General features: G+C 67.2%; 56 protein-coding genes and 1 pseudogene (1 of these 57 cut by a window edge). 11 read left to right on the top strand and 46 right to left on the bottom strand.

From position 1 onward, the window contains the following. On the bottom strand, nt 1–639 hold the beginning of the coding sequence (locus tag ACSHSS_RS17075; RefSeq protein WP_445545250.1) for a DUF1254 domain-containing protein. It extends 789 nt beyond the left edge of the window; only the first 639 of its 1,428 coding nucleotides appear in the window; it begins with the start codon at nt 637–639; its stop codon lies beyond the left edge, outside the window. Nucleotides 640–1,030: 391 nt separating this feature from the next. On the opposite strand from ACSHSS_RS17075, the gene ACSHSS_RS17070 reads away from it, so the two are divergent. After that, nucleotides 1,031–4,075: a heavy metal translocating P-type ATPase gene (locus ACSHSS_RS17070; protein ID WP_445545249.1), complete on the top strand. Its 3,045-nt coding sequence runs from the start codon at nt 1,031–1,033 to the stop codon at nt 4,073–4,075. Nucleotides 4,076–4,168: 93 nt separating this feature from the next. Here the strand turns inward: ACSHSS_RS17070 and ACSHSS_RS17065 are convergent, their stop codons facing one another. From ACSHSS_RS17065 to ACSHSS_RS17050, 4 genes are all read right to left on the bottom strand, one after another. Then, the gene (locus ACSHSS_RS17065) at nt 4,169–4,648 is read right to left on the bottom strand and encodes a GNAT family N-acetyltransferase (RefSeq protein WP_445545248.1); all 480 of its coding nucleotides are present in this window, start codon (nt 4,646–4,648) and stop codon (nt 4,169–4,171) included. A 117-nt stretch (nt 4,649–4,765) separates the two neighbouring features. Beyond that, the gene (locus ACSHSS_RS17060; protein ID WP_006397347.1) at nt 4,766–4,918 is read right to left on the bottom strand and encodes a hypothetical protein; all 153 of its coding nucleotides are present in this window, start codon (nt 4,916–4,918) and stop codon (nt 4,766–4,768) included. Nucleotides 4,919–5,093: 175 nt separating this feature from the next. Further along, nucleotides 5,094–6,548: a hypothetical protein gene (locus ACSHSS_RS17055; protein ID WP_445545247.1), complete on the bottom strand. Its 1,455-nt coding sequence runs from the start codon at nt 6,546–6,548 to the stop codon at nt 5,094–5,096. Between the two features lie 83 nt (nt 6,549–6,631). Beyond that, complete coding sequence (locus ACSHSS_RS17050; RefSeq protein WP_006397388.1) at nt 6,632–7,327, bottom strand: MgtC/SapB family protein; 696 nt, start codon at nt 7,325–7,327, stop codon at nt 6,632–6,634. Between the two features lie 112 nt (nt 7,328–7,439). Between ACSHSS_RS17050 and ACSHSS_RS17045 the strand changes: the two genes are divergently transcribed. Beyond that, nucleotides 7,440–8,549: an AGE family epimerase/isomerase gene (locus tag ACSHSS_RS17045; protein ID WP_012468067.1), complete on the top strand. Its 1,110-nt coding sequence runs from the start codon at nt 7,440–7,442 to the stop codon at nt 8,547–8,549. Here ACSHSS_RS17045 and ACSHSS_RS17040 read toward each other — a convergent pair. Then, complete coding sequence (locus ACSHSS_RS17040; protein ID WP_006397390.1) at nt 8,522–10,141, bottom strand: methyl-accepting chemotaxis protein; 1,620 nt, start codon at nt 10,139–10,141, stop codon at nt 8,522–8,524. The genes ACSHSS_RS17045 and ACSHSS_RS17040 overlap by 28 nt on opposite strands. 247 nt (nt 10,142–10,388) lie before the next feature. On the opposite strand from ACSHSS_RS17040, the gene ACSHSS_RS17035 reads away from it, so the two are divergent. Next, on the top strand, nt 10,389–10,832 hold the full coding sequence (locus ACSHSS_RS17035) for a PaaI family thioesterase (protein WP_006397391.1): 444 nt from the start codon (nt 10,389–10,391) through the stop codon (nt 10,830–10,832). Nucleotides 10,833–10,945: 113 nt separating this feature from the next. Here the strand turns inward: ACSHSS_RS17035 and ACSHSS_RS17030 are convergent, their stop codons facing one another. The 24 genes from ACSHSS_RS17030 to ACSHSS_RS16915 form a co-directional block, all read right to left on the bottom strand. Further along, nucleotides 10,946–11,995 (bottom strand): CaiB/BaiF CoA transferase family protein, encoded by a 1,050-nt coding sequence (locus ACSHSS_RS17030; RefSeq protein ID WP_445545246.1) that lies wholly within the window; start codon nt 11,993–11,995, stop codon nt 10,946–10,948. A 399-nt stretch (nt 11,996–12,394) separates the two neighbouring features. After that, a complete protein-coding gene (locus ACSHSS_RS17025; protein ID WP_006412606.1) occupies nt 12,395–12,637 on the bottom strand; it encodes a DUF2274 domain-containing protein in 243 nt (80 codons plus the stop codon). Continuing rightward, nucleotides 12,634–13,917 carry a TrbI/VirB10 family protein gene (locus ACSHSS_RS17020; protein WP_006412605.1) on the bottom strand — a complete coding sequence of 428 codons (1,284 nt, stop codon included), beginning with the start codon at nt 13,915–13,917 and terminating at the stop codon, nt 12,634–12,636. The genes ACSHSS_RS17025 and ACSHSS_RS17020 overlap by 4 nt, the downstream gene beginning before the upstream one ends. 2 nt (nt 13,918–13,919) lie before the next feature. Beyond that, nucleotides 13,920–14,921 carry a P-type conjugative transfer protein TrbG gene (trbG, locus tag ACSHSS_RS17015; protein WP_006412599.1) on the bottom strand — a complete coding sequence of 334 codons (1,002 nt, stop codon included), beginning with the start codon at nt 14,919–14,921 and terminating at the stop codon, nt 13,920–13,922. Beyond that, nucleotides 14,918–15,622 (bottom strand): conjugal transfer protein TrbF, encoded by a 705-nt coding sequence (gene trbF / locus ACSHSS_RS17010; protein ID WP_006412604.1) that lies wholly within the window; start codon nt 15,620–15,622, stop codon nt 14,918–14,920. Before trbF ends, trbG begins: the two co-directional genes overlap by 4 nt. 24 nt (nt 15,623–15,646) lie before the next feature. After that, nucleotides 15,647–17,029, bottom strand: coding sequence for a P-type conjugative transfer protein TrbL (gene trbL, locus ACSHSS_RS17005; protein ID WP_217037618.1), 1,383 nt, complete (start codon nt 17,027–17,029; stop codon nt 15,647–15,649). Then, a complete protein-coding gene (locus ACSHSS_RS17000) occupies nt 17,026–17,328 on the bottom strand; it encodes an EexN family lipoprotein (RefSeq protein WP_006414882.1) in 303 nt (100 codons plus the stop codon). The genes trbL and ACSHSS_RS17000 overlap by 4 nt, the downstream gene beginning before the upstream one ends. A gap of 11 nt (nt 17,329–17,339) precedes the next feature. Continuing rightward, on the bottom strand, nt 17,340–18,068 hold the full coding sequence (trbJ, locus tag ACSHSS_RS16995; protein ID WP_006414869.1) for a P-type conjugative transfer protein TrbJ: 729 nt from the start codon (nt 18,066–18,068) through the stop codon (nt 17,340–17,342). Further along, nucleotides 18,065–20,515, bottom strand: coding sequence for a conjugal transfer protein TrbE (gene trbE, locus ACSHSS_RS16990; protein WP_006414878.1), 2,451 nt, complete (start codon nt 20,513–20,515; stop codon nt 18,065–18,067). Before trbE ends, trbJ begins: the two co-directional genes overlap by 4 nt. An 11-nt stretch (nt 20,516–20,526) precedes the next feature. Beyond that, a complete protein-coding gene (locus ACSHSS_RS16985; RefSeq protein ID WP_006414873.1) occupies nt 20,527–20,811 on the bottom strand; it encodes a VirB3 family type IV secretion system protein in 285 nt (94 codons plus the stop codon). Further along, entirely contained in the window at nt 20,808–21,185 is a 378-nt protein-coding gene (locus ACSHSS_RS16980) for a TrbC/VirB2 family protein (protein ID WP_006414885.1), read from the bottom strand. The genes ACSHSS_RS16985 and ACSHSS_RS16980 overlap by 4 nt, the downstream gene beginning before the upstream one ends. Next, entirely contained in the window at nt 21,172–22,227 is a 1,056-nt protein-coding gene (gene trbB, locus ACSHSS_RS16975) for a P-type conjugative transfer ATPase TrbB (protein ID WP_006414867.1), read from the bottom strand. Before trbB ends, ACSHSS_RS16980 begins: the two co-directional genes overlap by 14 nt. After that, nucleotides 22,224–22,700, bottom strand: a complete 477-nt coding sequence (locus ACSHSS_RS16970; RefSeq protein WP_006414893.1) for a hypothetical protein — start codon at nt 22,698–22,700, stop codon at nt 22,224–22,226. The genes trbB and ACSHSS_RS16970 overlap by 4 nt, the downstream gene beginning before the upstream one ends. After that, nucleotides 22,697–24,706: a conjugal transfer protein TraG gene (locus ACSHSS_RS16965; protein WP_006414886.1), complete on the bottom strand. Its 2,010-nt coding sequence runs from the start codon at nt 24,704–24,706 to the stop codon at nt 22,697–22,699. The genes ACSHSS_RS16970 and ACSHSS_RS16965 overlap by 4 nt, the downstream gene beginning before the upstream one ends. 235 nt (nt 24,707–24,941) lie before the next feature. Next, a complete protein-coding gene (locus ACSHSS_RS16960) occupies nt 24,942–25,205 on the bottom strand; it encodes an EexN family lipoprotein (protein WP_012467522.1) in 264 nt (87 codons plus the stop codon). Continuing rightward, nucleotides 25,205–26,146, bottom strand: a complete 942-nt coding sequence (locus ACSHSS_RS16955; protein ID WP_006414899.1) for a LysR family transcriptional regulator — start codon at nt 26,144–26,146, stop codon at nt 25,205–25,207. The genes ACSHSS_RS16960 and ACSHSS_RS16955 overlap by 1 nt, the downstream gene beginning before the upstream one ends. A 266-nt stretch (nt 26,147–26,412) precedes the next feature. After that, nucleotides 26,413–28,908, bottom strand: coding sequence for a copper-transporting P-type ATPase (locus ACSHSS_RS16950; RefSeq protein ID WP_006414896.1), 2,496 nt, complete (start codon nt 28,906–28,908; stop codon nt 26,413–26,415). Nucleotides 28,909–29,001: 93 nt separating this feature from the next. Continuing rightward, nucleotides 29,002–29,262, bottom strand: coding sequence for a heavy-metal-associated domain-containing protein (locus ACSHSS_RS16945; RefSeq protein ID WP_012467523.1), 261 nt, complete (start codon nt 29,260–29,262; stop codon nt 29,002–29,004). A gap of 41 nt (nt 29,263–29,303) precedes the next feature. Then, the gene (locus ACSHSS_RS16940; RefSeq protein WP_006414887.1) at nt 29,304–29,951 is read right to left on the bottom strand and encodes a methyltransferase family protein; all 648 of its coding nucleotides are present in this window, start codon (nt 29,949–29,951) and stop codon (nt 29,304–29,306) included. Then, the gene (locus ACSHSS_RS16935) at nt 29,948–30,262 is read right to left on the bottom strand and encodes a DUF2933 domain-containing protein (protein WP_006414861.1); all 315 of its coding nucleotides are present in this window, start codon (nt 30,260–30,262) and stop codon (nt 29,948–29,950) included. Before ACSHSS_RS16935 ends, ACSHSS_RS16940 begins: the two co-directional genes overlap by 4 nt. A 55-nt stretch (nt 30,263–30,317) precedes the next feature. Then, entirely contained in the window at nt 30,318–31,271 is a 954-nt protein-coding gene (gene copD / locus ACSHSS_RS16930; RefSeq protein WP_006414884.1) for a copper homeostasis membrane protein CopD, read from the bottom strand. Between the two features lie 3 nt (nt 31,272–31,274). Further along, nucleotides 31,275–31,667, bottom strand: a complete 393-nt coding sequence (copC, locus tag ACSHSS_RS16925) for a copper homeostasis periplasmic binding protein CopC (protein WP_006414870.1) — start codon at nt 31,665–31,667, stop codon at nt 31,275–31,277. Between the two features lie 85 nt (nt 31,668–31,752). Further along, a complete protein-coding gene (locus tag ACSHSS_RS16920; RefSeq protein ID WP_006414901.1) occupies nt 31,753–32,784 on the bottom strand; it encodes a copper resistance protein B in 1,032 nt (343 codons plus the stop codon). Nucleotides 32,785–32,811: 27 nt separating this feature from the next. Next, nucleotides 32,812–34,716, bottom strand: coding sequence for a copper resistance system multicopper oxidase (locus tag ACSHSS_RS16915; protein ID WP_043281286.1), 1,905 nt, complete (start codon nt 34,714–34,716; stop codon nt 32,812–32,814). A gap of 249 nt (nt 34,717–34,965) precedes the next feature. Here ACSHSS_RS16915 and ACSHSS_RS16910 point away from each other — a divergent pair, with 249 nt between their 5' ends. Together ACSHSS_RS16910 and ACSHSS_RS16905 are read left to right on the top strand one after the other, a co-directional pair. Beyond that, the gene (locus ACSHSS_RS16910) at nt 34,966–35,649 is read left to right on the top strand and encodes a heavy metal response regulator transcription factor (protein ID WP_006414872.1); all 684 of its coding nucleotides are present in this window, start codon (nt 34,966–34,968) and stop codon (nt 35,647–35,649) included. Beyond that, complete coding sequence (locus tag ACSHSS_RS16905; RefSeq protein ID WP_006414894.1) at nt 35,639–37,060, top strand: Cu(+)/Ag(+) sensor histidine kinase; 1,422 nt, start codon at nt 35,639–35,641, stop codon at nt 37,058–37,060. The genes ACSHSS_RS16910 and ACSHSS_RS16905 overlap by 11 nt, the downstream gene beginning before the upstream one ends. A gap of 269 nt (nt 37,061–37,329) precedes the next feature. Here the strand turns inward: ACSHSS_RS16905 and ACSHSS_RS16900 are convergent, their stop codons facing one another. The 9 genes from ACSHSS_RS16900 to ACSHSS_RS16860 all read right to left on the bottom strand — a co-directional run bounded on the left by ACSHSS_RS16900 (nt 37,330) and on the right by ACSHSS_RS16860 (nt 44,785). Further along, complete coding sequence (locus ACSHSS_RS16900; RefSeq protein ID WP_006414864.1) at nt 37,330–39,327, bottom strand: relaxase/mobilization nuclease domain-containing protein; 1,998 nt, start codon at nt 39,325–39,327, stop codon at nt 37,330–37,332. A gap of 448 nt (nt 39,328–39,775) precedes the next feature. Continuing rightward, nucleotides 39,776–40,375, bottom strand: a complete 600-nt coding sequence (locus ACSHSS_RS16895) for a S26 family signal peptidase (protein WP_012213891.1) — start codon at nt 40,373–40,375, stop codon at nt 39,776–39,778. Next, nucleotides 40,372–40,929 (bottom strand): DUF2840 domain-containing protein, encoded by a 558-nt coding sequence (locus ACSHSS_RS16890; protein ID WP_445545245.1) that lies wholly within the window; start codon nt 40,927–40,929, stop codon nt 40,372–40,374. The genes ACSHSS_RS16895 and ACSHSS_RS16890 overlap by 4 nt, the downstream gene beginning before the upstream one ends. After that, nucleotides 40,926–41,189 carry a hypothetical protein gene (locus ACSHSS_RS16885; RefSeq protein ID WP_012213889.1) on the bottom strand — a complete coding sequence of 88 codons (264 nt, stop codon included), beginning with the start codon at nt 41,187–41,189 and terminating at the stop codon, nt 40,926–40,928. The genes ACSHSS_RS16890 and ACSHSS_RS16885 overlap by 4 nt, the downstream gene beginning before the upstream one ends. Continuing rightward, nucleotides 41,186–41,824, bottom strand: coding sequence for a ParA family partition ATPase (parA, locus tag ACSHSS_RS16880; protein ID WP_006414876.1), 639 nt, complete (start codon nt 41,822–41,824; stop codon nt 41,186–41,188). The genes ACSHSS_RS16885 and parA overlap by 4 nt, the downstream gene beginning before the upstream one ends. A gap of 241 nt (nt 41,825–42,065) precedes the next feature. Then, nucleotides 42,066–42,923, bottom strand: a complete 858-nt coding sequence (locus tag ACSHSS_RS16875; RefSeq protein WP_445545244.1) for a replication initiator protein A — start codon at nt 42,921–42,923, stop codon at nt 42,066–42,068. Nucleotides 42,924–42,949: 26 nt separating this feature from the next. Then, nucleotides 42,950–43,225 carry a helix-turn-helix transcriptional regulator gene (locus ACSHSS_RS16870; RefSeq protein ID WP_006414892.1) on the bottom strand — a complete coding sequence of 92 codons (276 nt, stop codon included), beginning with the start codon at nt 43,223–43,225 and terminating at the stop codon, nt 42,950–42,952. Between the two features lie 75 nt (nt 43,226–43,300). Beyond that, entirely contained in the window at nt 43,301–44,098 is a 798-nt protein-coding gene (locus tag ACSHSS_RS16865; RefSeq protein WP_006414895.1) for a DUF2285 domain-containing protein, read from the bottom strand. A 336-nt stretch (nt 44,099–44,434) separates the two neighbouring features. Next, complete coding sequence (locus ACSHSS_RS16860; RefSeq protein ID WP_006414863.1) at nt 44,435–44,785, bottom strand: DUF2958 domain-containing protein; 351 nt, start codon at nt 44,783–44,785, stop codon at nt 44,435–44,437. Nucleotides 44,786–45,104: 319 nt separating this feature from the next. Here ACSHSS_RS16860 and ACSHSS_RS16855 point away from each other — a divergent pair, with 319 nt between their 5' ends. After that, on the top strand, nt 45,105–45,398 hold the full coding sequence (locus tag ACSHSS_RS16855; protein WP_012467524.1) for a helix-turn-helix domain-containing protein: 294 nt from the start codon (nt 45,105–45,107) through the stop codon (nt 45,396–45,398). Nucleotides 45,399–45,468: 70 nt separating this feature from the next. Here the strand turns inward: ACSHSS_RS16855 and ACSHSS_RS16850 are convergent, their stop codons facing one another. The 6 genes from ACSHSS_RS16850 to radC form a co-directional block, all read right to left on the bottom strand. Then, nucleotides 45,469–45,783 carry a DUF736 domain-containing protein gene (locus ACSHSS_RS16850; protein WP_006414881.1) on the bottom strand — a complete coding sequence of 105 codons (315 nt, stop codon included), beginning with the start codon at nt 45,781–45,783 and terminating at the stop codon, nt 45,469–45,471. A 759-nt stretch (nt 45,784–46,542) separates the two neighbouring features. After that, nucleotides 46,543–46,752: a hypothetical protein gene (locus tag ACSHSS_RS16845; RefSeq protein WP_006414888.1), complete on the bottom strand. Its 210-nt coding sequence runs from the start codon at nt 46,750–46,752 to the stop codon at nt 46,543–46,545. Between the two features lie 62 nt (nt 46,753–46,814). After that, entirely contained in the window at nt 46,815–48,863 is a 2,049-nt protein-coding gene (locus tag ACSHSS_RS16840) for a ParB/RepB/Spo0J family partition protein (RefSeq protein WP_006414857.1), read from the bottom strand. 79 nt (nt 48,864–48,942) lie between these two features. After that, nucleotides 48,943–49,770 carry a DUF932 domain-containing protein gene (locus tag ACSHSS_RS16835; RefSeq protein ID WP_006414890.1) on the bottom strand — a complete coding sequence of 276 codons (828 nt, stop codon included), beginning with the start codon at nt 49,768–49,770 and terminating at the stop codon, nt 48,943–48,945. 759 nt (nt 49,771–50,529) lie between these two features. Further along, complete coding sequence (locus ACSHSS_RS16830; RefSeq protein ID WP_006414879.1) at nt 50,530–50,913, bottom strand: hypothetical protein; 384 nt, start codon at nt 50,911–50,913, stop codon at nt 50,530–50,532. Between the two features lie 280 nt (nt 50,914–51,193). After that, on the bottom strand, nt 51,194–51,703 hold the full coding sequence (radC, locus tag ACSHSS_RS16825) for a RadC family protein (protein WP_006414860.1): 510 nt from the start codon (nt 51,701–51,703) through the stop codon (nt 51,194–51,196). Between the two features lie 388 nt (nt 51,704–52,091). On the opposite strand from radC, the gene ACSHSS_RS16820 reads away from it, so the two are divergent. Genes ACSHSS_RS16820 through arsH form a run of 5 tightly spaced genes read left to right on the top strand, consistent with a single transcriptional unit; the run spans nt 52,092 to nt 55,170 of the window. Further along, nucleotides 52,092–52,436 (top strand): ArsR/SmtB family transcription factor, encoded by a 345-nt coding sequence (locus ACSHSS_RS16820; RefSeq protein ID WP_006414889.1) that lies wholly within the window; start codon nt 52,092–52,094, stop codon nt 52,434–52,436. A 4-nt stretch (nt 52,437–52,440) separates the two neighbouring features. Beyond that, nucleotides 52,441–52,929 (top strand): arsenate reductase ArsC, encoded by a 489-nt coding sequence (locus tag ACSHSS_RS16815; RefSeq protein ID WP_043281276.1) that lies wholly within the window; start codon nt 52,441–52,443, stop codon nt 52,927–52,929. A 10-nt stretch (nt 52,930–52,939) separates the two neighbouring features. Further along, nucleotides 52,940–54,016, top strand: a complete 1,077-nt coding sequence (gene arsB / locus ACSHSS_RS16810) for an ACR3 family arsenite efflux transporter (RefSeq protein WP_006414875.1) — start codon at nt 52,940–52,942, stop codon at nt 54,014–54,016. Nucleotides 54,017–54,032: 16 nt separating this feature from the next. Beyond that, entirely contained in the window at nt 54,033–54,455 is a 423-nt protein-coding gene (gene arsC, locus ACSHSS_RS16805; protein WP_006414858.1) for an arsenate reductase (glutaredoxin), read from the top strand. Further along, nucleotides 54,448–55,170: an arsenical resistance protein ArsH gene (gene arsH / locus ACSHSS_RS16800; protein ID WP_006414862.1), complete on the top strand. Its 723-nt coding sequence runs from the start codon at nt 54,448–54,450 to the stop codon at nt 55,168–55,170. Before arsC ends, arsH begins: the two co-directional genes overlap by 8 nt. Before the next feature lie 8 nt (nt 55,171–55,178). Here arsH and ACSHSS_RS16795 read toward each other — a convergent pair. Continuing rightward, nucleotides 55,179–55,417: pseudogene (locus ACSHSS_RS16795) on the bottom strand (hypothetical protein); the annotation flags it as partial.

The raw sequence follows: 55,417 nt of genomic DNA, 5'->3' as shown, positions 1-55,417 counted from the left end.
GACCGACAGCGGCACGATGCGCATCGCGCGCTGCAGTTTCTTCACGGCCGTGAGATCGCGTCCGCCGCTCGTCTGCAGTCGTACCTCGAGCCACGCATAGCGCGTCGGCACGTCGACCCGCACCGCGCCCTTCGGCAGCGTGCCCTGCCAGTCCTTCGCGACGAAGGCAATCGTTTGCGACCGGCGGCTGCCGCGTGCCGCCGCGCTCGATGCCGACCACAGCACGTTGGTCCACATGTCGAGCGCGCGCGCGTCCCAGTATCGGCCGTGCGTGTCGGGCAGCGTGACGATCACGGGCTCGGCCGCGACGTCGAGCCAGCCGGTCGAGTCGAGCGTATCGACGCCCGGCAGCGGCGGATTCACCGCGCCGACCGGCGGCAGCGCCTGCGCGTGACGCAGCGTGTTCAGCGGCGCCTGGCCGGGTTGCGCGCCGTCGCCGCCTGTCGCCGCGTCTTTAGCGACGTCCATCAGCACGAGCGGATACGCATAGACATAGGAATCGGCGACTTCCGTCCGCATCCAGCCCGTCTTGCGCTGGATCGCGTCCGGCTGCGACGCGCATCCCGCGAGCAGCGCCGCCATGGCGAGCGACGCGCACGCGCGCCGCAGAGAAAGGGATTCTCGAAGGTGTTCAATCATCGATTACTGGCCGAATATCGTTCTTTTCCGTCAACGCCATGTTCGGTTCGCGAACGGCGCGTGAGCGACGCCGGCGCGCGCGGACGGCCGCTGGTCGGCACGGCGCGCGGGTGTCAGGCCGGTATCATAGCGCCTAAGGGCATCCCCCAATATGCCCGAAGACACATTGGACAGTAGCCGCGGTGTCGGCGCGGCGTGGAATCGGCTTGTGCGCCGCGCGGCGTGCGTCTGGCGACGTCGATTCCGGTCGCGTCGGGTGCGCTGGGCCGGCGTGTGCCCCCGCGGTTGCCCCGTGAGGTAACGCGTCGGCGCCGATGCTTGACCTTCCCATCATGGGAATGTTGATACTGGGAACCAATCGCGCGACGAACCGCGCCTTGGGGGAATCCGAATGACTGAATCACTCGCATCCGCGTCGCTGCATACGATCGAACTGGGTGTCGACGGCATGCACTGCGGCGGCTGCACCGGACGGGTGCAGCGGGCGCTGGCCGGCGTGCCAGGCGTCGTCGACGCGACGGTCGACCTGGAGCGGCAGGCGGCAACGATTACCGCTCGCGAGCCGGTGGAGCCGGCGCGGCTCGTCGATGCCGTCGGCGCCGCGGGTTATCGCGCGACCGTGCGCGAGGCCGTGACGGGAAGCGATGCGACGGCGGCGCAGGCGGAGCACGAGGCGTCGCCTAGGGCGGCGGCGACGGTCTTGCTCGACATTGACGGGATGACGTGTGCGTCGTGTGTATCGCGTGTCGAAAAGGCGTTGGCGAAGGTGCCGGGCGTCACGCGGGCGTCGGTCAATCTCGCAACCGAGCGCGCCACCGTTGAAGCGTCGGCCGACGTTTCGGCTGCGCGGCTCGTCGAAGCAGTCGAACAGGCGGGCTATGGGGCGACGCCTATCGAATCGGCTCCGGCGGTCGCGACGTCCGCACCGGTCGACCATAAAGCTGCGCACAGCGTCGAACTCGACATTGACGGGATGACCTGCGCGTCTTGCGTATCGCGTGTCGAAAAAGCGTTGGCGAAGGTGCCAGGCGTCACGCACGCTTCGGTCAATCTCGCAACCGAGCGCGCCACCGTTGAAGCGTCCGCCGACGTTTCCGCCGCGCAGCTCGTCGAGGCGGTCGAACAGGCGGGCTATCAGGCGACGCCCGTCGAATCGGCTCCATCGCCCGCACGCTCGACCTCCGCGGAGCGCGAAGCCACGCACAGCATCGACCTCGACATCGGCGGCATGACCTGCGCGTCCTGCGTATCGCGCGTCGAAAAGGCGCTGGAGAAAGTGCCGGGTGTCACGCATGCGTCGGTCAATCTCGCGACCGAACGTGCGTCGGTCCGCGCCGCCGGCCCGCTCGACGTCGACGCACTGATCGCGGCCGTCACGACCGCCGGCTACCGCGCGACACCCGCGCCAGCGCCCTCACCCGCAGCCGACGCGAACGCCGCCGCTTCGTCCGCCCCCGCCGCACCCGACCGCGACGCGCGCAAGCGTCAGGAAGCGCTGCGCGAGCGCAATCTCGTGATCGCGTCGGCCGTGCTGAGCGCGCCGCTCGTCGCGCCGATGCTCGCCGCGCCGCTCGGCATCGACGCGATGCTGCCCGGCTGGCTGCAGCTCGTCCTCGCATCGATCGTCCAGTTCGGCTTCGGCGCGCGCTTCTACCGCGCCGCATGGCATGCGGTGAAGGCGCGCGCCGGCAACATGGACCTGCTGGTCGCGCTCGGCACGTCGGCTGCATACGGGCTGAGCCTGTGGATGCTGCTGCGCGATCCCGCGCATCCGGGCCATCTGTATTTCGAGGCGTCCGCCGTCATCGTCACGCTCGTGCGCTTCGGCAAGTGGCTCGAAGCGCGCGCGAAGCGTCAGACGACCGATGCGATCCGCGCGCTCAACGCGCTGCGGCCCGACCGCGCGCGCATCGTCGACAACGGTGTCGAGCGCGACGTGCCGCTCGCGCAGGTGCGCGTCGGCACGATCGTCAGCGTGCGGCCGGGCGAGCGCCTGCCGGTCGACGGGCGCGTCGTGTCGGGCCGCTCGCATGTCGACGAGTCGCTGATCACAGGCGAAAGCCTGCCCGTCCCGAAGGACGACGGCGACGCCGTCACGGCCGGCTCGATCAACGGCGAAGGCGCGCTCGTCGTCGAGACGACCGCGATCGGCGCCGAAACGACGCTCGCGCGCATCATCCGTCTCGTCGAATCCGCGCAGGCGGAAAAGGCGCCGATCCAGCGCCTCGTCGATCGTGTCAGTGCCGTGTTCGTGCCGGCGATCCTCGGCATCGCGGTGCTGACGCTCGTCGGCTGGCTGCTCGCCGGCGCCGGCGCGGAAACCGCGATCCTCAACGCCGTTGCCGTGCTCGTCATCGCGTGCCCGTGCGCGCTCGGCCTCGCGACGCCCGCCGCGATCATGGCCGGCACCGGTGTCGCCGCGCGGCACGGCGTGCTGATCAAGGACGCGCAGGCGCTCGAACTCGCGCAGCGCGCGACCGTGATCGCATTCGACAAGACCGGCACGCTGACCGAAGGCAAGCCGTCCGTCACGGCTTTCGACGCGGTCGACCTGCCGCGCGACGACGCGCTCGCGCTCGCGGCGGCCGTGCAGCGGCACAGCGACCATCCGCTCGCGCGCGCAGTCGTCGCCGCGTATGACGCGCAGCGCAACGCGCAGGCCGCGCCCGTCGCGACGGACGCACGCGCGGTGGCCGGACGCGGCGTCGAAGCGCGTGTCGACGGCCGACTGCTCGCGCTCGGCAGCACGCGCTGGCGCGACGAGCTCGGCATCGTCGTGCCGCCCGCGCTCGACGCGCGCGCGGCCGAGCTCGAGCGCGCGGGCAATACGATTTCGTGGTTGATGCACGCCGACGCGCCGCGCGCGGCGATCGCGCTGATCGCGTTCGGCGATACCGTGAAGCCCGGCGCGCGCGACGCGATCGCCGCGCTCGCCGACCGGCACGTCGCGAGCGTGCTCGTCACCGGCGACAACCGCGGCAGCGCGGCGGCCGTTGCCGCGGCGCTCGGCATCGATGAAGTGCATGCGCAGGTGCTGCCGGACGACAAGGCGCGCGTCGTCGCGTCGCTTAAGCGCGAGCACGGCGGCGTGGTCGCGATGGTCGGCGACGGAATCAACGATGCGCCCGCGCTGGCCGCAGCGGACGTCGGGATCGCGATGGCGACCGGCACCGACGTCGCGATGCATACGGCCGGCATCACGCTGATGCGCGGCGACCCGGCGCTCGTCGCCGACGCGATCGACATCTCGAAACGGACGTACCGGAAGATTCAGCAGAACCTGTTCTGGGCCTTCGTGTACAACCTGATCGGCGTGCCGCTCGCGGCGCTCGGCTGGCTGAATCCCGTGATTGCGGGCGCGGCGATGGCGTTCTCGAGCGTCAGCGTCGTGACCAACGCGTTGCTGCTGCGGAGATGGAAAGGACGCGCGCGGTGATGCGGCGAGGGATGGCCGCGCGCAAGCGGGCGCCGGCACGCGCAATCGAGCGCAGCGTATCGGACCGCGAAGCGCGTGCCCGAATCGCCGCGGCTAGCTCGACACGACGGGCTTGATCAGCGTCGTCGTGATCGGCACGAAGCCGCGCGCGCGATAGAGCGCGCGCGCCGCGACGTTGTGATTGAACACCGAGAGCCCGATTTCGGTCACGCCGTAGCGGCGCGCCTCGGCCTCGAGCGCGTCGAGCACGCGCGTCGCCCAGCGCTGGCGGCGCCGCGACGGCACGATGTCGAGATCGTAGATGAACAGCGTGCGATGCGGCCCTTCGGTCACGATCGCATACCAGAGGTCGCCGACCGTCTCGCCGCTCGTCGAATCGACGAGCGAGACGAGCGTCTGGCCGGGCGTCGACAGGCCGTCCGGCAGCAACGTATCGAAGCAGCGCTGCGCACGCGGCGCGGCGTCGTCGGTCGTGTTCTGGCCGGAGGCAACGAGATCGCGCGCGTAGCCTTCGATCGCACGCGCGCGGTAGGCGCGGAATTCGCCGGCCGTCATCGGCCGCATCTGCAGCATCGCGCGTTCGTCCGTGTGAGGAATCGAACTCCCAGTGTAGCGGGCGCATCGCGCCGGCGCAGCGCACGGCAGCGGCATGCAGACGCGGCGAGCGCCGCGAATCAATGCATCAGTCGATCAGCGACGGTACAGGCACAGCGGCGCGTGCGAGCGGCGCACGCGATCGGCTTCCGCACGACGGGCCACGTACGAATATTCCGCGTCGAGCGGGAGGTGCGGCGAAACGAACAGATCGTCGATCTTTTGCAGCAGCGCGAAGATGAAGCTCATGTGAGACTCCTGACAGATAGGCTAGGGTTTTCCCTTAGATGTTTCGTATTCTAAGGGTTTTCCCTAGACTCCGCCAGCGCGCGCAGCAGTTTGCCGCACCTTTGTATCGCGGCGTGCACGGGTCGCTGCGGCCGATTCGTTGCGTGGCGCGGCTCTCTAGATAGGGTCGGAAGAGTCAGCGCGCGCGGCGAACGCGTTTCGCGGCCGTGTCACGCGACACCGCGCGCTGCAGCCGATCGACCTGCGACAGCAGCGCTTCGTGATGCTCCTGCAGCGTCATCACGCTCGCCTGTTGCGTCGACAGGTCGGCCGCCAGCCGGTCGATCCGCAGTTGCTGCGCGGCCGCGTCCTGTTTCAGGTGGGCGATCTGGCGCGTTTGCATGATCAGCGCGACGAGCGTCGCCAGCACGACGATCGCCAGCGCGAGCAACAGGCGATTCACGCGGCGCTTTTCGCGATCGGCCGAATGCGTGAGCCGCGTCACGTCGGCCTGCAGCGCGGCGAGCCGGTCGGACGAGACGAGTCCGCGCGCATCGGGCGCCGCGGGCGACGTGTCGATCGACGGTTTCGTCACGAAGGTCGCTGCGGACGCCGGTGTCGCGGAACCGTCCGCGGGTCGCTCGACGCTTGAGCGCTTGTCCGATGCCGACTGCGAGTCGGCCGGTGCCGTCGCGGCGACCGTCGCCGTCGGCTCCTCGGGTACATCGTCCTTCGCGCGCCGCGCCGATGCCGAAGCCGCGCGGCCGGCCTTCGGTGCGGATGGCTCCGAGCGGCGGCGAGGGGCGGGCGTGGCGCGCGTCGCGGCGGCCGCGATTTCGGCGCGCTGCGTGGATGGAGTGGCGTCGGCTACGACCGACGCTGCCGCGACGCCCGCTTCCGCGATTGCTTCGGCTACAGGCACATCGTCTACCACTGATGCCGGATTGCGATGCGCCGATTCGTGCACATCGCCGAGGGGCGCGGCGTTATCGGAATCAGACGCGCTTTCGTCGTTGCGCGCGGCGGCGTCGGGCACGCGTGTCGCGGCGACGTCTGATGCCGCAACGTCGTCCAGCGCGCGCGTACCGGCATGTGCCGCCGGCGCGTCGACATCGCGATTCGCTGCGGCCTCGTTTGCGCCCGCTTCAGCGGCCGGTATCGGTTCGGTCGTTTTCGCGACCGTCTCATTCGGAGCGACACCATCACTGAAGTGCACGGCGGTCGTCTGCGCGTCTGCGGTCATGCCGTCGCGGTCTTCGTCGTGCACAGCTGCGATCGTCGGCGCAATCGCCTCACCCGCTCCCGCGACCGTCGCGACCGGCGCTTCCGCCTCAAATCCATCGAGCGTCGCCTGCCGCGCGCTGTCGCCTTCCGAGTCGCCGCCGCGTTCCGGCGCCGATGCGCTCACACGTACATCGTCGTCGCGACTCGACGGACCCGAAGCCGACCCATCGTCATGCGGCGCGAGCACCGGATCGCCGAACAGGTCGAGCGTGCGTTCGTCGCGCGCCGCATCGCCGGCTGCCGCGCGCTCCGGCTGCGCAGCAGCCGCCGTCACGCTGCGTGCGGCCGCAGCCGAACGCTCACGCGCGCGTGTCGAAGAACGGTCGGAACGGGAACGAGAGCGCGGCGTGATAACGGATTCGGTCATGGCAATCGGATAGCGAGGCCCGCGCGCGCGGACCCGGATGTCGAACGGAATCGGTGGCCGGCCATTGTCGCACGACCTGTCACTTATTCATCGCCCGACGCGCCCTGCCCGTCGTCGAACCGCGTCACCCCCGGCAGCGCGCGCAGCTTGTCGCAGATCGCGCGGAATTCGAGATCCGACACGCGCGCCAGTGCGATCCGCACGTCGTCGTGTTCGCCGGTCTCGTCCGCGCGCTGCACGATGAACTGCTTCACGCGCGCGCTATCGGGGCCGAGCGCCGCATGCAGCGAATCGAAGGTCAGCGTGCCGCCCAGCACCGTCAGCGCGAGCTGGCGCCGCTGCCGCACCGTGAAGTAGCGCCGCTCGAGCGGCTTGAGGCCGGCCAGAATGATCAGGATGATGATCGTCGCGGCAATCGCCCCGACGTACAGCCCGCCGCCGACCGCGAGCCCCACCGCCGCGACCGACCACAGGCTCGCGGCCGTCGTCAGCCCGCGCACGATCTCGCCGCGCAGCAGGATCGAGCCCGCGCCGAGAAAGCCGATCCCCGACACGACCTGTGCGGCCATCCGCGACGGATCGAGTTCGATATGCTCGCGGCCGAGCACGTCCGCGAAGCCGAACGCCGACACGATCATGATCAGCGCCGAGCCGACGCACACGAGCATGTGCGTACGCAGCCCCGCCGCCCACGACAGCCGTTCGCGCTCGAAGCCGATCACGCTGCCGAGTGCCGCGGCAAGCACGAGCCGCATCACGAGTTCAAGGTTGCCTAGCATCGTATTTATCTCCTTTTTATGGTGCCGGCCGCGCGGAATGTTTTATCCTTGGGCCCGGTCGCGCCGATTCGGGCCGCGCCGACACGAATCGATCCCAGCGCACAACCCCGCCATGTCCGTTTCCGACTCCGCATCCGCCCAGGCCGCCCAGTTGCGCCACCACTTCGCGCACGTCGTCTTGCCGATCTGGCGAGGTTCAGGGTTCGACCATACATTACGTTTGCCGTTCGAGGCGGTCGATCCGGCCACGCATGCGCCGCTGCCCGTCACGCGCTATCGCGCGATGGCCTGCGCGCGGCAGTTGTTCGTGTTCGCCCAGGCCGGCGATGCCGCGCACGCGGCCGTGCTGTTCGACACGCTGCGCAGCCGCTTCCGCGACGCGCAGCACGGCGGCTGGTTCTACAGCGTCGATGCGCACGGCGCACCGCTCGACACGACGAAGGATCTGTACACGCACGCGTTCGTCGTCTTCGCGTGCGCCGCGTGGTATGCGGCATCGGGCGACGGCGACGCGCGCACGGTTGCCGAGGAGACGGCCGCGCTGATTCAGGACCGCTTTGCGCCGCAGCCGGGCGACGCGCTGCTCGATGCCGCGCGCGCGGCCGACTTTTCGTCGTCGGGCAGCGGCGCGCTGCAGAATCCGCTGATGCATCTGACCGAAGCGTGGCTCGCGGCCGCCGACGCGTTCGGCGATACCGCATTCGACGATGCGCTCGCACGCACTGCGGCGGCCGTCGAGCGCACGTTCGTCGATCCGGCGACCGGCTGCGTCGCCGAACTGCCGCTCGGCGCGGCCGACAACCGCTTCGAGCCCGGCCATCAGTTCGAATGGTTTTATCTGGTCGATGCGGCCGGCGCACGGCTCGCGCAAACGACGCTCCCCGAGGCGCTCACGCGCGCGTTCGCGTTCGCGGAACGACACGGCGTCGATCCGCAGACGGGCGGCGTCTGCGCGGCGCTCGACGCGCAAGGCACGTGCATCGACGGCACGCAGCGGATCTGGGCGCAGACCGAATATCTGCGCGCGCTGGCGACGCACGGCGGCACGCCGGCGTCCGCGCCGCTCGCGACGCAGATCGCGCGTTTCGCCGCGCGCTTCCTGCATCCGCGCGGCTGGTTCGAGTGCAAGACGGCCGACGGCCAGGTGTCGCGCGCCGACATGCCGTCGACGACGCCGTACCACCTCGCGACCGCTTACGCGGCGCTGCCGACCGGCGCGTAACGCGGCTCGGCGGCCGACGTCGCGACACGCGGCGCATACGCCCCGCGCGCGTCGCCGAGCTCGAAGACCGACACCGCGCGCATCAGCTGCGCGGTCTGCTCGTTCAGCGACGCCGCAGCCGCGGCGACTTCCTCGACGAGCGCGGCGTTCTGCTGCGTCAGCTGATCCATCTGCGTGACGGCCTGATTCACCTGCTCGATGCCGGACGTCTGCTCGACCGACGCGGCCGTGATCTCGGACATCGTCTGCACGACGCGCGTAATCGACTCCGACACGGTGCGCATCGCGTCACCCGCGCGTTCGACGAGTTCCGCGCCGCCGTTGATCTGCGCGACCGATTCCTCGATCAGCGCCTTGATCTCCTTCGCGGACTGCGCGCTGCGCTGCGCGAGCGAGCGCACTTCGCCGGCGACGACCGCGAACCCGCGGCCCTGCTCGCCCGCGCGCGCCGCCTCGACCGCCGCATTGAGCGCGAGGATGTTGGTCTGGAACGCGATGCCGTCGATCACCGAAATGATCTCCGCGATCCGGCCCGAACTTTGCGCGATGCCGCGCATGCGCTCGATCACGCTGTCGACCACGCCGCCGCCGTGGCTCGTCGCCTCGAGCGCCGCGTCGGCCAGCGCACTCGCGGCCCGCGCGCTGTCGGTGTTCTGCCGGACCGTCGCGGTCAGCTCTTCCATGCTCGCGGCGGTTTCCTCGAGCGACGCGGCCTGCGTGCCGGTACGCGCGGACAAGTCCGCGTTGCCGCCCGCGATTTCGCCCGCGCCGACGTGAATCGCGTCGGACGCCTGCCGCACCGTGCGTACGGTATCGGCGATGCTGGCCTGCATTGCCGCGAGGCCGCGCAGCATCCGGTCGATTTCGAACACGCCGCGCGCACGCACCGCTTCGTCGAGACGGCCCTGCGCGATCCGCTCGAAGTGCCGGCCCGCCTCGTCGAGCGGCGCGACGACCGCACGCCGCGCGGCCGCGTAGATCGCCGCGCTGGTCGCGAGCATCGCGATCAGCAGCACGATGCCGACCCACTTGAACCACTGCATGCCGCCGTCGATCGTGTCGAGCGCGGTGCGGCTCGACGCGGCGCCGTAGTCGGCGAAACGGCGCAGTTCGGCGACGTACGCGTCCTGGAAGCGTTGCGTCGGCTGATCGAGGAAGGCCTGGATATTGTCGGCGTCGAGAAACTGCACGAGTTCCCCGAGCGCGCCGCGCAGCGCGCGATAACGCTCGACGAGCGCCGCGACGCGCGCGCGGTTCGCCTCGTCGACGGGCTGCGCGGACGTCAGCACGGCAAACGCCTTGTCCGCTTCGACGAGCGAGTCGCTGGCATGGCGAATGATGTCGTCGGGCTTCGGGCCGCCGCGCACCATCCGCGTGCCGGCGCGCGAGAGGTTCACGCGCGCGTCGAGCAGCCGTTCCGTCGCCTGATTGGCGGAATCGACCTGCGCGATCGCGACGTTCGACAGATCGTCGACGCCGCTGCGCGTCGACGCGAGCGCCCAGAAGCCGAGCGCTTCGATCGCGAACAGAAAGACGCAGAACACGGTCAACACGCCGAGCAGACCCGACGCGAGCTTGATTTTTCCGAACATGGAGAATTCCTGGAGAGCGGACGATGGAGCAATGCCCCGGCATTAGCGGCAATTCTTCGGCCGACTTTAGCTACCTTTCAGTCATTCCCATGGAATCGCCCGCGGACGATGCGCCCCACCGCATTCGACGCAATAATCGCGTCGCATCGCGCCGCCGATCGCAAGAAACGCGGACGAATTTCCTTGCTTATCGGCAGCCCCCTTCCTAGAGTTCAGCGCAAGCGGCCACACATTGCGAGGAAAGTCGATGACCGACATCGTGGACCACGCGCGCGGCGCATTGCGCGCGCAACCGTTCAGCATGCTGCTCGGCACGGAGCTGATGCATATCGGCGACAACGAAGTGTCGCTGTGTCTCGCCGTGCGCGACGAACTGCGGCAGCAGCACGGTTTCGTGCACGGCGGCGTCATTAGCTATCTCGCCGACAACGCGCTCACGTTCGCGGGCGCGCTCGCGCTGGGCCCGCGCGTCGTCACCGGCGAATACAAGATCAACTATCTGCGGCCGGCCGTGAACGGCACGCTGGTCGCGCGCGCGAAGCTCGTCTATGCGGGGCGGCACCAGGCGACCTGCCAGTGTCACGTGTTCGTCATCGACGGCGATCACGAACGGCTCGTCGCGATCGCGCAAGGCACGATCAATCGCGTCGGCGACGGCAAGAATCCGGGCGCGCCGCAGGAAACTGCGTAAGCGCGGTGCGGGCCGCGCGTCGGCTCTCGTGCGGCGCGGCATGCGGCGGCGCGATCGTCGGCAGGGCGCGGCGCGTCACGCCGTCTCGCCGTCACGCCGGACCGCGCGTCGCCTCACGCGGAATCGTCGTTCAACGGCATGAACCGCGGCGCCACGCGCGCGCGCAGATTACCGTCGCGATCGGTGCGATAAAGGCCGCGCGCGACGTTGTGCGGATGGTCGGCCGCGTCGGCGACGCTCAGCACCGGCGCGAAGCACGCGTCGGTCCCTTCGAGCAGCGCGCGCCAATGCGCAGACGGATGCTGCGCGAATACCTCGGCGAAACGCGCCTTCAGCGCGGGCCAGCGCGTGCGATCGTACTGCGAGGCGGGATCGACGTCGGTCAGGCCGAGCCGTTCGATCAGCAGCGCATAGAACGGCGGTTCGAGCGCGCCGATCGTCACGCATCCCCCGTCGGCGCAGCGATACACGTCGTAGAACGGCGCGTCGTGGAACAGGCTCGGCTGCGCGCCGTCGAGCTGGCCGTTGGCGCGCGCCCATAGCGCGAGCGTGCCGAGCATCGACACGATGTCGACGATCGCGCCGTCGACGACGCGGCCGGGCCCGCCCGCGCGCACGTCGAACAGCGCGCAGACGATGCCGAACGCGAGGCCGAGCGCGCCGCCCGCATCGCCGACGACGGTCGGCGGCAGGCCCGGCCGGCCGTCGCAAGGCGCGGACAGCGACAGCATCCCGGTGAGCGCGACATAGTTCAGATCGTGTCCGGCAGCCGACGCGAGCGGGCCGTGCTGGCCCCAGCCGGTCATCCGCGCGTAGACGAGCTTCGGATTGCGGCGCGCGCAGGCGTCGGGGCCGAGGCCGAGGCGCTCCATCGCGCCGGGGCGCAGCCCCTCGATCAGCGCATCGGCGTGCGCGACGAGGTCCAGTGCCTCCTCGCGGCCGGCGGCGGACTTCAGGTCGAGTTCGACGATCGTCTTGCCTTCGCGCAGCAGATCGCCGTCGCGGCTGCGCAAGGCGTCGGGCGCGCTCGAACGGCCGGCGGGACGCGCGACCAGCGTGATGCGCGCGCCCATGCCGGCGAGCATCCATCCGGCGAGCGGGCCGGGGCCGAGGCCTTCGAATTCGACGACATGGACGCCGGAAAGCGGTGCGTCAAGCGACATGCGGTTCTCCCGTCTTCGCGGCCGGTCGGCGTGGACGCTTCAACATCTGCGCCGAACCCGTGCGTCGCGGTCGATCGACATTCGCGCTCGCACGCCGCTCAAACAAAAAAGGGTCGGAGTCAAGCGTTTAGTGAAACCAACCGGATGGCTGGAAGTCTATATGGGACGCGGGGTTAGCTCTACTTTGGGCCGCTTTGCGGGGCTGCGGCGTTGTGGGCTAGGAGCCACATAAGAGCGTCGCGGTAGAGAGCCGGAGCGTGCTGCATCGGGGAGCGATTGCCAGCAGACGGCGGGCTTGCTTCGTCAGCATAGCCCAATCGGCCACCGTCCTCCAGAACGACGAACGCGCAGCCTTGGGCTGCGCGTTCGAGGGATGGCCGACAAAGGGAAGCGGTATCGTCAGCTTGGCTTCGGCGGCGCGGCTTTGCCCGCGCCTCCCTTCCTGAATCCCCGATCCCCAGCCATGAACGCCTCCAGCATGTGCGGGATCAGCGTCAGGGCATCGACCGCCTCGCCATACGCCTGCGCGTGCAGCGCGGCGTAGTGGTCGAGGTCGGCTTTCAGGCTTACCGGGCAGGCAAAGGTCAGTTTCGTGGATTCCGTTTTCGGGAGCGGCCCGAGCCGGAGCTTGCGCGTCGTCATCGTGAAGTCCCCTTGTTGAAGAACAACGGCTGGTAGGGCCGCAGCACCAGATCGCGGTTGGCGATGATGCGAACCGGCAGACCCGGCCGTTCGGTCAGCGTCGGCTGGATGTTCATGTTGCGCCGGGTCATCTCCTGGCCGACCTGATTGATGCTGTCCTGCGCGTCGTCGCGCCCGGCGATGATGATGCGATCACCGTCCTGGCGGTTCTCGGGCGCCGCCAGTTCGGCCCCCACGCCCAGCAGCGTGGTAAGCGCTGCGCCGGCAAAGATCCGATCCCAATGCCAATCGACACCATCCTCCAGGCCGGCATAGCCTGCCGGGTCGGTGCCGACCAAGTTGTCGAGCGTGAGCGAAGACGTGTCGGGCAGGATGATCCGATTCCACACCACCTGCACGCGGCTCTGCCCGTAGCTGACCTGACTGTTGTAGCGGCCCAGGATGCGCGAACCCTGCGGGATCAGCAGAAAGCGCCCGGTGGCCGTGTCATAGACCGGCTCGGTCACCGTGGCGATCACGTCGCCCGGCAAATCCGACTTGATGCCCGTCACCAGCGCCCCGGCGATGACCGTCCCGGCCATGACCTGATACGGCGAAGCCGGCAGGGTCAGGTTGCCGGAATTACGGGTTTCCGTGGTTCCGGTTTTCTGGAACGCCTCTTTCTGGTCTTGCCGGTTCTGCACCGCCGTAGGGTCAGTAGGCTGCGCCGCCGTCGAGGCTGGCCCGGCAGCCATCGGGTCGAACGCCGCATTGGCCGCGGAGCCCGGCGCGGCCGCGGCCTGCGACTGCGCCACCGGCGCGGCCTTCTGCGTGCCTGAGCGGAAGAACACCGACGAAGCCGCAGCTGCTTCGGCCTCTTTGCGCAGCGCGTCGTTGGGGTCGTGGGCAGGGGCCGCATAGGCGGCCGTCACCGGCTGCTGCGACTTGACGATGGCCGGTCCAAGATCACCCGGCAGCGGCGGCCCCAGTTCGGGCACCTTGGGCGGCAAGGCCGGCGGCAGCTTGGAGTAGTCCGCCGGCAGCGCGTCCAGACCTTCGGACTTGGAGACACGATCGACGTTGTAAAGCTCGGTCTGCTCGTTGGCCCCGCGCCGCTGCGGTTGCAGCGACCACATCAGCGCGCCGAGCACGGCGACCGACAGGCCGCCGGCGAGGATGGCCAGCGTGCGCCGGTTCAGGCGCGTGACCGGGCGCGGCTGGGCGCGTAGCGCCACCGCCTCGGGCGCGATCTTGCCCGCCGCCTGCGGCGCGGCGAGGTCGGGAGTGTCGTCCTGGCTCATTGTCAGTTCCTCCGCGCTGCGCCCACAGCCCCGTCGGTGCGCTCGATCCGCACCACGTCACCACCATCGCCACCCAGGCGCAGTTCGGCCGCACCAAAGAGTCGATCCACGATGTAGTACGGCGAACGGAAACGGTAATTGACCAGTTGCCCGTCACCCTGCGCGCCGATGACGAACAGCGGCGGCAGTTCGCCTTGCGCGATGCCCGGCGGGAACTGGATGTAGACCTTCTCGCCATCATCGAAGGCCCGCTGCGGCTTCCACGGCGGATTGCTGCCGCTGATCGTGTAGCGGAAGCGGATCTTCTCCAACGCCAGGCCGGTATCGACCGGCGCGGCTGTCTGTGCAGCCTGCGCCTGGCGCTGCAAGGCCAGCATCCGGTCTTTCGGGTAGTCCCATGACACCGAGGCCATCCATGCCTTCTCGGTCGAAGTCAGTTCCAGCAGGTACGTCCGCCGGCTGGTGGTGATGACCAGATTGGTTTTCAGGCCCGAACGGGTGGGCTTGACTAGCACATTGACGCGCAACGCCTCGCCGCTGCCGCTGGACGTGTCGCCGACGATCCAGCGCACGGTATCGCCAGCGGCGACCGTCACCAGTTCCTCGCCAGGCTGGAGCGAAACCACGGTGACGCGCCCCGGTGCCGCATAGACCTGATACAACGCGCCGTCGCTATACGGCCACACCTGAATCGCGTTGACGTAGCCCTCGCGGGTCGGCGCGATGCGCGCCTCGGCATTGGCGCGCGAGACGCGCATCTTCTCGTCGGCCGGCTCCGGCGCGGTCGCTGCCTCGTCCAGCTTCGGCAGCGGCTTCAACTGCGCCGGCAGCGCCAGTGGCTCGGGCACGGCGACGACTTCGACCGGCTTGGGCGGTTCGGGCAGCGGCTGCGCCTGCACTGGCTCATCGAGCGAGATGGTCGGCGGTGGCTTGCCTTGCGAGGCGCAACCCGACAGAGCTGCGAACATCAGCACGAAAGCGTAAAAGCGGAAAGGCAGGTTCATGGCTTGGCTCCTTCGGAAGCATCCAGTTCGCGGCTCCACGACAGGCCGTTGACGTAGATCCCCAGTGGGTTCTTGCGCAGGCGCTGTTCGGTGCGCGGGGTTTGCAGAACGGTAGAAAGCACGGCATTCCAGCGTTCGGTGCCAGCGGGTGCGCCATTGACGAACCGCTGTTCCGTCCAGCGGACGTTGAACGAGGCGTCGCTGGCGCGCGTGACGCTGGTGATCTGTACCGTCACCGATTCGCGGCCGACGCGGGCGAACGGATCGTTCTTGCTCGCGTAGTCGTTGAGCACGGCCGCGCCCCGGTCGGTGGTGTAGTCATAGGCATCGAGCCAGTTCTGCCGCACGACGATGGGGTCGATGGACAGCGAACGCACCAGCGTCACGAAGCGCGCCAGGTGATGCGCGATCTGCGCATCGGCGGGCAGGTATGGCGTGGCCGCCTCGCCCACGGTACGCACCTGGCCGGATTGATCGACTTCGATGACGTAGGGCGTCACGATGGACTGCGCCGAGCGCCACACCAGGCCGCCGGCCATCAGCAAGGCCAGCACCAGGCAGCCGAAGGCCATCAGCCGCCAGTTCTTCGCCTGCACGCGAGCCGAGCCGATACGCTCGTCCCACACCTGGGCGGCGGCTTGATACGGAGTGGCAGGCTGCGGCGTATCGGCATAGCGCACCTGCGGTCGTTTGAATCGCATGGTCAGTTCTCCTTGTGAATCGCTTCAGTCGTCGGAGCCGCGCAGGCTCGGGCCTTGCCCGGAGCCGCCGCCATCGCCGCCGCGCAACGTGTGTGCGGCAGTGGTCGCGGCATGGGTGATCTGCTGGCGGCGGTGCATCCGCTTGGCCCATGCGGGCTGCGCTTGCTTCTGCGAGCTGGCGGTGCCGTCTGCGGCTGCCTGGCCGGCGCCAGCCGCACCGGACGCAGCGTCGCCACCGGCCTCTGTACCGTTCAATCCAGCGCGGAAAGAGCCGGTCATCTTCTGCGCTGCGCCGGACGCGCCAGATGCGGCGCTGCGCCCGGCAGACTGCGCGCCGGTCTTGGCGACATTGCCCAAGCCGGCCATCGCACCCTTGGCGCCGCCGCCCGCAGCGGCGGAACCCTCTTGGAATGCCGATTTTGCGCCGCCGGCGACCGACGTGGCGGCACGCGCACCGGCGCCGGCCAGCTTCGCGGCCGCCGGCGCCATGCGTGCCCCGGCCATGACCGCACCGCCCACGCCGGTCGCGGCGGCACCGATGGCAACGGCTGTGCCGGCGGCACCGACAGCGGCACCCGCCATCGCGCCGGCGCCAAGCTGCGGCGCACCAGACACCAGGCCGGTTGCGATGCCCGGCCCATAGATGCCCAGCGCCAGCAGCGCGAGCGAGGCCAGCATCACGACAAGGGCGTGATCGATGGAGGGTTCGTCGGGGTGAACCTGGAACTCCGCGAACAGGCCCGAACCGATGCCGACGATGACAGCCAGCACCAAGACCTTGATGCCCGACGACACCACGTTGCCGAGTACCTTTTCGGCGAGAAACGAGGTCTTGTTCCACAGCGCGAACGGCACCAGCACGAAGCCCGCGAGCGTGGTCAGCTTGAACTCGATCAGCGTGATGAAAAGCTGGATCGCCAGCACGAAGAAACACAGGATCACGGTGAGCCAGGCGAGGAACATCACCACGATGGGGTCGATATTCACGAAGACTTCGGGGAAGCCCGCCATGTTGCCGATCTGCTCCAGAATCGGCGCGCCGGCGTCGATACCGGTCTTGGCTAGCCGCCCTGGTTGCAGAAAGTTCTCCATCGTCATGGTCGAGCCGGTGGCCGTCAGGCCCAGTCCAGCAAACGAGCGGAAGACGATGCTGGCCAGCCAGTTGAAGTTGCCGATGATGTAGGCGAAGGCACCGACGTAGAGCACCTTACGCAGCAGCTTGGCGATCACGTCCTCGCCCTGGCCAGTGGCCTGGCTCATGGCCCAATACAGGCCCGCGATGGTCATGTCGATGACGATCAGCGTAGCCGTCAGGAACGCCACTTCGCCTTGCAGCAGGCCGAACCCGGAGTCGATGTAGCGGGAGAACGTATCGAGGAAACGGTCGATGATGGTCACGTCGTTCATGGCGCGTCCTCTCCAAGGGGTTCATCGAAGCTCGCCGGAATCGGCGGCAGTTCGGCCAGCGTCCGGTATTCGTCCGGCCCGGCCTGACCGGAGAAGAAGCGCCGCCGGAACGCTTCGGCGGCAGCGCGGCAGTCGTCTTCGTCCACGGCCTGCCGGTCGTCCGCGCACTGCGCACGCAACGCCTTGAGCCGCACTGGGTCTGCGGTCAAGGCGTCGGCCAAGTTCTCGGCTGGCTGCTGGCCGCACGCGGTCAGCAGCAGGGCCAGCAGCGAAACCGACAGGACGGAAGCGCATCGCATGGCCGCCTCCGTCAGTTGTTGTAGAAATTGACGGACTGCGGCGTGTACGGCGTGCCGCTGCCGAGGAAGCGCCGCCGCACTTCGCGGGCGCGCTCGGTCGCCGCCGCCTGCCGCGCCAGTTCCAGCGAGGCCGCCCGGTCTTGCGTGATCTGGAGCTGCTGGGACTGGATCGACTGCTTGGCCTGCAAGGCCAGAAGCTGGTTGGTCGCCTGCTGCGCCTGCAGGGCGCCGGTGGCCGACTGGCTTTGGCTCACGAGGTCGGCCAGCGCGCTTTCGTCTTGGGCCAGGTTCTGCGACACCTGTGCCTGCATCCGCATCGCGGTATGCAAGCCATCGAGCGTGTTCTTCCAGCGTTCGCGGGCGTCCTGCGCCATGCGGTCGCCGCTAATGGTCGCGGCGTACTGCTCCGGGTACAGACGGGCAAACGTGGCATCCATGCTCTGCACGTCGTAGGCCAGTCCCTGCGCCTCGGCGATCAGGCGTTCGGTGGTGGCGAGCGTGGAGCGCAGGCGGTTGACGATGTTGAAATCGAGGCTCGCCAGATTGCGGGCCTGGTTTATCAACATCTGCGCCTCGTTTTGCAGTTGATTGATCTGGTTGTTGATCTGCTCCATCGTGCGAATGGCGGTCAGCGTGTTCTGCACGAGGTTGGTCGGATCAACGACAACCCACTGCGCCTGCGCAGCGGGCATGACACCGATCAACGCAGCAACAGTGAGAGTGAGAAGGCGAATCTTCATGGCGAAATCTCCAGCGGTTTAGAAGCAAGGAAAGAAGTCGCCGCCGGTGAGGACGGCAGCAGGTCGGCGGCCCAGTCGAGGCCGCGATGGCGCAGCCACGCGCCGGCGAAGCCGGGAGCGCCGGCCTGCGTCAGTACGCGGTCCATGTCGCGTTGGTCTTGCGGTGTGGAAGCGCCCGCGAAGGCGAGCGCCGCCGGCCCCAGGTCGAGGTCGAACAGGCGATTGCCGAGGCGCGATTGGTAGTAGTAGTCACGCTTGGGCTGGGCGGTAGCGACGATTTCGATTTGCCGGCTGTTGAGGCCGAAGCCCTCGTAGATCGTGCGAATCTGCGGCTCGGTCGCCTGCGGATTGGGGAGAAAGATCCGACTCGGGCAGCTCTCGATGATTGCGGGCGCAATGCTCGAATCCTTGATGTCCGCCAAACTCTGCGTGGCGAAGATCACCGACACGTTTTTCTTGCGCAGCGTCTTCAGCCATTGGCGAATGCGCGCGGCGAAGGAAGGCTCATCGAGGAACAGCCACGCCTCATCCAGAACCAGCAGCGTGGGCGCACCGTCGAACCGCTCATCGAAACGGGCGAACAGGTAGCGCAGCACCGCTTGCACGGCGGCGGGGCTGTGCATCAGTTCTTCCATCTCGAAGCCTTGCACGTCACCGAAGCCGAGACGATCGGTGTCCGCGTCCAGCAGCTTGCCGTGCGCGCCACCGAGCACATAGGGCGCGAGTGCCTGCCGTAGCGCGTTCGATTGCAGCAGCACCGAGAACCCGGTCAACGTGCGCTGCTCGACCGGAGCACCGGCCAAGCTGCCCAGCGCCGACCAGATGACCGCCTTCTCGTCCGGGCCGACCGTCACGCCCTCATGCAGCAGACGGCCTTCCACCCATTCCCCCGCCCAGGAGCGATAGCTTTCCCGGTCGATCCGCGCGAGCGGCTGGAAGGCAATGCCGCCATCGGCACCCAAGTCGTAGTGCTCGCCGCCCAGGCCCAGGATGGTGGCGCGCATCGAGCGGCCCATATCAAAGGCGAACACGCGTGAGCCGCGATAGCGGCGGAATTGCTGCACCAGAATGGCAAGCAACACCGACTTGCCCATGCCGGTCGGGCCGGCCACCAGCGTGTGGCCTACATCGCCGATGTGCGTCACCAGCCGGAACGGCGTGGCGCCATCGGTGCGGGTGACGATCAACGGCGGGCCGTCGAGGTGGTCGTTCTTCTCCGGCCCGGCCCACACCGCCGACAGCGGCATCATGTGCGCCAGGTTAAGCGTCGAGACGATGGGCTGGCGCACGTTGGCGTAAGCGTTGCCGGGGATGGACGACAGCCACGCATCGACGGCGTTGAGGGTTTCGGGGATGGTCACGAAACCCCGGCCCTGGATGACGCGCTCCACCATGCGCAGCTTTTCGTCGGCCGCGGCCGGATCGGCATCGAGCACCGTCACCGTGGCAGTGAAGTGACCGAAGGCCACCTGATCGCTGCCCAGCTCCTGCATCGCTGCGTCCGCGTCGGCCGCCTTGTTGCTGGCGTCGGTATCGACCAACGGGCTTTCCTGCTGGAAGATGGTTTCGCGCAGCAGCGCCACCACGTTCTTGCGCTTGGCGAACCACTGGCGGCGCAGGCGGCCCAGCTCTTTTCCCGCTTCGGCTTTGTCCAGGCAGAGAAAGCGCGTGCTCCAGCGGTAGGCGAAGCCCAGGCGGTTGAGATCGTCCAGAATCCCCGGCCAGGTCGAAGTCGGAAAGCCCCGCACCGACACCACGCGCAGGTGCTGGTCGCCCAGCGTCGGCGCAAGGCCGCCGACCAGCGCGGAGTCGGCCAGCAGCGCGTCGATGTGGAACGGCACCTCCGGCACGGCTACCGGATAGCGCCGCGTGGACACCGTGGCGTACAGGTAGGTCAGCGTCTGGGCGTCATCGAGCCAGGCGATCTCCGGCATCACGCCATCGAGCAAATCGAAGACGCGATCGGTTTCCGCCACGAAGGCATCGAGCCGGCCGCGCCAGTCCACGCCGTCGCCGGGCGCGTTCTCGTAGAGCAGCTTGGCCGCGCGGGCGCGCGATTCCTCCGGCGGCAGGTAAGCTAATGTCAGGTGATAGCCGCTCTCGAAGTGATGCCCCGATTCCTCGAAGGCCGCGCGGCGTTCCTCGTCCACGAGCCAGGACAGCGGTTCGGGAAAGTCGGAGTGTGGGTAGTCCGCCGCCGGCCGGCGCTCGGCCTCAATGAACAAGGCCCAGCCCGAACCCAGCCGGCGCAGCGCGTTGTTGAGCCGCGCCGAAGTGGCGATCAGTTCGCCTTGCGTGGCACTGTCCAGATCCGGCCCGCGAAAGCGCGCCGTGCGCTGGAATGAACCGTCCTTGTTCAAGACGATGCCCGGCGCGACCAAGCCGGCCCACGGAAGCCAGTCGGCCAGCAGCGCGGGCCGCTGGCGGTATTCGGCAAGATTCAGCATGGCGGCGTCCCCTATACGTCCAGCAGCGGCTTGTGCTTGATGTGCCGAGCGAAGACCTGCATGAACTGCGGATCGACACGCGCGCCCCAGACCGCCAGCGAATGGCCGACGATCCAGAGCACCGCACCGGGAATCCACAGTTGCAGACCCAGCCCGACGGCGGCAGCCAGCGTGCCGTTGGCGATCGCCACGGTGCGCGGCGCACCGCCCAGCAGGATCGGCTCGGTCAGCGAGCGATGCAGCGGGATCTCGAATCCGGACGCGAAGCCCGGCGCTCCTTCGTTGGCGGCGCTCATACGACGGCCCCGCCGGAGAAGCTGAAGAACGACAGGAAGAACGAGGACGCGGCGAACGCGATGGACAGGCCGAACACGATCTGGATCAGCTTGCGAAAGCCCCCGCTGGTGTCGCCGAACGCCAACGCCAGTCCGGTGGAAATGATGATGATCACCGCCACGATCCGGGCCACTGGCCCCTGGATCGATTCGAGGATGGAGGTCAGCGGACCTTCCCACGGCATGCTGGAACCGGCGGCCTGCGCCGTGCCGGCCAGCAGCAACATCAGTGCGGCCAGCAGCAGTCCCTGTGCGGCAGGGCGAGCCAGGAGGCGCAGTCTTGCGAGACTGGGATGCGGATTTACGGAAAGACGGAAAGCATCAACGTGCGTCATGGCAGTTCTCCAAGTGGTCAGGGGACGGGGAAGAAATCGGCGGCAACTCGGGAAACGGCGTTTCCAGCACATCCGCCAGGTGGTAGCCCACGCCGTCGAAACCGACGACACGGGCAATGCTCTCGACGTGGCGCTTGCGGCCACGGCCAGCGATGTAGATCACGACGTTGACCGCCTCGGCGATCAGCGCGCGCGGCGGGTTCACGGCCACTTCGAGAATCAGTTGCTCCACGCGCAGCAGCGCGCCCAACGCGGAACTCGCGTGGATCGTGGCAAGGCCGCCAGGATGGCCGGTGCCCCAGACCTTGATGAGATCCAGTGCCTCGCCGCCGCGCACCTCGCCGACGATCACGCGATCCGGGCGCAGGCGCATCGTGGCGCGCACCAGCTCCTGCATCGACACGACGCCGGCCCGCGTGCGCAGCGGCACGTGGTCGCGGGCCGCGCATTGCAGCTCGATGGTGTCTTCGAGCACCAGCACGCGGTCGCCCGTGGCAGCGATCTCGGCCAGCAGCGCGTTGGCGAGCGTGGTCTTGCCAGTACTGGTGCCGCCGGCGATCAGGATGTTCTGGCGCTCGCGCACGGCGCGGCGCAGGAAGTCCGCCTGGCCGGCAGTCAGGATGCCGTCGGCCACATAGCGATTCAGGCCGATGATGCTCACGGCCCGCTTGCGCAGCGCGAACGCCGGCCCTGGCGCTGCCGGCGGCAAGATGCCCTCGAAGCGTTCGCCCGTCTCGGGCAATTCGGCGGTCAAGAGCGGCTGGCCGCGATGCACCTCCGCGCCGACGTGCGCGGCCACCAGGCGAATGATGCGTTCGCCGTCGGCCTCGGGCAGCTCCACGCCCAGCGGCGCGCGGCCAGACGACAAGCGATCCACCCATAGGGTGCGATCAGGGTTGAGCATGATTTCCACCACGTCCGGGTCTTCGAGCGCGGCGGCGATCAGCGGCCCCATTGCCGTGCGCAGCATCTGGATGCGGCGATCCTGTGAAGTAGTGGCCGACGAGCGTGGTTCGGGCGGAATCTGTGGAACGGCGCTCATGAGGCACGCTCCGCAGCACGTTCATGGGCTCCGGCCAGCGCCGCCGCGTCATCCATGCGCACGGTGTCCGGGTGCAGTTCTTCCACCACGTCGCGCACCAGACTGCGGCCGCGCAGCAGGTGCCTGCCGAGCTGTTCGATGAACTGCTCGAAACGCGCCTTGCCCTGGGCACGGGCCGCGTCCTGATGGGCCTCGGGCACCGGCGTGCTGACGGTCAGGAAGTAGCGGATGAACAGCGCAAGCGTTTCGATCTGGATGTTCTGGTCGCGCTCCAGGCGTTCGGCCTGCCGCGACAGGCGATCCAGCCGCTTGGCAATGGCGGCCTCGCGCTGGTCGCCCGCGTCCGGCGACAGCCAAGACGCGAGCGCCGCCGCCACGATGCTGGATTTCGAGACGCCTTTCTTGGCGGCGAGTTCTTCCAGCCGCTTGGCGTGCTCGTGTTGGATGAACAGGTTGAGGCGGTATTGGCTCATAGGTCGATTCCGTCGTTGGGGTCGAGAGAGGCCAGCCGCGCCGTGCGCTGCATGGCCGGGTCAAGCTGGCCGGGGAGCGAGGCTAAAGAAGGCAGCGGCAGGTCGTCGTCGTCATCGAGCAGCGCGAGGTCATCGGGCGCATCCAGCTCTGGGTCGTAGGCGACGGATTCGGAGAGTTCGGGTTGGCGGCGCGGGCCGCCGTCGTCGGTGCCGCCCAGCTCATCGGCGGATGCCGTGGCTGATGCGGCGGGCACGGCCGGAATCGCCAGGCCGCTCCAGTCGTTGGCGCGAGCCGGTGGCACGTCGGCGAACTGCCCAGCCGCCAGCGCGGGTGGTGGCAGCACGCGCTGCTTGAAATTGGCGTCGGCGTAGTAGCGCAGCTTCTTGGCCTTGATCGGCGCCACGCTGGACACCATCACCACGGATTCATCGGGCGGGAGCTGCATCACTTCGCCCGGCGTCAGCAGCGGGCGGGCCGTCTCCTGCCGCGACACCATGAGATGCCCGAGCCACGGCGCGAGCCGGTGGCCGGCGTAGTTGCGCTGCGCGCGCAGCTCGGTCGCGGTGCCGAGCGTTTCCGAAATGCGCTTGGCGGTGCGTTCGTCGTTGGTGGCGAACGTCACCCGGACATGGCAGTTGTCCAGAATCGAATGGTTCTGGCCGTAAGCTTTGTCGATCTGATTGAGCGACTGCGCGATGAGGAAACTGCGGATGCCATAGCCGGCCATGAAGGCAAGCGCCGTCTCGAAGAAGTCGAGCCGACCCAGCGCCGGGAACTCATCGAGCATCAGCAACAGCTTGTGGCGGCGTTCGATGCCGTCGCTGCCATCGAGCGATTCGGTGAGGCGTCGCCCGATCTGGTTCAAGATGAGCCGGATCAACGGCTTGGTGCGGCTGATGTCCGAAGGTGGCACCACCAGGTACAGCGAAACGGGATGCTCGGACGCAATCAGGTCGGCGATGCGCCAGTCGCAGCGTGACGTGACCTCGGCCACCGTGGGGTCGCGGTACAAGCCCAAGAAGCTCATCGCGGTGGAGAGCACACCCGACCGCTCGTTGTCCGACTTGTTGAGCACTTCACGCGCGGCGGATGCGACAACCGGGTGCGGTGCATCGCCCAAGTGCGTCGTCGTCATCATCCGATGCAGCGTCAGCTCGAACGGGCACGCAGGATCGGAGAGGAAGTTGGCGACGCCGCGCAGCGTCTTGTCTTCGCCAGCGTAGAGCACATGCAGGATGGCGCCGACCAGCAGCGCGTGCGAAGTCTTCTCCCAGTGATTGCGCCTCTCCAGCGCCCCTTCGGGATCGACCAGAATGTCCGCGATGTTCTGCACGTCGCGCACTTCATGCGCGCCGCGCCGCACTTCCAGCAGCGGGTTGTAGGCCGCTGAACTTGCGTCCGTCGGATTGAACAGCAGGCAATGCGAGAAGCGCGAGCGCCAGCCGGCGGTGATCTGCCAGTTCTCGCCTTTGATGTCGTGGATCACTGCCGATGCAGGCCATGACAGCAAGGTCGGCACCACCAGGCCCACGCCTTTGCCCGAGCGCGTGGGCGCGAAGGTCAGGACGTGTTCCGGGCCTTCATGGCGCAGGTACTGGCCGTCATGCAGACCGAGAAATACGCCGGCAGACTGCACCAGCCCGGCCTTGCGAATGTCGGCGGTGTTGGCCCAACGTGCCGAGCCATAGGTCGTGACCAGGCGCGATTGCCTAGAGCGCCACACCGACATGGCGATGGCAACCACGACGGCGACCAGGCCGCTGCCGCCCGCAATGGCGCCGCCTATGTCGAAGACGTGCGGCGCGTAGGCATCGAAGAAGAACCACCACTCGAACAGCCGCCAGGGGTGATAGACCGGCGTACCGAAGAAGTCGAACCAGGGCGAGCCAAGGCGTAGTTGGTAGGCCAGAGCGGCGGCTGTCCATTGCGTAGCACTCCACACACCGGCGATCACGATGCTGAAAACAACTGCGATCTGTCCGAACAGCACACCCTGAGCTTGCATTGACTGGCCTCCAATTTCCTCTGCGGTGATTCCTCGTTCACACGTGGCACAAGGACGTGCCGCATGACGCGAGAATCGGTGCTGGGTCGGTGCCGGTCAAAGACCGTTATCGGGAGAAAGGTCTAGAAAAAAGAAAGAATTCGCGCAGCGTCGGGCCAAAGAGAAACGCCGCAAGCGCAGGCGCATTGCGGCGTGTATGGCGAGAAAACGGAATATGTTGGTGAATCGCCCGCGATCAGAACTTGGGGGGTTCCTTCGGCGGCGTGTACGGGGTGTTGCCATCGCCGTAGAACCGCTTGCGCGTGGCCTCGGCAACTCGGTTGCACAGCACGTCGCCCAGCCTGGCGCGATCCGTCTTGCACTGCTCGCGCAGTTCCTTCAACCGTGCCGGGTCGGCGGCCAGTTCTTCCACGGTCGGCACGTCGGCCTGCTTGGGCATCTCCGATTGACCGCAGGCGGTTAATGCCACGGCCAGCAGGAACGGAATGGAGTTCTTCATCATGCGGGTTCCTCCAGGGAGTCGGCATCAAGGCCCGGCATGGGCCTGCTGCCTTCAGGAGATTCGATGGCCTGCACACGGTCAATGAAGCGGGCGAGCATTTCCGAAGGCTCACCTTCCGGGCGCAGCAGGTAGGTCGTCAGCAACGGTGCGCGGCCCGCCAGTGGCCGCGCCACTACGCCAGGTTCCTGGCTTGCCAGTATGTGCGCGTAGCCCGTCAGCCCCAGGGCGATGCCTGCGGACACCAGCGCCATCATCAGTTCGCAGGACACCACCCGTTCGGCCACCAGAGGTTCCATATCCACGCGGCGCAGGACACGATCAACCTGCCGTGCGTGGCCTTCGCATGCCTGCGGATCGCAGAGCACCAGCGGATAGCGCAGCAGTTCTTCCAAGGGAATGCGTTTGTGTGCCAGCAGGGGATGCCGCGCCGGAACGGCCACCATCAACGGATCACTCCATACGGATTCGGCAATGAGGCCATCGCCGACCTCATCGGCGCGGGCAAAGCCCACGTCGTACAGGTCGCCATGCAGTCCTTTGATCTGTTGGGACAGAGGTACTTCGAAGAAGCGGATTTCGACCTCGGGCTCTTCCTGGCGGCAGAGCGCCAGCAAGGCTGGCAACCGCGCCGGTGTGATGCCATCGGACAGGGCGATGCGTAATTGACTGTGAAAGCCGTTGGCTGCGGCCTTCACGCTGTCACGGGCCTGTTGCAAGGCAGAGAAGACGCGCGGGACATGCTCAAAGAACAGCTTTCCCGCACGAGTCAGCCGCGTGCTGCGAGTCGTCCGAACAAAAAGCTTGACGCCCAGATCCTCTTCCAACTCCTTAATCGCCCTCGAAAGAGGCGACTGCTCAATATGCAGCCGCTCAGCCGCACGAGCGAAATGAAGCTCTGAGGCTACCGCGAGGAAGCAGCGCAGATGGCGAAGTTCCAAGGGCTATCTCCTTTTGTGATCGCATCCTTCGACCATCTGAACGCTTTGGCCATGATCGACATCGTTTTGCGTTAGCCATGAGAGGGGCGTTCTAGGAATGCGAATGAATGACCTCACCTGGGCGAACGTCCTGCACGGGACCGCCCCATTTCTGCATACGCCCCACGCTGCCAGATAGAATCGTCGCTGCCCACGTTTGCTCACCAGAACGGTCAGCGCATAGCCTCTGTGCCTGCAATTCGGCAGGACGCAGGGAACACCGGAGTTCATACCTTGCTGCGCCGCAGGCGCAGCGCGTTGCCGACCACCGAGGTCGAGCTCAGGCTCATCGCCAGCGCGGCGATCAGCGGCGACAGCAGCCAGCCGGTGAATGGGTACAGCACTCCGGCCGCGACCGGGATGCCCAGGCCGTTGTAGAGGAAGGCGAACACCAGGTTCTCCTTCATGTTGCGCACCGTCCCTACCGACAGCCCGCGCGCGGTGGCGATGCCGCGCAGGTCGCCCTTGACCAAGGTAATCTGCGCACTGTTCATCGCCACGTCGGTGCCGGTGCCCATGGCGATGCCGACGTCGGCCTTGGCGAGCGCCGGCGCATCGTTGATGCCGTCGCCGGCCATGGCGACCACCCGGCCTTCCTTCTGAAGGCGCTCGATCAGCGTCAGCTTGTCGGCGGGCTTCACTTCGCCGTGGACCTCGTCGATGCCCAGGCGGGCACCCACCGACTTCGCGGTGGTCAGGCCGTCGCCGGTTGCCATGATGACCCGCAGGCCGGCCGCCTTGAGCGCCGCCAGCGCCTCGGGCGTGCTCGCCTTCACCGGATCGGAGACGGCCAGCAGGCCGGCCAGGCGTCCGCCCACCGCCAGGTACATCACGCTGGCCCCTTCACTGCGCAGGGATTCGGCCTGCTGCATGAGCGGACCGACGGCGACACCGACCTGCTCCATGAGGACCGTATTGCCCAGCGCGAGGGGCTGCCCTTCCACCTGTCCGCGCACCCCGATGCCGGAACCGGACTCGAAGTTCTCCGGCTTGCTCAGCGCCAGGCCCTGTGTGCGCGCGGCCTGAACGATGGCGTCGGCCAGCGGGTGCTCGCTGCCCTGGTCCAGGCTGGCCGCCAGGCGCAGCACCTCTTCGGAGGTGAAGCCCTCGGCCGGGACCACGCGGTCGAAGGCGGGACGGCCTTCGGTCAGCGTTCCGGTCTTGTCGATGACCAGGGTATCGACCCGGCGCAGGTTCTCGATCGCGGCGGCGTCGCGGAACAGCACGCCCTGGGTCGCACCGCGCCCGGTGGCGACCATGATCGACATGGGCGTGGCCAGCCCCAGCGCGCAGGGGCAGGCGATGATCAGCACCGACACGGCGTTGATCAGGCCAAACACCCAGGACGGCTGCGGGCCGAAGAAGCCCCAGATGAAGAAGGTCGCGATGGCGATGGCGACGACCACCATCACGAAGTAACCGGCGACCACATCGGCCATGCGCTGCATGGGCGCCTTGGAGCGCTGGGCCTGGGCCACCATCTGCACGATCTGCGAGAGCACGGTCTCTGAGCCGATGCGCTCGGAGCGGATTACCAGCGCGCCATTGGTGTTGAGGGTGGCGCCGATGACCTTGTCGCCCTCGCGCTTGCTCACCGGTAGCGGTTCGCCGGTCAGCATGGATTCGTCCACGGAGCTTGCACCCTCGACCACCACGCCATCGGCCGGCACTTTCTCGCCGGGCCGCACGCGCAGGAGATCGCCGACGTGCACATGGGTCAGCGGCACGTCTTCCTCGCTGCCATCGGCGCCGATGCGGCGCGCGGTCTTGGGCGCGAGGCCGAGCAGCGACTTGATCGCCGCGGAGGTCTGCGAGCGCGCCTTGAGTTCCAATACCTGCCCGAGCAGGGTCAGCGAGATGATGACCGCCGCGGCCTCGAAGTACACACCAACTCGGCCCATCGAGATGAACGACGCCGGAAATATCTCCGGCGCCGTGGTGGCAACGACGCTATAGACGAAGGCCGCGCCCGTACCCAGGCCGATCAGTGTCCACATGTTGGGGCTGCGGTGGACCACGGACTGCCAGCCGCGCGAGAAGAACGGCCAGCCGGCCCACAGCACGATCGGCAGCGCCAGCACCAGTTCCAGCCAGCTCTGCGTAGCCATGTCCATCAGATGCAGGCGCTCGCCGAACATCGCCAGCGCCAGCACCACCAGGGTCAGCGGCAGCGTCCACCAGAAGCGGCGGGAGAAATCGCGCAGCTCAGGGTTGTCGTCGTCCAGGTCCGGCAGCAGCGGTTCCAGGGTCATGCCGCAGATCGGGCAATTGCCGGGATGGTCCTGGCGGATCTGCGGGTGCATCGGGCAGGTGTAGATGGTGCCCGGCGCCGCAGGCTTCGGGGACTGCGCCGGGTCCGCTGCTGCTGGGACGGCTTGCGGCGCTTGGGCATGCCCATGGCCGTGCCCACGCTCATGTCCGTGGTGGTGATGGCCCGCCGCGCTGCCGCTGGCACCGGAGGCTTCGGGGGGCGTCTGCCCCGCCGGGACGGGCTGAAGCGTCATGCCGCATTTCGGGCAGGCGCCAAGATGATCTTGCCGGACCTCGGGGTGCATCGGGCAGGTGTAGACCACGCCCGCCGGGGTTGCGCCGGGCCAATCCTTCGCTGCGGGTTCACCTGCGCGGCCGCCGTGGCCATGCGTTTCAAGAGCCGTGTTGCCCAGCGGCAGCGCCCCCTGTGCGGGAGTATCTCGTGCGGGTGTTTTCTCTGGGGGCTGGCTCATGACGGTTTCTCCGAGTTTTCTTGAATGGGTCTATCAGCTTCGACCAGATGGCAGGAACGGCGTTCTCGTACCACCCGGCAAGTGCCGGGCGGGTTAGCCGCAGCAGCAGCCGCGGCCGGCCCCAGGCGCTTTGCTGGCAGCGGCTCCACTGGCCTGTGCCGGGTAGCCGGCCTGCTTCAGTGCCGACACCAGCGGATCGATGCCTTCGGCAAGATCGCCATGGACGCGAACGCGGCCTGCGCTCAGGTCAACCTCCACCTCTCGCACGCCCGGCAAGGGCTTGAGCGCTTCAGTGACGTGTTTGACGCAGCCGCCGCAGGACATGCCCTGGACGTCAAGATCGATGGTAGTCATGGTCATGGTTCTCCGTGGGTTGGCGCCGATGGTTCGGCGCATCAGGTCGCGGCAGACCGCCGCCAGTGGGGAAAGAATCGCGGCGTGGCTTGCGCGTAGCGCTCGAACTCTGTCCCGAATCGAGTCCGCATCTCGGCTTCCTCGTTCACCGCTAGGCGGCCGTACATGACCAGCAGGATCGGGAACATCAGCAGCGTGAGCAGCGTCGGCCATTGCAGCAGGAAGCCCAGCAGGATCAGCACGAACGCCACGTACTGGGGGTGGCGGATACGGGCATAGGGGCCTGCCGTGGCCAGGGTGCCCCGGCGCTGCGCGTGATAGAGCACCTGCCAGGATTTGGACAGCAGGTAGAAGCCGTAGGCGAGCAACACGTAGCTGGCGATGTGCAGCACGCCGAAATGCGGATCGCCTTTCTCACCCAGCAAGGTCCACCACAGGTGGCCGGCGTCGTGAGTGAGCAGGTCCAGGCCCGGATAACGGGTCTGCAGCCAGCCCGAGAGCAGGTAAATGGTCAGCGGGAACCCGTACATCTCGACGAACAGCGCGACGATGAAAGCGGCAAACGCGCCGAAGGTTCGCCAGTCGCGCGCCGTTGCCGGCTTGAAGAAGCTAAAGGCGAACAGGATGAAGATGGCCGAGTTGAAGAACACCAGCAGCCACAGGCCATAAGCGGGTTGATCGTGGCTCATGGCTGATCTCCGCGCTGGTCGCGCACGTTGACCTTGGGGCCGGCACCCGGATTCGGTGCTTGGGTCGGCGTCGTATCAGACGGCGTGTGGGAGGAAGGGTCGTGCCCGCCGTGGCCATGGCCGTGGTGCATGAAGAGGTGCATCAACGGGCACGCCGCGAGCAGCAGGAAAGGCAGGAACCCGACCATGTGGGCGGTGTGTTCCTTGAGTAGGAAGTAACCCGCGATCGCGCCGAGAACGAGCAGGCCGATCCCGTACCGGGAGCGCCAGAAACGTGGGGGCGATTCGTTGTGACCGTGATGCTCGTTCATGATGAACCTTCCTTCAAAAGGTCGGCGCATCGGGCGCCGACCATGCCTGTCGAAATCAGTAGGGTCTCGTGTTGCCGGGTGGACTCAAGGTGCCCAGCCAGGCCACTGCCAGCAGGATCAGCATCATGGCCGTCGTCTCGATCGCCAGGCTGTTGCACAGGGCACGCTTGGCGCGTGCGATGTCGATGGAGCTGCGTGCCCGCTCCAGCAGCGGCCCCAGCCGAAAGCGATTCGCCGCGGCCAGCGCGAGCATGGCGCCGAACAGGCCCAGCTTCACCAGCAGCAAGACCCCGTAAGGGCTAGATGCCATGCCCTCAAGACTCGGGCCGACGATGAGCAGATAGTTGACGATGCCGGTGACGATCAGCACCGCGACGATGAGCGTGCCAGCCGACGAAAACCCGGTTACCGCCTGGCGCAGGAGCAGCAGATGCTGGTAGGCGTCGTCGCGGCCCTGGCCCTGGACCGGGCGCAGCAGCAACAGCAGAAACGCGGCCAGCGCCCCCAGCCAGGCGCCAGCACCGAGCAGGTGCAAGGTGTCGGCCGCCAGATGGATGCCGCCGCGTGTGCCGGTATCCATCGCCCCATGTCCCGACCAGACCAGCGTGGACAGACCGACCGCGGCGAACAAGGAAGCGAGCACCAGGCTCGCCGTGGGCACCCGTCTGTAGAACCCGGCGCAAAGCAGGATGCCCACAAGCGCTGCGATCTTGACCACCCACGCGATGCCGACGTTGGTGCCGGTGATGATCATGCCGAACACATGGCGTTGAAGCTCCCCGATCTCAGTCACACCGCTCATGGTCACCGCCAGCATCAGCATGCCGGCGCCCGACACCAGCAGACCCACGCCCGCGAGCCAGGACAGCAGCCTTCGATAACCGAAGGCTGCATGGGCGTCGGCTGCGCTGCCCTTCACGCCGTACAGGCCGAACAGCGGCAGCCCGAACAGCAGCATCAGGTCAGCGTAGCTGGCGAAGCGGACAACGATGTTGCCCCAACCCTCCATGGCTCACTTCACCTTGAAGGAGAAGTTGCCCGTTATGGGATGGGTATCGGCCGACACGGCGCGCCACTCCACGCGATAGTCCCCCGTCATCAGGGGCTTGGCGGGGGTGATCACCATGGTCTTGCCGTCTTCGCCGCTGGATACCTTGACCTCCATCGGCATGGCATGAGACATGCTTGACATGCCCGGCATGCCGGTCATGACCAGCTTGGCACCGGAGAACTGGGTGGTCAGCGTTTCGGAGAAGTGCAGCTCGATCTTCGCCGGAGCCGCCACTTCGGCGTTCGCTTGCGGATCGGAAGTTAGCAGTTTGGGATGGGCCTGCGCGGCGGCACTGAACAGCACGAGGCTGGTGGCAGCGAAAACGGGGAAGAGAAGTTTGCGGATCGAGAGCATGGTCATTCCTCTGCTAGTTGGTCGGTGGTCGAAAAACGGTGGTCTGTTCGGACGATGATCGGTAAGGCGGTCCCGGTCCCGATCCTTAGAACCAGAAGCGCACGCCCGCAACCCAGCGGGTTTCCTGCGCGCGCTCGCCCGAAGCGCGCACGAAATCGGCGGTCTTGCCGAAGCTGCCGCTGCGCTCGACGCCGATGTAGGGCGCGAACTGCCGGCTGAACTCGTAGCGCAGGCGCAGTCCGACCGTGGCGTTCGACAGGCCGCTGCCAATGTCACGCTCCGGGTCGCTCTTGCCGTAGAACTGCGCCTCGGCACGCGGCTGCAGGATGAGCTTCTGGGTCAGCAGCAGGTCATAGCTCGCGGCCAGCCGCAATGCGGTCCTGCCGCCGTTGCCGACGTAGCCCGTCGCTTCGACATCGAACCAGTACGGTGCCAGCCCCTGGACGCCGAAGGCCAGCCACCCACGGTCGGGGCCGGTGCCCGTGTCGTAGCGCAGGCCCAACTGGGTGTCCCAGTACGGCGTGATGGCGTGGCCCCACAGCAATTCGGTGCGGGCGTCCTGGAGCTTGCCGCCGGCCACCTCGCCCTCGGCCTTGAGGACCGCCTTGTCGAAGTCGCGGCCGAACCAGCCTTGCAGGTCGTAGGCGGTGGCGTTGCCGCCATGGTTCGCATAGGAGCGTTCCAGCCGATCGACCAGCAGCGCACCAAAGGTATGCTCGTCGGCCAGGCTCAGGGCGGGCACGCCAGGTACGGCATAGGCGCCCGCGCCGCGGACCAGGCCCTCGGAATAGGCGTTGGGGTCGCGCGCGTCGGCGGGCGCGGAACCGCCTTGCATCTGCATGTCCATGCCGCCATGGTCCATGGGCGGCGTGGAGGCTGGCGTGGCAGGCGATGCGGAAGGTGCCGTAGCAGGCGCAGGAGCTGTGGGCACCCCATGGCTGGCATGTGGATCGGTCTGGGCGGCGCCCGGCGACGGCGATGATGCGGGCGGCGCGGCCGCCGCGCCATGATGCGCCGAATGGTCGTCTGCCTGGCCCGCCTGTGACTGGGCCAGCACGGGGTTCGCGATCGTGGCAACCAGTGCCAGGGTCAATGCGTGGAGGTGTGTTGTTTTCATTGTTCGTGCACTCTCTTCAAGCGGCGCTCAAGACACCACGACCTCGCGGAACATGCCCGCATCCATGTGAAGCATCAGGTGGCAGTGCCAGGCCCAGCGTCCCAGCGCATCGGCGGTGACCAGGAAGCTCAGGCGCTGCGCCGGCTGCACGGGCAAGGTGTGGCGCCGTGCCAGGAAGCGCCCGTCGGGGCTCTCCAGTTCGCTCCACATCCCGTGCAGGTGCATCGGGTGCGTCATCATCGTGTCGTTGTGCAAGATGACGCGCAGCCGCTCGCCGTGGCGGAAATGCACCGGCTTGGACTTGCTGAATTCGAGCCCGTCGATGGACCAGGTGTAGCGCTCCATGTTGCCGGTGAGGTGCAGCTCGACCTCGCGGCCGGGGCCGCGCGGGTCCATGGGGCCGCCGGGCGTGTGCAGGTCGGCCAGGGTCAGCACGCGCCGGCCGTTGTTGCGCAATCCGATGCCCGGGTCGTCCAGCGCGGTGCGCGGCATGTCCACGCGCATGTCCGTCCCTGGCCCGTACTCCGTTCGGGCGTGCCGCACGGTGGTGCTGGGCACGGCCAGAGGATTGGTGCTGTCCATGCCCTGCATCTGGCCGGAATCCATGCCGGTCATGCCGCTCATCCCCGTCATTCCCTGCATGGAACCGTGATCCATGCCGGCCATGGCGCCGTGATCCATCCCGGCCATGGCGCCGTGATCCATCCCGGCCATGGAGCCGTGGTCCATCCCGGCCATGCCGGACATACCCGCCATGCCTGCCATGTCGCCATGGTCCATCGCGCCCATCATGTCCGCCATCGACAGCCACGGGGCCGCGTCCATCGGCGGCACGGGCGCGCTAAGCCCGGCGCGTACCGCCAGCGTGCCTCGGGCATAGCCCGTGCGATCCATGGATTGCGCGAAGATCGTGTAAGCGTCGTCGTGTGGCTCGACCAGCACGTCGCAGGTCTCGCCCGGACCGAAGCGGAACTCGTCCACCGTGACCGGCTCGACGTCCACGCCATCGACATGCACGACCTTCAGTTTCAGGCCCGGAATGCGCACGTCGTAGAAGGTGTTGCCGGCCCCGTTGATGAAGCGCAGGCGCACGCGCTCGCCGGGACGGAACAGGCCGGTCCAGTTGCCGGCGGGCGTGGTGCCGTTGGCCAGATAGGTCAAGGTCTGCGCCGAGAGATCCGAGAGGTCCGTCGGGCTCATGCGCATCTGGTTCCACATCTTGCGCTTGTCCAGCGCGACCGAGACGCCCTCGCGTGAGGCATCGCGGAAGAAGTCCACCGCCGTCGGCTGGTGGTAGTTGTAGTAGTCGCCCTGGGTCTTGAGCTTCATGAAGACACGCATGGGGTCTTCATCGGTCCAGTCCGTCAGAAGCACGACGTGGTCGCGCTCGGCGCGGATGGTTTCAGGGCCGGCGGGGTCGATGATGATCGCCCCGTACATGCCCGTTTGTTCCTGGAAGCCGGAATGCGAGTGGTACCAGTAGGTGCCGCTCTGGCTGACCTTGAAGCGGTAGGTGAAGGTTTCCCCCGGCGCGATACCGCCGAAGCTGATGCCCGGCACGCCGTCCATCTGGTAGGGCAGGATGATGCCGTGCCAATGGATGGAGGTGGACTCGCGCAGCCGGTTGGTGACGCGGATTGTGACCGTGTCCCCTTCGCGCCAGCGCAGCGTGGGCGCGGGCAGCGAGCCGTTGATCGTGGTAGCCATGCCCGGCTGGCCGGTGAAGTTCACGGGGGACTCGGCGATCACCAGGTCGAACTCCGTGCCGCGCAGCACCGGAGCGGTGCCGCTGGCGGCCCGCGCCTGCTGGGCCGCGGCCTTCAAGGCGGGCGTGGACAAGCCGAGCAGGACGCCGCCCGCCGCCAATCCCTGCACGAATCGCCGCCGTGACAGGATCAGGGGCCGTGGAGCATGGGGGGGATAGCGCGTCATGACGAAAAACTCTCCATAAACAGACATCGAAGGGCACGCGCGAGGTCCTTGAATGGGAGCGCGCTTTTACGCCGTTGATGACCATGCTAGAGAGGCGCCACTTTCTCTCGCATGACCCATTCATTACATTCATGTAATGATTGCGTCATGTTGGTGGAAGATTCACCCGAGTACATTGATTCAGAAGTCAGTCGTGCAGGGTGAGCAAGCAGCTGCGCGAGCGTTCATGGCGTGAGCCAGGGAAAAGCGATGAAACTGTTGGTGATCGAGGACGAGAACAAGACAGCGGACTACGTGCGCCAGGGCCTCATGGAAGCGGGGTTCGTGGTGGACCTGGCACGCAATGGCCTGGACGGCCATCACCAGGCCATGAGCGAGACCTACGATCTGGTCATCCTCGACGTCATGCTGCCGGACGTGGATGGCTGGCGCATCGTCCAATCGCTGCGCGAGGCGGGCAAGCAGGTCCCGGTGCTGTTCCTGACCGCGCGCGGCGGCGTGGATGACCGCGTGAAGGGCCTGGAACTGGGCGCCGACGACTACCTGGTCAAGCCTTTCGCGTTCTCCGAGTTGCTCGCGCGCGTGCGCACGCTGCTGCGCCGCGGCAGCGCGCCCAACCACCCCGACCGCATCCAGATCGCCGATCTGCTGCTCGACCTGCCGCGGCGGCGCGCGACCCGGGCAGGACAGCGCATCAACCTAACCAGCAAGGAGTTCGCCTTGCTCGAACTGCTGGCGCGGCGCCAGGGCGAGGTGTTGCCGCGCTCATTGATCGCCTCGCAGGTCTGGGACATGAATTTCGACAGCGACAGCAACGTGATCGACGTTGCCATTCGCCGGCTGCGCGCGAAGATCGACGATGCCTTCGATCCCAAGCTCATCCATACGGTACGGGGCATGGGCTATACGCTGGATGCCCCGGATGCCGACTAAGGCCCTGCGCATCCGTCGCCCGGCATCGCTCGCGCTGCGGGTCACGGCCCTGGTCGGCATTGCGACGACGCTGGTGTTCCTGGCCTTCAGTTGGCTCATCGTCCGCTCGCTGGAGCACCACTTCGCCGAGCAGGATGCCGGGGAACTCCGGGCTGTGGCCGATGCCGTCGTCAAGCCGCTGCGCGACCCAGGTACGAGCACCGACGATGCGCTGCTGCGCCGCCGGCTCGCCGGCGCAGTCACGGGCCATCACGGGGTGTTCTATTACGTCGCCGACGCCGCAGGAACCACGGTATATGCGGGCGAAGGCCCCGCACTGTCGTCCCTCGTCGCAAGCAAACGTCCCGCCGAGGCGATCAATGCCCGCGAGCTGGCGAGCTGGCAGGAGCAAGGGAAGTCCTATCGTGGCGCGGTGCTTCGCGTGCAGGGCGACCCAAGCCGGAACATACGCCCCTATACCGTCGCCGTTGCGATGGACATCGATTTCCATCTCGCGTTTCTCGAAGACTTCAAGCGCATGCTGTGGTTGGCCACATGCGTTGTGCTGTGCATTGCGCTGCTGGTCGCCTGGCTGGCCGTCCAATGGGGGCACCGGCCCATTCGCAAGGTCAATGCCCGGATTCGCGCGATCCGCTCATCGCAATTGAACGTGCGTTTGAATCCCCGGGAAGTACCGCTCGAACTGGAGGAGCTTGTCGCCTCGTTCAACGACATGCTCGCGCGCATCGAGGACGGCTTCGTGCAGTTGGCGAATTTTTCAGCCGACATCGCGCACGAGCTGCGCACCCCAGTCACCAACCTGACCACGCAGACGGAGGTGGCCCTCGGTCAGTCCCGTTCCGCCGAAGAGTATCGGGAAGTGCTGTATTCCAACCTGGAGGAGTTCGGGCGCATGAGCCGGATGATCGGGGACATGCTGTTTCTCGCGCAGACGGAGAACGATCCGCACAATCTCCATCGGGTGGAGATGGACCTGGGCGATACGATCAAGGGGCTCTTCGACTACTTCGAGGCTTTCGCGGAGGATTGCAATGTGACCCTTTGTTTGCAGGGGCGGATCAAGCCAATAAGGGCCGATCGGGAGATGCTGCGGCGTGCCTTGAGCAACCTGCTATCCAATGCCATCCGCCACACCCCGCGCGGCGCTGCCGTCACAGTGCGGCTGGGTCAGGATCAAGGACGCACCACTGTGAGCGTCGAGAATCCCGGCAGCAAGATCGCTGATGAGGATCTGCCCAGGCTGTTCGATCGCTTCTACCGTGTCGATCCGTCGCGGCAACGCAAGGGAGAAGGCGCTGGGTTGGGACTCGCCATCGTCAAGTCGATCGTCGAGGCACATGGCGGTGATGTGCATGTGGCATCGGATGACACGGTAACGCGGTTCGATATTCTCCTGCCGCCAAACGACTGACGCACTGGCTTATGGGCGAGTGTCGGACCAAGGCCGCCCAGAAAACTCAGCATCCCGAGACCGGCGGCGCCGATGTCCGGTTCCGAGACGCATAGGCCATGGCATAGGTCAGCTCACCCGCCGTTTCGGCATGGAGGTGCAGCCATCAAGGCCACGAGTGGACCCGATTGGAGGAAGTTGAGGTAAGCATCCCTCATGTAGCAAGAGACGACTATAAAAGCGGAATGTGTAACCGACCGGCTGGCTCTCTTAGATTGCTGATGAAACCGTTAGATGGAATGGCCGCGCTGTCGCCCAATCTCCCAAGACACACCGCCGCCGCGCACTGTGGCGGCAAGCTGCTGCCCCAGCCGCTGCTCGATCACTGGGTGCCACGGCGCCAAGCTGAATCCCATGCCGTCATCGAGCATCGCATAGCGCCCACTGGCGAGCATGACCGAGCGCCGGTAGATGCCAGCCACGCGCTGCCCGTCCGCCACCGGGCGATGCGCCAGGCCGGTGTCGGCGGCTATGTCCTTGGCGGCCTCCGCCAGTTCCCGGTTGCGCAGCGTTCCCAGCAGGTCGCGGGCGAGGATCACACGCTGCCCGCGCCGCTCGGCCAGGCCCTGCTCTTCAAGAAAGTCGGCGCGCTGCTGCAAGGCTTCCTTGGCCTCGCCGCCGAAGCCCAGGTCGCCCAGCCCCTTGCCGCCGCCGATCAACTGTTGGTCTAGCCAAGTTGCGCCGATCACGCGGGCCTGCCGCTCGATGGGTAAGTGCGATTTCAGCTCCACCGCCACGCCACCCAGCCGTTGTGCGTCGTACTGGCGGCCACGTTCGGCCAGGTCGTCTGGCACCTTCCATAGTCCCTCGGCCACGCGCTCCACGATGCCAGCTCGGCGCAGGGCTTCCAGCCGGCGGACGTGAGCGGCAACAACCTCCTGCGGATCGCGCCCGGGCTTGGCCCGGCCCTGCTCGATTGCCAAGTGATGATCGGTACGGTACAGGCCATCGCTCGCCAGCGCGGCAATGTTCTTGTCGGCCGCCCGCACCTCGGCAGAACCGCGCGCCTCCACGACCGCGCCGGTGGGATATTTCGCCAGCTCGTCGCGGGCGTTCAACGCGACGTAGTGGGCCTTGCCGTCCACCCCGTCGATAACCAGATAACCGCGGTCATGCAGCTCGTCGGTCAGCCCCTTCGCGGCCACGCGACCGATGACGGTACGGCCATCCTCGCCCGGCTCAAACACCGCCAGCTCGCGCGGCTGGCCGCTCATCGCCCGCTGCATGGTGCGGATGATGTCGCCACGCTCGCCCAGGGCGCGCAAGGTCTTCTCCGCGTCCGCATGGACGGCCCAGGTGCCGGGCTGCGTCTCGTCGGCCAAACCCAGGCGCTGCAAGCGTTGCAGGCGGCCGATCAGCAGCAGGCGCTGGCGTCGCAGCCGGGGTTCGTTGAAGCGTTCGATCTGCACCCGGCCATCGTCGTCAGCCTCGCGTTGCAGCGTGCGGTCGAGGCTTGTCCACCGCTCCTGCTTCACCTCGCGCTGCATGGTCTGCTGGATATCCAGTTCGGTGCGCGGTCCCAGCCATTCGGTCGCCAGTTCGGCAGCCCGATGGCGGAAGCCGTGGGCGATATAGTCGCCCGCGATGATGAGGTCTTTGCCGGTGTCGTCGCGTCCGCGCACGATCAGGTGCGTGTGTGGGTTATCGGTGTTCCAGTGATCGACCGCCACCCAGTCCAGCCGCGTCCCTAGGTCGGCTTCCATCCGGTTCACCAGATGCCGGGTATAGGTGCGCAGGTCATCCAGCTCGGCCCCGTCCTCCGGGGAAACGATGAAGCGGAAATAGTGCCGGTCGTCGGCGCTGCGCTCCTTGAAGGCGTCGAGGTCGGCTTCGTCGGTCTGCGGCCCATAGGCCCGGCCCAGTTCTCTATCGCGGCCCACTCCGTCGCGCTCGATGTAGCGCAGATGCTTGGCGAGCGACTGCGGGCTGGCGTTGCGTTGATTGACCAACAGGGTCTTGATCGTCACGCGCCGCGACAGGGGCGTCAGCTTCGCCCCGGCGAAGCGTGCCGCCGTGTGGCCGCGCCCAAGCCGTGAGCCGGGCCGCTGGCCTGCGCCGCTGCCATTGCCACTGCCACTGCCTGCGGAATGGCGCATCGAGGACTTGCCGCCACTGGCCTTGCCGGCCTGCTTGAGCACCTTGGAAACGAAGCTCTGCCCCTGGCCCTTGCCTCGGCTCTTGGGGGCGCTGGTGCGCACGCGGAAATCGTCGTCGCCGCGGTCGGTCATGGCTGCGCCCCCCGCAAGCTACGGCGTGTCCTGTCGTACGAAGCACGCGGACATGCCTGCATTGGCGCGGGCCTCGCGCCCCACGCGGCACGGCGGCGAAGCCGCTGCGTGCCGCGCCACCCCCACGTGCAGACTGGCTTTCGACGCGGCCCGGTGCCGCGTCCTTTTGTCTTGCCTTCCGCCTTTGCCCTTCGCTGTCGCTCCGGGCGTCGGCGGCCCGGCGGCGCTGCGCTGCTTGCAGCCAGCGCGCCGGCTAACGCGGAAATGGCCGCAGGCCGGGCGCGTTCGAGGCAAGACGCCTGCACGTGGGACGGCTGCGCCGGATGTTGCGCGAAGCGCTGCTCGGATGCGCCCGCGCAGCACGCGCGACGACACGGCGGCAGCAGCCGGAACGGCATGCCCGATGGCACGATGAGATGCACGGCAACGTGCTGCGAATCGGCGGCCATCATGGGCGTGTCTCCAGCCAGACCGGATGCGCGACGCCGATCACGTCGGATGCGCTGACCGGGCCGAAATAGCGGCTGTCGAACGATGCCGGATTGGTCACGCTCAACAGGAACAGTTCGCCCTCGGCCAGCGGACGGCAATGCGGCCAGGATGGCAGCGGCCGGCCCAGCCGGTCGGCAGGCAGCGCGGCGGCCGCAGGCACGCCGTCGATGCGTACCTGCCCGGCGACGATGCAAACGTGTTGCGGCGCGACCGCGCCCACACGTTTGAGTAGCGGCACGCGGGTCGGCAGGTAGCCGCGCTGCGCAGCCAGCATGGCGGCCCTGTCGGGCAGCGGCACCAGCACGATGCTGTCCACGGACAGCGGACGTGGCAGCGAGGCGGTGCGCGGGTCGAACGGTTCGATGCGATACCAACCGACCGCCACGCTGTCGGACGGGTTGTAGGTCAGACGCGGCAGCGGCGACACGAAAGCTGCCCAGACCAGTGCAGCGAAGCCGACAGCGGCGAAGCCGGCCAGCGCGAGGCGAGCGCGTCGGCGCGAGCGAGAATGCGGCACGGCTTCGTGCGTGCATGTGGTGTTGGATTGGGTCGTCATGGCAGCGCCCTCCCGGCCAGCCAGGCGGCGTGCCGCTCGGCGGTGTATTCGGGCAGCGGCAGGCGGGCCGCCAGACGGTTGCCCAGCGTGCGCCAGTACGCGGGCGACACGTCGATGGCGGTGATGCCCTGCGCGTCGATACCGTCGATGCGTTCCAGCACGGCACGCACCGCGTTCTCGCCTTCGGCGTGCAGCAGCAGGCGTGCGCCGGGCCGCACGCCGGGAATGCGCTGCATGTCGTCCAACGGCGTGGCGGCTTGCATCACCATGAGCTGCCAGCGAATCGTGCCGTAGTCGTTTGCTTCCCAGCGCACGCGGCAGAACATTGCACGCGGCAGGAACACCGCGCAGCGCCGCCAGCGGTCGAGCCGCAGCGTGCGCGCCGGTTCGCCGAAACGCAGGTAGAGCTTGAAGCGCGGTTCGATGTGGGCGAGCGATACGCGAGTCAGCGGCACGCTGCCAGCCTGGCCGGCGAGCGTCGAAAGCGAAGGCGGCGGCGCAGCAGCCGGTGCAGCCGTCGCCGCCTGAGCGGCAGGCAAGGCGGATGCGTTCATGGCAGGTTCTCCGTGCGGTTGTCGGGGAACTCTCGTTCCAGCAGGCCGCGCAGCAGTTCGGCCACGGTCACGCCCTGGCCGAAAGCGGCGATCTTGATGCGAGCGCGAAGCGCCGGCGTCACGTCGAGGGTCAAGCGTGCGGTGTAGAGGTCGCCCTTGTTGAGCGCATCGGCATCGCCCTGGCGAATCCACGCCTCGGCGTGCGGATTCGCGGGCGGACGTGCGCCGATGCCGACGCGCTTGCTACGAGGGCTGCTCATGCCGGCCACCGCAGCAGTTCATCGGCGAGCGCGGCGATCTCACGTGCGGCGGCGCTGTCGGGCGCCGTCTCGCGGGCGAGCCGGCCAGCGGCCACGCTGTCGGCGAAGACGATGCGCTGGCGCACTTCGCTGCGCAGCGCCTGCACCGGCTGTTCGGCCAGCGATTGCCGTGCTTCTCTGCCGATGATGGTGGTGCTGACGCGCCGATTGATGACGAAGGCCGCGCGCAGCGCAGGCCGGAACACCTGTGCCTCGCGGATCAGCGCCACCATCTCGGCGCTGGCCCACAGGTCATACGGGCTGGGCTGCACGGGAATCAGCACGCGCTCGGCTGCCAGCAGTGCGGAACGCGCCAACGCGGCGATGCGCGGCGGGCCGTCGATGATGACGTGATCGGCGCGGCGGGCCAGCTCCGGCGCTTCCTGATGCAGCGTTTCGCGGGCGAGGCCCACGGCGCTGAACAGCCGTGGCAAGCCCTGCTGGCTTCTGCGCTGCGTCCAGTCGAGCGATGAACCCTGCGGGTCGGCGTCCAGCAGGATGACGTGCAGGCCGCGCATCGCCAGCTCGCCGGCGATGTGGGTGGCGAGCGTGGTCTTGCCGACGCCGCCTTTCTGGTTGAGAAACGCGACGATCATGGCGCGGCCCTCCCTGCTGGAAAGCCGGCCTGGCCGTGCCGTTTTGTGGTTGTCCACCGAAACGGCGCGCTTCTACTAAAAGTTAGAGATTTATAGTTAGGTAAGTTAGAGGGGATGCAAACCCGCGCCGTTACTGGCTTTGCGGCGTTTTCGTACTCCTGATAGCACGAGGGTCGTACTCCCGATAGCACGATACCCGGTACTCCTGATAGCACGAGGCCGTCCACACCTTTTCCCGCAGTTATCCCCGTGCCGTGGACGGCACGGGCCGGAAGGTCAGGAGTTCCAGCCTTTCGCCCGGCATCGGCTCGATGCCCAGGACGTAGCCGGGCAGCGACTGACGCGCGACCAGCACGCGCAGGTCGTAGGCGAAGTCCGAGAAGCGCGCCGCGCTGCCAGACTTGCGGTGCAGGTGCCGGAAGTCGAATTGCCAGCCGTGTTCCTGCCGCCCGCCGTGCTTGCGCACCAGGCGGTACAGCCAGCGCTCGATGCCGCCCTTCAAGCGGAAATAGGCCGGGTCGATGGTCAGCACCAGGGCGGCGTCGAGCACGCCGGCATAGAACCAGTCGGGCAGGATCAGCTCGATGCCCAGCGGCGTGCCGCTGGCGTCGGCCAGCGCGCGCCATTCGTTCACCCATGAAAAGCGGTGCAGGCGCCTCCCGGTGGTTTCGCGGATGGACGTTGCCACGCTGGTCGATTGCAGCCGGTCGAGAGCGGCCTTGAGGCGCTGGTAGTCGTTGAGGGACGTGCCGCGCCCGATGAAGCGCAGGATTTCGTAGGGCGTGGCGTGTATCCAGCGCGACGGGCGAATGCCTGCGTCGCGCGCCTCCACGATCTGCGAGGCCGCCCAAATCAAGACGTCGGCATCCCATATCGTGGCGATGCCGTGCTCGGCCGTCCCTTCCACGCGGATGGTGATGTTCCCGCTGCGGAAGTCGATCGGCGCCGTGCGCCGCGACTTCGCCAGCGAGAAGAACGGAAAGGCCATCAAGTCCTGGCTGTCGCGCGGCGCCATGCCGTCGCCCGGCAGCGCGCGGAACAGGTCGAGCTGTTCCCGCTGCTGTGATCGCTGCCCCGGCGGCAGCGATGGGCTGGACATGACGATGGCCACCGGCGAGCCGACGATCAGCGGCCATCACGGTAGTCGCCCGCGTGACGCTCGGCATATTCCGGGTCGGACGTGGCCTCGTAGCTGCGCTGGTCGGCCCAGGCATCGAGGTCAGCCACCGCGTACATGACGCGGCGGCCGAACTTGCGGAACTTGGGGCCGCCGCCGATCACGCGCTGCTTCTCCAGCGTGCGCGGCGACAGCCGCAAGTATTCGGCGGCTTCGTCGTTGGTCAGGTAGCGTTGGGGCTGCACGGGCGCAGCGACAGCAGGCCGCAAGGGAGCGGGTCGCATGGGATGTACCTCCATCAAGCCCGGCCACACCACGCGGCCGGATAGAGGCACTTTCAAGAAAGCAAGGCTTCCTGCTCAGGGACGTTTTGCAGGGGATGCAGCGCGTCCCTGTGCAACGGGCGGAAGCTGTGCAAGGCGGCGGTAGCCGCCGCGCATCAGCGCATCGCCCCTGTGTACCAACCGGCGAACGCGGGCACGCAGGGCGCTGTCCGCGTGCCAGTCGGCGGCGACGGCATCAGCGCCAAACAGCCCTTCGGCCACGTCGCGCAAGGACGCGCCCGCCAGGGTGCCGTCGAGCGCCTGGAGCGTGTTCAACTCCAACAACGCAGCGGCTGCCGGCCGTGGCCGCGCCGTTCCCGCTGGCGCCGCATCGCCGGCGACGGCGAGCTTGTCCAGTTCGGCCGCCAGCGCCTGATAGCGTCCGCAGGATGCGGCGCAGGCGCGGATGGCATAGGCGTAGGCCATGCCGTCAGCCAAACCGGGGGCGATCACCAGCCGCAGGCAGCAGCCCGGCCAGCGTGTCAGCAGCAGCAGGCGCTTGCCATCGTGGATCAGGCGCTTCTGGCCGGGAAGGCACCAGAACGCGAAGGCCACCGCGTCGGGCGGCGGGTCGGCGTCCGGGTAGAGCTGCACCACCGCATCGTGATCGGGGAACCAGGCCGGGTGCGCGTCGCGCGCATCCAGGGCGGGATCTTCCAGCAGGCGCAGTCCCCAGCGCGCGGCAGCCTCTGGCCGGCGGCGCCGGCGCAGCCAGTCGCGGCGGTAGTCGGGGTGGCGGCGCAGGTATTCCCACGCCAGCGCGGGGCCGTCGAGATGCAGCGTGTAGAGATACGCGGCGGTCGGATACCAGTGTTCGGCGCTCGGGTCAGCCATGACGCAACCTCCTGTCGTTCAGCAGGAACGTCGCCACGGATTCCGCCGTGCGGGAGCTATCGAGTCGCCATCAAGTCGTCATCGAAATCGGGATAAGCTGTAACTGCTGGTGTCAAGACTGATTCGCTCCAGGGCATTGCGGAAATCGTCTGAATGCGACGGCTGCGCCGCCACGAAAATGGCGCGCAGCATGGAGCACCGTGCAGAAGCCCGCACCAAAGATCATGACTGTTTGCAACAGAACGCACCGCTTCGGTGCAAGAGTGCGGATTCAGACCGAGCAGGTCTTGGGTAAGACTGAAATAGTCAGAATGCGCCGTCGTTGGCTGGGATTGTTCAGTCGGTGATCGAGCCGTTTTCCTCGGCCAGCCGCAGGTACTCCGACAGCCGCCGCACCGGCTGGAAATAGCGATCGCGCATCACGGGTTGCTTGTGCGGCCCGACGATGGACGCCAGATCAGACAGCTTCACATGGCCCAAACCGGGCATCCCTATTCCCAGGTCGATCAGTCCCCATGCCGTATCGCCATCGGTCGGGTCGAGCGCGGCCAGCAGCCAAGTGGCGTGCGCGTCAGGGGTGAACAGTCGCACCGCCGGCATCGGGTCGATGCCCCGATCAGCGGCGCGTGCCGCGCCGACGGCGAGCAGTTGCGCCCGCTGTTCAGCGGTGACGAGCGGCTGGGTCATGGCCCGAATCCCCACGCATCCGAGGATGTACGGATACGATTTTCCACCGAAGCGCGGAACCGCCGAAGCGGATGCGTGCTTTGGCGGGAAAGCACGAAGGCGCAAGCCATCGAATCCGTACATGCACGGAAACGCAGAAGCGGAATTACGCAGGCCAGGAAAGACACGGATGCGGTTCCCCGATTCTGTCGGAATCCGCCCATGCGGATTTCCGTAAAAGCACGAAAGCGGCTCGGCCAGGCAGGAATGAACACTTTAGATTGTAGCCCTATTGGGTGCAATGGGCTGTCATCTTGGTTTTTACGGGGAAACCAAGTTGGTGACAGCGAAACACTCATTGGCGACGGCAATACGGACGGTCAGGAAAGCGCGCGGCTTGAGCCAGGAAGCGTTCTCCGACGTGTCCAGCCGCACCTACATGAGTTCGCTGGAACGTGACTTGAAAAGCCCGACCATGCACAAGCTGACCGAGCTGTGCGAGGTCATGGACGTGCATCCGTTGACGTTGCTGACGCTGGCCTATGCCGGCGACAGCACGCGCAAGGCCGATCAGCTTCTGGCGCAGGTGCGCCAGGAGCTTGAGGCGGTGTTGAAGGAACGCGACACGCCGTAGGCGCGTGCGTGACGTGCTGCGCCAGCAGCACGGCGCCCCGCCGCAATGGGCGGGGCGCGGTGGGCGGCCGTCAGGCCGCCTTGGGCTTGCTGCGCGACCAGATCAGGTCGTGCGTGCCGTCCTCGTTCTCGATCAGGCGGGCATAGACCGTCGCCGGGAACGAAGGATCGTCGAGGGATACGGACACGTAGGGCCGCCCGGCTTCGCTGGTCTTCTTCCACGCCGCGCCGATGTCGTGGCCGGGCGCCTGAAGGCGGAAGTCGGGGGCGTTCTCGGTGTCGCCCTTGTCGTTGGGAATCAATTTGACCTTGACGTTCAGGGTCAGGGTGCGGAGCTGGCCGGTGAAGCCGTCTTTCTCTGCGGTGAAGGTGCCAATGTTAGCCATGATGTTTCTCCTTTCGGGTTGAACAAGGTCGCGCCAGTGCGTCCTTGTTGTGATCCGGCCGGCGGGGGATGGGCTGGCCGCACCGCGCAGCGGTCGCAACACCGTGGAGAGCCTGGAAGCGAAAAGAATTTGTCCCGCGAGGAATGCGCGCAGCGCAGGGGAAATTGTTTTCGCTGGAAGGTTGCGGCCATGAAGCCCAAGGCGCAGCCGTTCCCTCGCCAGGATTCACGACAAGCCAAGGACGCACAGGCCGCCCGCTCCCGAATGGAGACGTGGCCGACTCGGCATCCCCGCGTGACGGCTTCACCGGCTTGCGCCCTGACGCGGGCAAGGCCAACACCCCAACGACGAGCGAGAACGCTCCTTGCCGCGGATTGCGGCGACGGGCTTGAGGCGTGGCGTGAATGCTCCATAGCGAGGCCGGGTGGCGTGTCGGTGAACCGCCCTTCGTGACGTACAAGCGCGAACCGCCAGCGTCGAGGACGGCACGCTTTGGCACAACCTGCCGCAGCAAGCCGGGGCGTAGCACCACAAGCCCCGCCCATTGCGGCGGGGCGCCATCGAAACCTTGCCCGCGTCAGCGGGCGCCGATCGCCGTACCGCGTGCAAGGCACTTGCACGTCCGCCACGTCGCCGCCTGGTCGAAGGCGGCGACGTGGCGATTTTGCTTTGGACGCTGGAACCGGGCGCGGCCACCGCCGCGCCCGGATTTTCGACCACCGGCCCCAAGGCGGAACGGCTTGGGGCCGGTGCAGCTCGTTATTCCTTGGTTTCGACAATCCACCACATGGCACCCGGCAAGGCGCGGCCCGTGATGGGGTGCAAGTCGGTCAGGTCGGCGCGGGCTGTCCAGCCGCGAGGCGGACGGTAGCCGCGCACGTTGCCTTCGCCGTGCCAGCGGCGAGCGCGTACCGTGCCGGGCGCATAGATCGCCGCCATGCGCGGGCGGCTGGTGGTGGTGCGGGTCATGGGGGCTTCTCCTTCAAGCGAAGCGCCCCGGTCGAGGCCGGGGCGCTTGCCTTCGGCGCGGGTCAAGCGGCCAGTGCCTCGGCGGGTTCATCCGCCATTGCCTCGGCATCCTCCGGGGCGTCCTGCGCCTGCGTTTCCTGCGGCGCAGCTTCCGGGCCTTCGGTGTTGAAGATGGCGGGCATCCAGCCCGTACCATCGGCCAGCCGTTCCGCCTCGCTGGCAATGTCGGCCTTCTTCAACTTCGCCAGCCGGGCAGCGTGCGACGGTGCGAACTCGCCCACGGCTTCCAGAATCGCGGCCTTCGGCACATGCTGGAAATACCCGTCTGCGGTGGGCTGCCACCATGCGGCCATGTCTAGGCCCACGGCCTGCGCCAGTTCCGCGCCCGGCTGGTGCGCCGTGGCGCGAGGCGTCACCACGTCCACGGTCGCCGCCACGCATACCGCCAGCAGCCGCACCAGTTCGCCTTGCTCCATCGCCAGCAGCGCGGCGAACAGTTCGGCGCTGTCCTGCGGCAGCGCTTCGCTCGCGACCTGCTGCAACTCGCGCAGGGCGACGGCGGCGGGCGATTCGGGCCAGTCGGGGGCCATGCCTTCCAGCCGGTCTTGCACTTTCAGGCTCACGCCCAGCGGCAAGTCGTGGCCGTAGTGGTTGTCCTGCAAGACGCTCTGCACCATGCCATGCACCAGCGCGGCCAGCGCGACTTGCGGATGCCGGGCGACTTCGATTTGCAGCGCGGCGGTGCGGTGCGCGCTCAACCGCTGCGCCAGCCGGTCGGACAGGCTCGCGGCCTTGGGCTGCTCGGTGTCCTCGCCTTCGTCGTCGTTCCCGGCTTCGCCTTCCGCGCTGCCGAAACCCTGCCGCAAGCGTTCCAGCGTGCGCAGCGCCTTGGCTTCGGCTTCGCGCAGCAGCCCGCGATGAATCACAGCTTCGCCGCTGCGGTCGAGGGTGACGATGGCACCGGCCACGGCGCGCACGTCCGGGGCGTAGCCCTGCAAGGCGTCCTCCACGGCTTGCAGTTCCCCGGCGACCTGTTCGCGGCGCGGTTCCAGCGCCTCGGTCTTGTCCTCGTCCTCGGCGTCGTAGGCTTCTTCCAGTTCGGCGTCGATCTTGTCGAGACGGGTTTGCAGCGAGGCGATGCGGCGGGCTTCGCGGGCGTTCGGTTCGCGGCGCTGGCGCGGCGCGTTCTGGAACGCCTGTCGCTCGGCGTAACTCATGTGCGGCACGGCTTCCACCCACGCCCAACCCTCGGCGCGCACGTCCCCGGCCAGTGCATCCAGCTTTCCGCGCACCAGCGTTTCCAGCAGCGCGGCGTCGGTCAGGTAGGTTCCGGCATCGCCTTCCGCGAACAGGTCGCGGCGGATACCGCCGCCCGCCACCGTGTAGGCGTCCAGCCCGGCAAAGCGCACCAGCGGATGCGTGGCGTCGATTTCGCGTTCGGTCAGGCGTTCGCGCAGCGCGGATGCGCCACGCTGCCATTCGGGCGCACCGTAGAACGCGCTTTCCTGCGCGGCGTGGTCGTCGGTGATGGTCAGGGCCATCAACTGTTCCAGCGTGACGGCTGCGGCCCGGTAGTCGGCCAGCAGGCGCGGCGAGACGTTGGCCAGCTTCAAGCGGCGCTGCACCACCAGCGGGGACACGCCGAAGTCGGCGGCAATGTCTTCGATGGGGCGGCCTTCCTTGACCAGCGCGGCGAACGCCTCGAACTGGTCGGCGGGGTGCATCTGCTCGCGCAGCAGGTTTTCGGCAAGGCTCACGGTGCGCGCCGAGGCATCGAGCACCAGCAGGCACGGCACCTCGTAATCGGCGGCGATGCGCTTCTTCTTCGCCAGCAGCTTCAACGCGGTCAGGCGGCGGTCGCCCGCCACCACTTCGTATTGCTCGCCATCGGCGGTAAGGATGACGACGAGATTTTGCAGCAGCCCAATGCGGGTGATGCTCGCGGCCAGTTCGGGAATGGACAGGCGCGGGGTCTTGCGTGCGTTGCGCTTGGAGCGGCGCGGCAGCAACTGCGAGAGCGGAACCAAAATCAGGTTCTTGGTCGGGTCGGCCACTTCCAGCGGCGCGGCAGTTTCGATGGCGCGGGTTTCGGTTTGGGTAACGGCATTCATGGTGATAACTCCTTGCGGTTAGGGATGCAGCAGCGAGAGAAGCGGCAAGGGCTGCTGCCTGCCCCTGCCGCGTAGGGATTCAGGCTTTCAACTGGCGCATGCCATCGGCCAGCAGCCAAAGCGCACGGTTGAGGCGGATGTTCTGGTCGATGCCCTGCACCGGGCGGGTTTGGTGGCGGCGTCCGTTGGCGCTGCGTCCGCGCAGGCCGCCTTGGGTCAGGTTCTCTTGCGTGCGGTTGAACACGCTCCACAAGTCCGGGCGGCGGTCATCAAAGCGGCGCGGCATCAGGATTTGCGATTCCGTGATGGGCGCGGGCTTGTCGGGGTCGTCGTACTTGAGGGCCAGCGCGGCGCGGGCGAACACTTCGGATTCGCCATCGTTCAAGGTGATGGCACGCATGGAATCGCGGGATTCCTGCACGCGGTCGAAGCCGCGCAGGACTTCGTAAGCGCCTTCGATGACGGAACCGGCCACGTCGCCTTTGTGGGGCACTCGCACATCGGCCACGGTGTCGCCGCAGACAAGGCCATTGCTGCACACGAACCGGAACATTCCGGCCAGCATCTGATAGCTGCTCGTGCCGTCATGCGAGTTCAGCAGCACGATTTCGTTAGCCTCCGCGCCGTTGATCTGGCTGGCGTGGCGCAGGCGCAGCATGTGTTTGGTGTAGTCGCGGCGGTCGTCGTGGCGCACGCGGGTCTGCGCTGCCATGAATGGTTCAAACCCTTCCTTGCGCAGTTCCGCCAGCACGGCGGCGGTCGGGATATAGGCGTACCGCTCGGAACGGCTTTCGTGCGGGGCGTCCGCGAAGATGGACGGCGCGACCTTGCGGATTTGATCGTCGGACAGCGGGTAATCGCTGCGCAGCGACGGCGAACGGGAAGCGAATCGGGATGCGAGTTGCATGGCATTTCTCCTGACGAAAAGGGTTTGCTGTTCAAACCGCACACCGGATTCCTAGATTCGGAGCCCAGCCTTTCGGCTGTTCGGTGCGGTCGGCACGAGGAACCCGGTTGGCCCTGTTGCCACCGTCTTTCCTGAGTTCATCGCCCGCGGCCAAAGGAGCGCGCGGACGGGGGCCGTCAAGGAGACAAGCGCAGGGTTGGTGCGGCCCGCAGCGCAGCGAGGACACGGCCCTGCGCGCCTTGACGGCACACGGGAGCGGGCTACGGTCGCGGGTAAGGTGATGAAGTCAGGGGAGACGGCTGAACAAGGCAACGGCCATCCCTGTGTGCCGACCGCACGCAAGCGAAGCGCGCAGGCCCGAAGCTGGAAGCCGGGCCGAAGGCGTCAGCCGAGCGGAGCGAGGGAACGATGGAAGCCCGAAGGGGGCGAGACGCCGCAGGCGGCTCGATGCGAAGCACGACAGCGCGACCGGCCATGCTTTTTGGCCGGGGACGCCCATGCAGTCGTGGAGATGCAGCGTGGATCTTCTATGGTGGGCAAGCAGCCTTTGCAGCATCGGTATGGCCGCGCCGGCGCAGCCGGGGCGGCGGTGTTGCAGGGGCGCCAAGCGAAGCGCGGCGGGGATGTGCCGAAGGCACTTCCCCTGGAGTGCAAGCGCCAGCGCGCAGCGCCGCAGGCGCGAAGTCATCGGCACCAGGGCGCAGCAGAAAAAAAGTGCGCCACCCCGCAGGGCAGCGCACCGGATGGCACTAGGTGCGATCAGGTCGCCGTCATCGTCTGCAACTGCTCGATCACGCCGGGTTCGACGAAGACGCACGACTGGTCGGCCGCGATCGGCACGTTGAACACCTGCGCGAAGGCTTCGCGCTTGAGGTGCGCCAGGCGCCCCGTCCGGTACGCCTGTTCGGGCTTCATGCGGCCGCTGGCCTGCGAACCGCTGCGTTGCGGATCGCATTCGACCAGCGCGACAAAGCCATCGTCGGACAGCTTCTGATGCTCGGGGCACAGGCCCCAGCCGGTCGCCGTATGGCGCTCCATGCTCGCGCGCAGGCGGCGATCCAGCAGGACGGCGCCGGTGTCGAAGCGAGTACCGCAGACAAGGCAAACGTGTTGTTCAAGCGAAACGTGCGATTTGTCGTTCATGACGATCTCCGGTTGCTCGGGCGGAATTGCCCGGAACCGGCGCCAGCACGGCGCAGCGCAAGCAGTCAGGGGTCGCAGACGGCCGCCAGGACGCAAGCGCGCAAGGCGCGTGCAGCCCTTGACGGCGAGAACGCCGTGATACGGTGAAGGGACACAGCAAGACCGCCCCCCTCAACGCGACACCCACACCTGCCTTTGGCAAGTGCGCAGCACGCGCAGGCCCGCGAGGGCCGGAGCTGCGCCACCGGGCGCAGCAAAAAGGGGGCCGAAGCCCCCTCGATCAGATCAAGCCACGTTCGGCGAAAGACGTGGTGGTGCCGCCCGCCACGATGATGTGATCCAACGTGCGAACGTCCACCAGCGCCAGCGCCTGCCGAAGCTGCGAGGTCATTGCCCTGTCGGCCGCGCTCGGCTCGGGGTTCCCGCTCGGGTGATTGTGCGAAATGATGACCGCCGCCGCGTTGAGCCGCAGCGCCTCCTTGACCACTTCGCGCGGATGAACCTCTGCGCTGTCGATCGTGCCGCGGAACATCTCGGCATAGTCGATCAGCCGATGGCGCGTATCGAGGAACAACACCGCGAAGACTTCGTGCTCGAAACCGGCCAGCTTGGCGCGCAAGTAGTCCTTGACCGCCGCCGGCGAAGTGAACTCGTCACCGCGCTGCATCTTCTGGTCGATGACCTGGCGCGCGGCTTCGAGAATCTGGTCGGCCGATGCCTGACGGTAGCGCCCGCGCGAGTCACGCAGCATCAGCGGGGCATCGAAGGAAGGAATGGACAGTTGCGACATGATCGTGCTCCGGTTGCTCGGGCGGAATTGCCCGGAACCGGCGCCAGCACGGCGCAGCGCAAGCCGTCACAGGGGCGAAGACGGCCGCGGCCGCAAGCGTGCGAGCACGCGCAGCCCTTGACGGCGAGAACGCCGTGGTACGGTGAAAGGGAACAGCAAGACCGTCTAACCCCGCCCACACATGCCCGCATTCGGCAAGCGAAGCGCGCAGGCACGGATCATCGAGCCGGGCCGGAGGCGTCAGCCGAGCGAAGCGAGGGAACGATGGAAGCCCGAATGGGGCGAGACTCGCGCAGCGAGGCTCGATGCGCAGCACGACAGCGCGACGGCGGCACGCCGGGACGCCATGAGCCTTTGTGTGTTGCTCACTTGCACAATGATTCAATAAATGTTGTATTATCGAATAATGAATGAAGATCAAGCCGTTTCCGCCCTCGGTGCCTTGGCTCACACCCAGCGGCTGCGCGTATTCCGCGCCCTGGTGGTCGCCGGCCCCGAGGGACTGACGCCCAGCGTCCTTGCCGACCAGCTCGACGTGGCCCGTAACTCCCTGTCCTTCCACTTGAAGGAATTGGCCCATGCCGGCCTCGTCACCATCGAGCAGCAGGGCCGCAATCTGATCTACCGCGCCGACTTCGCCCGGATGAACGGTTTGCTCGGCTACATGACCGAGCACTGCTGCCAAGGCGGTGTCTGCGAGGTTTCCGACACAACCACCCGCTGCGACTGTTGACGCCATGACCACCTACAACGCCTTGTTTATCTGCACGGGCAACTCTGCCCGCTCCATCCTTGCCGAAGGCTTGCTCAACGAGCTAGGCCAAGGTCGCTTCCACGCCTATTCCGCCGGCAGTCACCCAAAGGGCGAGGTTCATCCGCTGGCGCTTGCCACGCTGGAGCGGCTGCGCCTGCCGAAAACCGGCTACCGCAGCAAGAGCTGGGACGAGTTCATGAAACCCGATGCGCCGGTGTTCGACTTCATCTTCACCGTCTGCGACAACGCCGCCGGCGAGGCGTGTCCGCTGTGGCCGGGCAAGCCCGTGTCGGCCCACTGGGGCGTACCCGACCCGGTTGCGGTCGAAGGCACCGATGAACAGCAGCGCAAAGCGTTCCTCGATGCAGCGATCACGCTGCGTCGGCGCATCGAGCTATTCCTGTCGCTGCCATTGCAGCGTCTCGATGCCATGTCGTTGCAGCGCGAGCTGCGCGACATTGGCCGCCAGTGAGGCTCGCCCGATGACCGCAACCGATACCGCCGGCCCCGCGCCGGCCACCTCCGCCATGAGCGTCTTCGAGCGTTACCTGACGGTGTGGGTGGCGCTGTGCATCGTTGCCGGCATCGCGCTCGGCCAGTTCGCGCCGGGGGTGTTCCAGGCCATCGGCCGCATGGAGATCGCCCAGGTCAACCTGCCGGTCGGGCTGTTGATCTGGGTGATGATCGTGCCGATGCTACTGAAAGTGGACTTCGGCGCACTCGGCCAGGTCAAGCAGCACTGGCGCGGCATCGGCGTCACCCTGTTCGTCAACTGGGCGGTCAAGCCGTTCTCGATGGCGCTGCTGGCGTGGATCTTCATTCGTCAGGTCTTCGCCGACTGGCTGCCGGCTGACCAGCTCGACAGCTATATCGCCGGCCTGATCCTGCTGGCCGCTGCCCCGTGTACCGCAATGGTGTTCGTCTGGAGCCGGCTGACCGGCGGCGATCCGGTGTTCACGCTCTCACAGGTGGCCTTGAACGACACCATCATGGTGTTTGCCTTCGCGCCGATCGTCGGCCTGCTGCTGGGCCTGTCGGCCATTACGGTGCCGTGGGACACGCTGCTGGTGTCGGTGGTGCTCTACATCGTCATCCCGGTCATCCTCGCGCAGCTCTGGCGTCGTGCGCTGCTGCGCCGGGGCCAAGCCGCGTTCGATCGGACACTGGAACGCATCGGCCCGTTGTCGATCGCGGCGCTGCTGCTGACGCTGGTGTTGCTGTTCGCCTTCCAAGGCGAAGCCATCCTGCGTCAACCGCTGGTGATTGCCATGCTGGCCGTGCCCATTCTGATCCAAGTGTTCTTCAACTCCGGGCTGGCGTACTGGCTCAACCGCAAGGTAGGCGAGAAGCACAGCATCGCCGGCCCCTCGGCACTGATCGGCGCATCCAATTTCTTCGAGCTGGCCGTGGCCGCCGCCATCAGCCTATTCGGCTTCCATTCCGGCGCAGCACTCGCAACAGTGGTCGGCGTGCTCATCGAGGTGCCGGTGATGCTGCTGGTGGTGCGCGTGGTCAACCGCTCGCGTGGCTGGTACGAACGCCGCGCGACCGCTTCGTAATCTTCAAGGTCATCCCATGAACACCATCACGATCTACCACAACCCCGCCTGCGGCACCTCGCGCAACGTGCTCGGACTGATCCGCAACAGCGGCGAAGAACCGACCATCATCGAGTACCTGAAAACGCCGCCCGATCGCGACACGCTCCAGGCGTTGATCGCCGCGATGGGCGTGCCGGTGCGCGCTGTGCTGCGCGAGAAAGGCACACCCTATGCCGAACTCGACCTGGGCAAACCGAAGTGGAGCGATGACGACCTGATCGGTTTCATGCTCCAGCATCCCATCCTCATCAACCGGCCGATCGTGGTCACGCCGCTGGGCACGAAACTGTGTCGGCCCTCGGAAGCCGTGCTCGATCTGCTGCCGCAGCCGCAGCGCGGCGCGTTCAACAAGGAAGACGGCGAGCCGGTGGTCGATCAGGACGGCCGCCGTGTCTGAATCCCGTCTCGACCTGCCGAACATCGACACGGCGCTGTTCCAGCAACCGGACACCGAACACCTGTTCGCGCCGGCACGGGCCACGCACGCGCCGCGCTTCCTGCTGCTCTATGGCTCGCTGCGCGAGCGCTCGTTCAGCCGTCTGGCGGCCGAAGAAGCGGCCCGCGTGCTGCGGGCGCTGGGCGGCGAAACCCGATTGTTCAATCCGTCCGGGCTGCCTCTGGTGGACGATGCGCCGGCCGATCACCCGAAGGTCAAGGAACTGCACGAACTGGTGCAATGGGCCGAGGGCATGGTGTGGAGTTCGCCGGAACGCCACGGCGCGATGACCGGCCTGATGAAGACGCAAATCGACTGGATTCCGCTGTCGGTCGGCGCGGTGCGCCCGACCCAGGGCAAGACGCTGGCGGTGATGCAGGTATCGGGCGGCTCGCAGTCGTTCAACGCCGTCAACCAGATGCGCGTGCTCGGCCGCTGGATGCGGATGTTGACCATCCCGAACCAGTCCTCGGTCGCCAAGGCGTACCAGGAGTTCGACGAGGCCGGACGCATGAAGCCCTCGGCCTACTACGACCGCGTGGTGGACGTGATGGAAGAACTTATGAAGTTCACGCTGCTCACGCGCGACGTGGCGCCGTATCTGGTGGATCGGTACAGCGAGCGCAAGGAAACTGCCGAGGCGTTGAGCCGGCGCGTCAGCCAAGTCGCGATCTGAGCGCCAAGTCAGGAATTTCCGATGCCGTCGCGCTGCTCAATCTGCAAGCGCGCCCGCTCCGTCGCCTGCTGCAACCGCTCGCCCAGCACGGCACGCGGCGGCAAGGTGGTCAGGTACTCGGCCACGTGAATGCCCGACTTATCCAACTCCAGCAGTTCAATTTGCTCGCGCTTCTTGCCCGTGCAGAGGATGATCCTGCGTATTTCGGCGATGGTGATCAGACGTTTCGGTGAACGTGATCGGTCTG

The sequence above is a fragment of the Burkholderia sp. BC1 genome (assembly GCF_052683555.1).
The sequence above is the reverse complement of the archived record's forward strand: the minus strand, read 5'-3'. Positions and strand labels throughout refer to the sequence as shown.

Coding starts and splice junctions, on each gene's coding strand:
- ACSHSS_RS16850 (WP_006414881.1), bottom strand. CDS start 45,783: ATGGCTAACATTGGCACCTTCACCGCAGAGAAAGACGGCTTCACCGGC.
- ACSHSS_RS17065 (WP_445545248.1), bottom strand. CDS start 4,648: ATGCTGCAGATGCGGCCGATGACGGCCGGCGAATTCCGCGCCTACCGC.
- ACSHSS_RS16895 (WP_012213891.1), bottom strand. CDS start 40,375: ATGACGACCCAATCCAACACCACATGCACGCACGAAGCCGTGCCGCAT.
- ACSHSS_RS16820 (WP_006414889.1), top strand. CDS start 52,092: ATGTTGTATTATCGAATAATGAATGAAGATCAAGCCGTTTCCGCCCTC.
- ACSHSS_RS16840 (WP_006414857.1), bottom strand. CDS start 48,863: ATGAATGCCGTTACCCAAACCGAAACCCGCGCCATCGAAACTGCCGCG.
- ACSHSS_RS16935 (WP_006414861.1), bottom strand. CDS start 30,262: ATGAACGAGCATCACGGTCACAACGAATCGCCCCCACGTTTCTGGCGC.
- ACSHSS_RS16905 (WP_006414894.1), top strand. CDS start 35,639: ATGCCGACTAAGGCCCTGCGCATCCGTCGCCCGGCATCGCTCGCGCTG.
- ACSHSS_RS16835 (WP_006414890.1), bottom strand. CDS start 49,770: ATGCAACTCGCATCCCGATTCGCTTCCCGTTCGCCGTCGCTGCGCAGC.
- ACSHSS_RS16845 (WP_006414888.1), bottom strand. CDS start 46,752: ATGACCCGCACCACCACCAGCCGCCCGCGCATGGCGGCGATCTATGCG.
- ACSHSS_RS17035 (WP_006397391.1), top strand. CDS start 10,389: ATGACCGACATCGTGGACCACGCGCGCGGCGCATTGCGCGCGCAACCG.
- trbB (WP_006414867.1), bottom strand. CDS start 22,227: ATGAGCGCCGTTCCACAGATTCCGCCCGAACCACGCTCGTCGGCCACT.
- ACSHSS_RS17020 (WP_006412605.1), bottom strand. CDS start 13,917: ATGAGCCAGGACGACACTCCCGACCTCGCCGCGCCGCAGGCGGCGGGC.
- trbE (WP_006414878.1), bottom strand. CDS start 20,515: ATGCTGAATCTTGCCGAATACCGCCAGCGGCCCGCGCTGCTGGCCGAC.
- ACSHSS_RS16860 (WP_006414863.1), bottom strand. CDS start 44,785: ATGACCCAGCCGCTCGTCACCGCTGAACAGCGGGCGCAACTGCTCGCC.
- ACSHSS_RS16920 (WP_006414901.1), bottom strand. CDS start 32,784: ATGAAAACAACACACCTCCACGCATTGACCCTGGCACTGGTTGCCACG.
- ACSHSS_RS16875 (WP_445545244.1), bottom strand. CDS start 42,923: ATGTCCAGCCCATCGCTGCCGCCGGGGCAGCGATCACAGCAGCGGGAA.
- ACSHSS_RS16885 (WP_012213889.1), bottom strand. CDS start 41,189: ATGAGCAGCCCTCGTAGCAAGCGCGTCGGCATCGGCGCACGTCCGCCC.
- ACSHSS_RS17060 (WP_006397347.1), bottom strand. CDS start 4,918: ATGAGCTTCATCTTCGCGCTGCTGCAAAAGATCGACGATCTGTTCGTT.
- ACSHSS_RS17045 (WP_012468067.1), top strand. CDS start 7,440: ATGTCCGTTTCCGACTCCGCATCCGCCCAGGCCGCCCAGTTGCGCCAC.
- ACSHSS_RS16830 (WP_006414879.1), bottom strand. CDS start 50,913: ATGAACGACAAATCGCACGTTTCGCTTGAACAACACGTTTGCCTTGTC.
- ACSHSS_RS16865 (WP_006414895.1), bottom strand. CDS start 44,098: ATGGCTGACCCGAGCGCCGAACACTGGTATCCGACCGCCGCGTATCTC.
- ACSHSS_RS16900 (WP_006414864.1), bottom strand. CDS start 39,327: ATGACCGACCGCGGCGACGACGATTTCCGCGTGCGCACCAGCGCCCCC.
- ACSHSS_RS16945 (WP_012467523.1), bottom strand. CDS start 29,262: ATGACTACCATCGATCTTGACGTCCAGGGCATGTCCTGCGGCGGCTGC.
- ACSHSS_RS16815 (WP_043281276.1), top strand. CDS start 52,441: ATGACCACCTACAACGCCTTGTTTATCTGCACGGGCAACTCTGCCCGC.
- ACSHSS_RS17030 (WP_445545246.1), bottom strand. CDS start 11,995: ATGTCGCTTGACGCACCGCTTTCCGGCGTCCATGTCGTCGAATTCGAA.
- ACSHSS_RS16870 (WP_006414892.1), bottom strand. CDS start 43,225: ATGCGACCCGCTCCCTTGCGGCCTGCTGTCGCTGCGCCCGTGCAGCCC.
- ACSHSS_RS17000 (WP_006414882.1), bottom strand. CDS start 17,328: ATGCGATGCGCTTCCGTCCTGTCGGTTTCGCTGCTGGCCCTGCTGCTG.
- radC (WP_006414860.1), bottom strand. CDS start 51,703: ATGTCGCAACTGTCCATTCCTTCCTTCGATGCCCCGCTGATGCTGCGT.
- ACSHSS_RS16910 (WP_006414872.1), top strand. CDS start 34,966: ATGAAACTGTTGGTGATCGAGGACGAGAACAAGACAGCGGACTACGTG.
- ACSHSS_RS17040 (WP_006397390.1), bottom strand. CDS start 10,141: ATGTTCGGAAAAATCAAGCTCGCGTCGGGTCTGCTCGGCGTGTTGACC.
- ACSHSS_RS16970 (WP_006414893.1), bottom strand. CDS start 22,700: ATGAGCCAATACCGCCTCAACCTGTTCATCCAACACGAGCACGCCAAG.
- ACSHSS_RS16915 (WP_043281286.1), bottom strand. CDS start 34,716: ATGACGCGCTATCCCCCCCATGCTCCACGGCCCCTGATCCTGTCACGG.
- ACSHSS_RS16965 (WP_006414886.1), bottom strand. CDS start 24,706: ATGCAAGCTCAGGGTGTGCTGTTCGGACAGATCGCAGTTGTTTTCAGC.
- arsC (WP_006414858.1), top strand. CDS start 54,033: ATGAACACCATCACGATCTACCACAACCCCGCCTGCGGCACCTCGCGC.
- ACSHSS_RS16890 (WP_445545245.1), bottom strand. CDS start 40,929: ATGAACGCATCCGCCTTGCCTGCCGCTCAGGCGGCGACGGCTGCACCG.
- trbJ (WP_006414869.1), bottom strand. CDS start 18,068: ATGAAGATTCGCCTTCTCACTCTCACTGTTGCTGCGTTGATCGGTGTC.
- arsB (WP_006414875.1), top strand. CDS start 52,940: ATGACCGCAACCGATACCGCCGGCCCCGCGCCGGCCACCTCCGCCATG.
- ACSHSS_RS16980 (WP_006414885.1), bottom strand. CDS start 21,185: ATGACGCACGTTGATGCTTTCCGTCTTTCCGTAAATCCGCATCCCAGT.
- ACSHSS_RS17055 (WP_445545247.1), bottom strand. CDS start 6,548: ATGACCGAATCCGTTATCACGCCGCGCTCTCGTTCCCGTTCCGACCGT.
- ACSHSS_RS16950 (WP_006414896.1), bottom strand. CDS start 28,908: ATGAGCCAGCCCCCAGAGAAAACACCCGCACGAGATACTCCCGCACAG.
- ACSHSS_RS16985 (WP_006414873.1), bottom strand. CDS start 20,811: ATGAGCGCCGCCAACGAAGGAGCGCCGGGCTTCGCGTCCGGATTCGAG.
- trbG (WP_006412599.1), bottom strand. CDS start 14,921: ATGAACCTGCCTTTCCGCTTTTACGCTTTCGTGCTGATGTTCGCAGCT.
- copD (WP_006414884.1), bottom strand. CDS start 31,271: ATGGAGGGTTGGGGCAACATCGTTGTCCGCTTCGCCAGCTACGCTGAC.
- ACSHSS_RS16960 (WP_012467522.1), bottom strand. CDS start 25,205: ATGAAGAACTCCATTCCGTTCCTGCTGGCCGTGGCATTAACCGCCTGC.
- ACSHSS_RS17070 (WP_445545249.1), top strand. CDS start 1,031: ATGACTGAATCACTCGCATCCGCGTCGCTGCATACGATCGAACTGGGT.
- ACSHSS_RS17025 (WP_006412606.1), bottom strand. CDS start 12,637: ATGACGACGCGCAAGCTCCGGCTCGGGCCGCTCCCGAAAACGGAATCC.
- trbF (WP_006412604.1), bottom strand. CDS start 15,622: ATGCGATTCAAACGACCGCAGGTGCGCTATGCCGATACGCCGCAGCCT.
- parA (WP_006414876.1), bottom strand. CDS start 41,824: ATGATCGTCGCGTTTCTCAACCAGAAAGGCGGCGTCGGCAAGACCACG.
- copC (WP_006414870.1), bottom strand. CDS start 31,667: ATGCTCTCGATCCGCAAACTTCTCTTCCCCGTTTTCGCTGCCACCAGC.
- trbL (WP_217037618.1), bottom strand. CDS start 17,029: ATGAACGACGTGACCATCATCGACCGTTTCCTCGATACGTTCTCCCGC.
- ACSHSS_RS16940 (WP_006414887.1), bottom strand. CDS start 29,951: ATGAGCCACGATCAACCCGCTTATGGCCTGTGGCTGCTGGTGTTCTTC.
- ACSHSS_RS17050 (WP_006397388.1), bottom strand. CDS start 7,327: ATGCTAGGCAACCTTGAACTCGTGATGCGGCTCGTGCTTGCCGCGGCA.